The following is a 56,968-nucleotide window of genomic DNA, read 5'->3' as shown; positions in this document are numbered from 1 at the left end:
CGATCAGCGAAGGCATCCAGCTTTCCGGCGCGCTGCGCTACCACTACCGGCATCGCGACATGAACCACCTGGAGTCGCTGCTGCTGGCCGGCGCCGCCGACGGCGCCACGCCGATCATCGTCAGCGACGGCGTGTTCGGCATGGAGGGCACGATCGCGCCGCTGCCGCAACTGGCGGAGCTGGCCGAACGCTTCGACGCGCTGCTGTATCTCGACGACGCCCACGCCACCGGCGTCCTCGGCGCCAACGGCGGCGGCACCTGCGAGCACTTCGAGCGCTACAGCCCGAACATCATGCAGATGGGGAGCCTGGGCAAGGCGCTCGGCGCCATCGGCGGCTTCGTCGCGGTCGACCGGGAAGTGGCGGACGTGATCCGCCTGACCAGCTCCGCCTTCGGCTTCACCAGCCCGCCGCCGCCGGCGCAGGCGGCGGCGCTGCTGGCGGCGCTGGATCTGCTGCAGGAAGAACCGCAACGGCGCCGGCGCCTGTGGGACAACCAGCGCCACTTCGTCGAGCGCATGCAGGCCTTGGGCTACGCCTTCATCGGCACCGACGCGCCGATCCTGTCGCTGCCGGTCGGCGACGCCGAAACCTGCCGGCGCTACGCGCTGGCGCTGCGCCGCGAGGGCATCCATGTCGACGCGATCGAATTCCCGGCGGCGCCGGTGGGGCGGGCGCGCTTGCGTTTCATGATGAACGCCGACCACACCACGGCGCAGATCGACCAGCTGGTTGGCGTGATGGCGCGGCTGGCGAATTAATGCTCTGCCCAGCGCTGCTTGACTTCAAGCAGCGCGGGCATCTGTTTCAGGAACAGATCCACCAGCCGGCCTTCGAAGTGCAGGCCGCGCTGCTGTTCCAGGTAGTCGACCGCTTTCTCGATCGGCCACGCTTCCTTGTAGGGGCGGGCCGAGGTCAGCGCGTCGAACACGTCGGCGATCGCCACGATGCGGCCGACCAGCGGGATCTGGTCGCCCGCCAGGCCGTTCGGATAGCCGCTGCCGTCCCACTTCTCGTGATGCGTGACGGCGACGTCGTAGGCCATCGCCAGCATGCCGCTTGGATGCTTGCCGATGATGTCGCCGCCGATGGTGGCGTGCGACTGCATCACCTTCCATTCATCCGCGTCGAGCGGCCCCGGTTTGCGCAGGATGTTGTCGGGGATGCCGATCTTGCCGACGTCGTGCATCGGCGCCGCGTGCAGCAGATCGTCCGCCTCGGCCTCGGTCATGCCCAGCGCCAGGCCGAGGATGCGCGAGTAGTGGCTCATGCGGATCACGTGCAGGCCGGTCTCGTTGTCCTTGTACTCCGCCGCCAGGCCGAGGCGCTGCACGATTTCCAGGCGCGTGCGTTTCAGCTCGTCGACGCCGACCAGCGACAGGTGGGTGCGCACCCGCGCCCGCACGATCGGCGGGCTGACCGGCTTGGTGATGTAGTCGACCGCGCCGGCGTCGAAGCCGACCACCTCGTCGGAGGCCTCGCTCAGCGCGGTGACGAAGATCACCGGGATGGCGGCGGTGACCGGGTCGGCCTTCAGCAGCCGGCAGGTTTCGTAGCCGGTCATGCCGGGCATCATGACGTCGAGCAGGATCAGTTGCGGCCGTTCCTGGCGCGCCAGCTCCAGCGCGCGCGGGCCGTCCTTGGCGAACAGCAGCCGGTATTGGTCTTGCAGCACGTGGCGCAGCAGTTGCAGGTTGCTCGCTTCGTCGTCGACGGCGAGGATCAGCGGCTGGTTGGGCTGATGGGTGGTCATCATGGGTTCTCCGCGGCCAGGTTGGCCAGCAATTCCTGCAGCGTGCCTTGCGCCAGCGGGAAATCGAAATCGTTCAGGGCACTGTGCAGCGCCGCCAGTTGTTGGGTATGCGCGGCCGGGGCGCCGGCCAGGCTCGAGGTCAGCGCCGTCAGTCGCGCGTCGTCGAGCGCGCCGCGTTGCAGCGACGGCAGCAGCGCCGAGGCCTTTTCACGCACGGCCGCCGGATCGTAGGCCGCGCCGTCCGCCCGGGCAGCGTCCGCCGCGCCGCCGTCCGCCGCGTCGGCGCCCGCCGCACCGCTGCCTGCGCCATCGCCGCCGGCCGTGCCGCCGCCCGCCGTCACACCCGCCGTGGCGGCGTGGATCGCGCTCAGCGCCGCGTCCAGCTGCGCGGTCAGCGTGCGCTGGCCTTGCGTCAATTCGGTGTTCAGCGTGCCGTCGTCGCGCTGCGGCGAGCCGCATAATTTTTCCAGCTGCGCCAGCGTCGCGGTCAGCTGTTCCAGGCCCAGGTTGGCGGCCACGCCGCGCACCTTGTGGCACCACGCGCCGGCATCCTCCAGCCGCGTCTCGCTGCTGGAACCCAGCATCTTGCCCAGCGTGGTGGCGGCGGCGCCGTAGTCGGCGGCGAAGCGCCGCAAGGCCTGATGGTAGACCTTCTCCTGATCCGACCAGCGGCGCAGGCCGGCCTTCTGGTTCAGCACGCGCTGGCGCGCCGGCGCGTCCGCCGCCGGCAGGCCGTACTCCATCACCGGCAGCTGCATCACCCGCGCGATTTCATGCGACAGCGTGTGCCAGTCCACCGGCTTGGAGGCGAAACCCTGCATGCCGGCCGCGCTGGCGGCCTCGCGGTGCGCCGCCAGCACGCTGGCGGTCATCGCCACGATCGGCAGCTGCTCGGCCGGCGCGGCGTGCGCACCCTGCGCCTCCATTTCGCGGCGACGGATGGCGCGGGTCGCGGCCAGGCCGTCCATCAGCGGCATCTGCATGTCCATCAGCACCACGTCGTAGCGGCGCTCGGCCGACATGCGCACCGCGTGCGTGCCGTCGCTGGCGGTATCGATGCGGTGGCCGCGCTTGGCCAGCAGCAGCGACAGCAGCTCCAGGTTCTGCGGCACATCGTCCGCCGCCAGGATGTGCAGCGGCGGCAGCGGATAGTCGCTGCGCTCGCCGCCGAGCGACGGCGCGTCGCGCGCCGGTTCCAGCGGCAGCACCACATGGAAGGTGGTGCCCTGGCCCGGCGCGCTCTCGGCCCAGATCTTGCCGCCCATGAGGCCCACCAGCTGGCGGCTGATGGTGGTGCCGAGGCCGGTGCCGCCGAAGCGCCGCGTCATCGACGCGTCGGCCTGGGTGAAGGGATCGAAGATCGCGTCCAGCCGCTCCGGCGCGATGCCGATGCCGGTGTCCTGCACCGCGATGTGCAACTGGCCCTGGCGCTCGCTGGCGTGCAGGCCGACCTTGCCGGCGGCGGTGAACTTGATCGCGTTGTCCAGCAGGTTGCCGAGGATCTGGCGCATGCGCAGCTCGTCGCCGTGCAGCCAGGCCGGCAGCGACGGATCGTAGACGATGTCGATCGCCAGCCCCTTGCTGCGGGCGTTGCTGCCGAAGGTGGAGGCCAGTTCATCGATCAGGCCGAGCAGGCTGTAGTCGTCCGGCTCCAGCTCCATCGCGCCCTTGTCCAGCTTGGCGGTGTCGAGGATCTCGTTGAGCAGGCGCAGCAGCGAGCGGCCTTCCTTGCGCACCGTGTCGAGGTGGCGGCGCTGGCTGGTATCGAGTTCGGTGTCGAGCAGCACGTCGGTGAAGCCGAGGATGGCGTTCATCGGGGTGCGGATTTCGTGGCTCATGTTGGCGACGAAGCTGGCGCGCGCCGCCGCCGCCTGTTCCGCCTTCTCCTTGGCGTGGCGCAGCTCCTGCTCCATCTGGCGGCGTTCGCTGATGTCGAGGATCACGCCGTCGATCCAGCGGATCTCCGGATCGCTTTCGTCCTGGGTGACGGCGCCGTGCTCCCACATCGCGCGCACGCTGCCGTCGGCGTGCTGCAGGCGATATTCGACCTGGTAGGCCGACAGCTCGGCGACGCTGCGCGCGATTTCCGCCGCCACGCCGGCGCGGTCCTCTTCGCAGATCAGGGAACCCAGCGTGCGGCTGCGCTGCTCGCCGACGAAATCGCTGGCCGGGAAGCCGGCCACGCGCTCGATGCCGTCGCTGACGAACACCGGCGGCGTGTCGAAGGCCATGCTGCTGCGGAAGGAGATGCCGGGGATATTGCCGATCAGGGAACGGAACTGCTGCTCGCTGTCGCGCAGCGCCTGCATGATGGCGCGGCGTTCGCTGATGTCGGTGATGAACAGCACGAACAGGTCGCGCCCGGCCAGCTTGGCATGGCCCAGCGCGCGGCGGATCGGCACCGTGCCGCCGTCCTTGCGCAGGCCCATCACTTCGCTGCCCTTGCCGGGGATGGCGGCGTTCTCGGTGCGCATGTAGTTGAGCAGGCCTTCGCGCTCGGAGCGCTCGATGTCGGCGATCAGCAGGCGCACGTTGCGGCCGACGATTTCGGCGCGGGTCCAGCCGAAGATGCGCTCGGCCGAGGCGTTGAATTCGTGGATCACGCCGTCGCGGTCGAGCGTGACCACGCCGTCGACGGTGGTGGTGAGCAGGGCGCGCATCCAGCTCTCGCTTTCGCCTTGTTGCCGGAACAGTTCGCGGTAGCGCAGCAGGCCGTTGGCGGCCATGACGAAGATGGTGAAGGCGACCGTGATCAGCGTGATCGCCAGCGCCAGGAAGGTGCCGCTCTGGGCCGAGGCCGCGGTTTCCGCGCCGGGCGGCGGCAGCTCGCCGACGAAGCGCGCCGCCGCCATGCCGGTGTAGTGCATGCCGGCGATGGCGCAGCCCATGACGCTGGCGCTGATCAGTCCCAGCGTGCGCTGGCTCAGGTGGCCGCGCAGCGAGCGCAGGCCGAAGCGGATCCAGATCGCCAGCGTGGCCAGCACCACCGCGACCACGATCGACAGGCCGAACATCAGCGGATCGTAGCGCAGGTCGAGCGCCATGCGCATCGCGGCCATGCCGGTGTAGTGCATGGCGCCGATGCCGGCGCCGACCAGCACGCCGCCGGTCAGCAGCGCGCCGGTGCTCAGGCGCGCGCGGCTGATGATCGACAGCGCGACATAGGAGGCGGCAAGGCTGGGCAGCACCGACAGGATGGTGATGCCATGCTCGTATTCGATGCCGGTGCACAGGTTAAACGCCAGCATGCCGATGAAGTGCATGGCCCAGACGCCGCAGCCCAGCGCCAGGCTGCCGCTGCCCAGCATGATCACGCGCAGCGGGCGCGTGCCGGCGGCCTGCGCCTGTCCCACCACTTGCAATCCCATCCATGATGAGAAGATGGCAATGAGGATGGAAAGCAACACCAATGCCGGGTCGTGCGTGCCGTAATGTATGAGTGCCAGATTATCCGGCGGGGAGAAGAGTTCCATCATGGGGTTTCCGTGCAGCTTTGTAGCAGTACGGAAACCTTATCACAAAATGGACGGCCTTCGGGTCAGGACTTGGCGAAGGCCAGGAAGTCGGCGTTGAACTTGTCCTTGTGGGTGTCGGTCAGGCCGTGCGGCGCGCCGGGATACGTGATCAACTTGGCATGCTTGACGATCTTGGCCGAGGCGCGGCCGGCGGCGTCGATCGGCACGATCTGGTCGTCCTCGCCGTGGATGATCAGGGTCGGCTTGTCGAATTTTTTCAGGTCGTCGCGGAAGTCGGTTTCCGAGAAGGCCTTGATCGAATCGTAGGTGTTCTTGTGGCCGCCCTGCATGCCCTGCGCGTACCAGGCCTGGATGATACCCTGCGACGGCTTGGCGCCAGGTCGGTTGTAGCCGTAGAACGGACCGGAGGCCAGGTCCAGGTACAACTGGGCGCGGTTGGCCACCGACGCGGCGCGGATGCCGTCGAACACTTCGATCGGCAGGCCGCCCGGGTTGGTGTCGGTTTTCAGCATCAGCGGCGGCACCGCCGAGATCAGGCCCAGCTTGGCGATGCGCTTGGTGCCGTGGCGGCCGACATAGCGCGCCACTTCGCCGCCGCCGGTCGAGAAGCCGGCCATGATGATGTTCTTCAGGTCCAGCGCTTCGATCACCTGGGCCAGGTCGTCGGCGTAGTGGTCCATGTCGTTGCCGTCCCAAGGCTGGCTCGAACGGCCATGGCCGCGACGGTCGTGGGTGATGACGCGGAAGCCGTTATTGGCCAGCATGAAGGCCGCCGATTCCCAGCTGTCCGAATTCAGCGGCCAGCCGTGGCTGAGCACCACCGGTTGACCGGTCTTAGGACCCCAGTCCTTGTAATAGATCTCGACGCCGTCGCGGGTGGTGACGATGCTGGAGGTCTTCTGCACCTTGCCGGCGGTGGCGGCCGACGCCTCGGTGGCGACGCTGGCCAACGCGGTGGCGGCGGCGGCGACGGCGGTGCCGACCATGGCGAAGCGGCGGGATGGGTTGATCTGTTCGGTCATGTTGTTCTCCTGGAGGATGGATTAAAGATATTGTTTGAAGAAGGCGTCGGTACGGGAGTTGGCCAGCGTGGCGGCGGCCGCGTCGTAGTGGTTGCCGCCGGGGCGGGCGAAAGCGTGGTTGCAGCCGGGGTAGGTGTGCGGCTCGATGTTCTGGTTGCCCTTGAACGCGGCGTGGATCGCGGCCTGCGCATCCTTGCCGATGTATTCGTCCTCGCCGGCCAGGTGATAGAGCAGCGGGCGTTTGACGTTGACCGCTTCGGCCGCGTATTTCTCGGTGCTGCCGCCGTAGTAGGCGACGAAGACGTCGGCGTCGGCGCGGGCGGCGGTCAGGAAGGTCATCAGGCCGCCGAGGCAGTAGCCGGTGACGCCGACCTTGCCGGTGGCGCCGGCCATGCCGCGGGCGGCGGCGACGACGGCGGCGATGTCATCGACGCCGCCGTCGAAGTCATAGCCGCTGTACAGCGCGAAGCCGCGCGCCCAGTCGCCCGGCTGGTCTTCCGACATCGACAGGCCCGGCTCGGCGCGCCAGAACAGGTCGGGGGCGACGGCGATGTAGCCTTTGGCGGCGTAGTCGTCGGCGATGCTGCGGATGCCGGCGTTGACGCCGAAGATCTCCTGGATCACGACGATCACCGGCGCGGCGGCGGCGCTGGCCGGACGGGCGACGTAGCAGTCGAAACTGCCGTCGGCGACCTTGATGCTGAGGGATTCTGTCATGCTGTGCTCCGTTGTGTGCTGAATCGATGAGTCATGGTAGGGCCGAACGCCGCCGTTGGGAACGCCCATTCCTGCAAAGCCGGATTGCAAACTTGCATATCCCGCCACCTGGGTATCGGGGGCCTCCCCGAAAGAGGTAAGGCCGGCGGCGGCGCCGCCAAGTTGCATTTAATGCAAATCTGCATAATACTTGCCGTGCTGATCCGCCTATCGCCGGATCTCACTATGGGACACACACAAAACGATGGCTTTCCTGACCAAGAAAAAGATCGCATTGGCGCTCGGCTTGCTGGTGATCGGCGGCGCGGCCGCCGCCTACTATTCCAAAAGTAAGACCCCCGTGGTGGAGCCGCCACGTTTCCGGGTCGCGGCGGCCGACACCGGCAACATCACGCAGACGGTGACCGCCACCGGCACCATCAACCCGGTGGCGCTGATCAACATCGGCTCGCAGGTATCGGGCACGGTCAACGAGTTGAAGGCGGACTTCAACGACCATGTGAAAAAAGGCCAGGTGCTGCTGACGCTGGACCCGACCATCTTCAACGCGCAGATCCGCCAGGCCGACGCGCAACTGGCGTCGGCGCGCGCCTCGCTGCGGCTGGCGCAGGCCACGCACGCGCGCAACCAGACCTTGGTGACGCAGAGTTTCATCTCGCCGCTGGCGCTGGACCAATCCAAGCGCGAAGTCGATGTGGCGCAGGCCAACATCCAGCTGGCGCAGGCGCAGTTGGCGCGCGCGCAGGCGGACCTCAACAACAGCGTGATCCGCTCGCCGATCGACGGCGTCATCATCAAGCGCACCGTGGACCTGGGGCAGACGGTGGCGGCGTCGTTCACCACGCCGACGCTGTTCCAGATCGCGCGCGACCTGACCAAGATGCAGATCGACACCAGCGTCTCCGAGGCCGACGTCGGCGCGCTGAAGGAAGGGCAGGCGGCGCGCTTCGTGGTCGACGCCTATCCGGACAAGGAGTTCGACGCGCGCATGCGCCAGTTCCGCCTGGCCGCCAACGTGGTGCAGAACGTGGTGACCTACATCGTGGTGCTGGATGTCGACAACAAGGACGAGCTGCTCAAGCCGGGCATGACGGCGCAGGTGCGGCTGCTGGTGGGGAACCGACAGCAGGTGCTGCGCATCCCGACCGCCGCGCTGCGCTTCCGCCTCAGCGACGAGGAAATCGAGCGGCAGAAGAAGGCCGCCGCTGCGTCCGCATCCGCTTCGGCGTCGGCGTCGGCGTCGGCCACCGCCAACATCGACGCGCCGCCGCCGGACGACGATTCCGCCTTCCGCACCAAGGCCGACCTGGCGCGCGCGTTCAAGATCTACACCCTGGACGCGAAGAACCAGCCGGTCCCGCTGGACATCAAGATCGGCCTGTCGAACTTCCGCTACACCGAGGTGACCGGCGGCGATCTGAAGAAGGGCGACAAGGTCGTCACCCGCGCCATCAACGAAAAAGAAGGTGGCATGTGACCCAGCCGCTGATCGATATCCGCCGGGTCACCAAGAGCTACTTCTCCGGCAGCGTGGAAACCCAGGTGTTGTTCGGCATCGACCTGGCGGTGCCGCGCGGCGACTTCCTCGCGGTGATGGGACAGTCCGGCTCCGGCAAATCGACGCTGATGAACATCTTCGGCTGCCTGGACCAGGCCACCGGCGGCAGCTACCACCTGAACGGCGTCGACACGCTGACCCTGTCGCGCGCCGAACTGGCGACCATCCGCAACCGCACCATCGGTTTCGTGTTCCAGAGCTTTAACCTGATCAAGCGCATGAGCGTGGCGGAGAACGTGGCGCTGCCGCTGATCTACGCCGGCGTCTCGCGTGCCAAGGCGCACGCCAAGGCGCTGGTGGAGCTGGAACGGGTCGGCCTGAAGGACTACGCCAAACGCACGCCGAACCAGCTGTCCGGCGGCCAGCAGCAGCGGGTGGCGATCGCCCGCGCGCTGGTGGCGGATCCGCCGCTGATCCTGGCCGACGAACCGACCGGCAACCTCGACACCCAGACCAGCGAAGAGATCATGCGCTCGTTCCAGCAGCTGAACCAGGAGCGCGGCATCACCATCCTGCTGGTCACGCACGAGCCGGACATCGCCGCCTACAGCAAGCGGCTGATGCGGCTCAAGGACGGCCACGTGCTGTACGACGGCCCGGCCGCCGAAGGCCTGCGCCTGATGGGCCATGAAACGATAACGGTATAAATCATATGAATCCTTTACAGATTGTGGTGGAGGCGTTTCGCTCGATGCTGGCGAACCGCCTGCGCACGCTGCTGACCATGTTGGGCATCATCATCGGCATCACCTCGGTGGTGCTGCTGCTGGCGGTGGGCGACAGCATGAAGCGCTTCATCGCCAAGGAGCTGGAGCAGCTGGGCACCAATATGCTGTTCGTCTCGCCCGGTGGCGACCGCGCGCAGCAGCAGCGGCTGCGGGCTGGCGCCGCGCCGGCGCTGACCATGAACGACGCCGCCGCGCTGAACGCCTTGCCGTCGCTGGCCGGTGCGGCGCCGGTGCTGCAGGGCGGCTTCAATCTGGCGGTCGGCAACGAGAGCGCGTCGAAGACGGTGCACGGCGTGACGCCGGCGATGTTCAAGATACGCGGCTGGAAGATCGACAAGGGCAGCGCCTTCAGCGACGCCGACGTGCGCGCCGCCGCGCGCATGGTGGTCATCGGCCGCAAGGTCGCCGACCAGTTCTTCTACAAGATCGACCCGCTGGGCAAATACATCCGCATCGAGAACGTCTCGTTCCAGGTGGTGGGCGTGCTGTACGGCGAAGGCAAGCAGGTCGACGGCGGCGACCTGGCCGACTACGTGCTGGTGCCGATCACCGCGTCCGCCGCCAACCTGGTGCGGATGCCGTTCCCCGGCAATGTGCATTACGTGGTGTCGCAGGGGAAGTCGGGCGGCAATCTGACCGACGCGATCCAGGACATCAGCGAAACGCTGCGCGACCGGCACCACATCAAGTACGAGCAGCCGGACGACTTCCGCATCGACAACCTGGCGTCGTTCGCCGAGACGGCGCAGAAGATCAGCGCCGGCCTGGCCGCGCTGCTTGGGCTGATCGGCGCGATCTCGCTGATCGTCGGCGGCATCGGCATCATGAACATCATGCTGGTGTCGGTGACCGAGCGCACCCGTGAGATCGGCATCCGCATGGCGATCGGCGCCAAGCCGCGCGACGTGCTGTTGCAGTTCCTGACGGAGGCGGTGGTGATCTGCCTGGTGGGCGGCGTGTTCGGCATCGTGCTGGCCACCGGGGCGGCGGCCGCGATCACCTCGACCGGCAAGTTCGACGTCTTCATCACCTTGCAGGCGGTGGTGGTGGCGTGCGGCTTCTCCAGCCTGGTGGGGGTGTTCTTCGGCTTTTACCCGGCGCGGCGGGCATCGAAGCTGCTGCCGGTCGATTGCCTGCGCTACGAATGATCAGTAATCGACTCAGTAATCAAACTTGTTGCTGCGGGTGTTGTTGGCCTTGAAGTAGGACGGCGTGATGGTGACGGCTTCGCGCGCCTTGCGCTCCTGCTCGCGGCGCGCGCGTTCGGCTTGCTTGCGTTCCTGGCGGCGTTCGTTTTGCTCGTCGATGCGCAGCTGCTTGTCGCGACCCAGCTTGCTGTTTTGCAGCAGACCCATCTTTTGCAGCATCGCCGCCGACCACAGCAGGAAGATCACCACCAGCGACAGCAGATAGCCGGCCTGCCACAAACCGTAGTTCTGGCTGATGAAGGGGAACAGCGGCGCCGCCCGCTCCAGCCAACCCTGGCCGAGCACACCGAGGGCGGCCGCCAGCACGCCCAGCGCGAAGGTCTTGACGATCATCCAGCGACTGGCCTTGATGCGTTGCTCCCAGAAGTGCAGCGGGTCGTCGTGGCGGTCGAGATAGGTGTTGTGGTCGAATTGCGTAGTCATAGCGACAATGTTTGGGGCGCTGGTGGAACGGCGGTTATTATGTCATATTTTCCGTGTGGCAACTCACTGCGTATTGATCCGCGCTATGCTTTTTGCATATCCCGTGTCGCGAAAAAACTATTGGAAGCGGCCGGCGGCTTTGCGTAGCATGGCCGCATGATAAAAAGCCTGCTGATGACGGCCTTGGCCGCCGCAACCTTCCATGCCGCCGCCGTCCCGGCCGGCGTCACCACCTCGGTCGTCGGCGACGGCTGGGCCAATAATTCGGTCAACGCGGTGGTGTTCCGCAAAAACTCCCTGGTCACGCACGGCGATCAGCAGTACATCGGCTACTACGACGCCGAGCGCTATCTGGTGCTGGGCAAGCGCAAGCTGGGTACGTCCAAATGGACGCTGCGGCGCAGCGCCTGGCAGGGCAACACCGCCGACGCGCACAACGCCATCAGCATCATGGTCGACGGCGATGGTTATCTGCATGTGTCGTGGGACCACCATAACAACCCGCTGCGCTACGCGCGCGGCGTGGCGCCCGGCTCGCTGGAGCTGGGGCCGAAGCTGGCGATGACCGGCGCCGACGAGAACGAGGTCTCGTATCCCGAGTTCTACCGGCTGCCGGACGGGAAGCTGCTGTTCTTCTACCGGCTGGGCGGCTCGGGGCGGGGCGACCTGGTGATCAACCGCTATGACGTGAAGCTGCGGCGCTGGACGCGGCTGCACACCAACCTGATCACCGGCGAGGGCAAGCGCAACGCCTACTGGCAGGCCTTCCTCGACCATCGCGGCACGCTGCACCTGTCGTGGGTGTGGCGCGAATCGCCGGATGTGGCGAGCAACCACGACCTGGCCTATGCGCGTTCGCGCGACGGGGGCGTGACGTGGGAGACCTCGGCCGGCAAGCCGTATGCGCTGCCGATCGACGCCGCCAGCGCCGAGTACGCGCTGCGCATTCCGCGGAACAGTGAATTGATCAACCAGACCTCGATGGCGGCCGACAAGGACGGCCATCCCTATATCGCCAGCTACTGGCGCGACGCCGGATCGACGGTGCCGCAGTATCACGTGGTGTTCCACGACGGCGCCGGCTGGACCGCGCGCGCGCTGGACTTCCGCAAGACCGCGTTTTCGCTGAGCGGGCAGGGGACCAAGGCGATTCCGATCGCGCGTCCGCAGATCATGGTCAGCATGAGCGGGCCGGGTGGTTTGCTGGTGTTCCGCGACGAGGAGCGCGGCAGCAAGGTGTCGGTGGTTAGCGTGAGCGATTTCGCCGCCGGCAAATGGAGCGTGGCCGATCTGACCGATGCTTCGGTCGGCGCCTGGGAGCCGAGCTTCGATACGGAGCTGTGGCGCCGCAGCGGCACCCTCAGCTTGTTTGTGCAGAAGGTGTCGCAGGTGGACGGCGAGGGCCAGGCCCAAGTGCCGCCGCAACCCGTCACGGTGCTGGACTGGCGGCCGGAGCTCGGCCGCTGAGTCACGATTACTGCTGCTGGTTCTTCTTGGCGATCTCGTTGCCGACGTAGCCGCCGCCGACCACACCGGCGATGGTCGCCAGCGTGCGGCCTTTGCCGCTGCCCACCTGATTGCCGATCAAACCGCCGACCACCGCGCCCAGGCCGATGCCGACAGGGCTGTTCTGCGCGACCGGCGCCGGCGCGGGCGCTTGCTGCGCATAGTCGGTGCGCGGCGCTGGCTTGGCCTGCGCGTAGCTGTGGTGCACCACGGTGCGGTGCTCGACGATCTGGCGCGGCTGCTGGGCCGGCGCGGTTTGTGCGACCGGTGCGACCGGCGCCGCTGCGGTGGGCGCCACGCTGGCGACTGGTGCGGGAACGTCGTTGCCGGCCGCGCGGGAATTCGGCAGCAGGCCGGCGATCGAAGCGGCGCCCACCAGGCTGACCATCGTCAGCGACAAGGCGGCGACAGCCATCAGCGGATGAATGCGGGTCGGTAAGGTGCGTTCCATTTGTTCTCTCCAGTGACGCGCCTTGATTGGCGCTTGCTCCTATAACGGGCCGGAGGGACTGTCGGGTTACGCAGAATCTGTTTCGAGCGTAAGCAGATGTTACGGCGCCGACCTGGCGACCGAGCGGCGCTCCATCCACTCCACGCCGCCGTTGCCCATCGCCTTGGCGATGACGGCCGGCGGCAGGCTGTAGACGGTCGCCCAGGTGGCGCGGCCATCGGCGGAATTGGACGGAAAACTATCCGTCTCGACCGGCCAATGATACTTGCGCTTCAAGGTCTTGATGATGGCGGCCAGCGAGGTCCGGCCTTGCAGCGGCGGCGCGCCGGTCTGGTCCTGGTCTGAAAGCAGCACCGCCAGCACCGCGCCGCGCGCGGTCAGTGGGCCTGGGAATTTGGGGGATTGTGATCGCATGCGCCTATTTTACGTGCGAATGCCGCGCCATAAACAAAAACGCCAACCGTGATGGTTGGCGTTTGGTCTGGCGCTGCGGCGCTTAGCGTTGCGGGACAACGATCACCGTGTCGCCGGATTTGCCTTTGGCGCCGGTGTCGCCCTTGGCGCCATCGTAGCCGGGAGCACCCACTTCGCCTTTGGCGCCATCGCTGCCGGCCGTGCCGGTAGCGCCTTTGGCGCCGTCGAAGCCCGCCGCGCCGCTGTCGCCGGTCGCTCCGGTGGCACCGGTCGCACCAGTGGCGCCAGGCATGGCCTCAGCGCCTTTCGCGCCCGTGGCGCCAGTCGCGCCGGCGGGACCGGCGGGGCCGGCGACAACTTGCACCACCGGCGGCGGGGCTTCGCGCTGACAGGCGGTCAAGGCGAAGGTGGAGGTCAGGGCGAGCAAGATCAGGGCATGTTTCATGATGAATCCTTTGGTATTGGCGAATCGGGGAATGCTGTGACCAAGTGGTCTGCCTGCAGCATGGCCCCTTGGCGCACGGCGGTCCGTGCGCTGCAATACACAGCGATCTTCAGTAGCCGAGCGTGATCAGCGACACCGCCTGGCGTGGAAGCTGGATTTTGATGGTGGCCTTGCCATCGGGCGTGTCGAGCGTCGTTGCGGTGCCTGACTCCTGCAGCTCGCTGGCTGTTTGCAGTTCCGCGACTTGCGCGGGGCTCGGATTGGCGGGAGCCCCCATGCGTTTCCAGGCGCTGTAGGAATTGCTGGTGTCGTTGTCGACCCGGTAGTGACGCAGTCGCACCTGCCTGGCGGGGATGCCGGCGATCTGCAGTTCCACCGGCGAGCCGGCGTCGATGATGTCGTCGTCGTGATAGTTCCAGACCATCACGGCGATGCTGTGCTTGTCCCTGGTGGCCAGCGCGTTGATGTCGGTGCGCGCGCCGCGTACGCCGTCCGCCATGATGCGCGCGGCATCGTAGGCCTGGTCGCCGCCGACCGCCACCCGCTCGCCGCCCATCTTGCCGAACATGCGGAACACGTTCAGCACCGGCTTGTTGATGCCGTTGGTCGCCAGGTCGCGGAAGCCGGCGAACCAGGGCTGGTCCTCGAATTCGAACGACCAGTTCACCGCGCCGATCAGATTGACGCCGCGCCGGGCGGCGAGGTCGAACTCGCGCGCGATCGAGGCCGCCGTGTAGCTCGAATACAGCGTGCCGTTGCGGTAGGCGTTTTCCGGGTTGGTCTGCATGCCGCAGGCGGCGCAGCCTTCGGGATCGGATTCGCCGATGATCACCGGGATGCCCTTCAATTCAGGATACTTCTGCACCAGCGCGAAGCCGTCGTCGAGGCGTTTGAAGTGGGTGTTCATGCCCATCCTCACCACGCCGTCGACCAGCTTGGGCGCGCCCTTGGCGTGGAAGGCGACGAAGTCCAGCGGCGAGCCGGTCTTGCCGGTGGCGAGGTTCTTGCCGCGCAGGGCGTGTTGCAGGAAGTCGTCCATGAAGCGTCCGGCGCCGGCGGTGTGTGGTCCGCCCATGCGCGCGGTGGGCAGCGCGCGCTTGACGGCGTCGGCGGCGTAGTCGTACATTTTGAAGTATTCGAGCTTGGTGTCGGGGGCGATCAGATACAGGCCGTCCGGTTCGTTCCACACTTCCCAGTACCAGCTTTCGACTTCCTTCTGGCCGTAGCGTGCCACGCTGTGCCTGACCCATTGGTAGATCAGTTCCGCCCACTTGTCGTAGTCGTTGGGCGGGGTGGCCCAGCCGGTCATGATCTCCTGGTACGGCGTGCCCGGTTTCCATTGGTGCTGATACGGCTGCGGGCGTTGCGACAGCGCTTGCGGCATGAAGCCGATCTGCGCCAGCGGCTTCATCTTGCGTTCGACATAGGTGTCGAAGATCTGGTCGATGATGGTCCAGTTGTAGATTGGCTTGCCGTCCTTGTCTTCGCTGTACATGCCGGTCGAGCCCCATTTGAGCGCGTAGCTGCCGTCGCCGGAGGTCATCAGGTTGTGGGCGCGCACGTACACCGGCACCGGGCTCAGGGCGGCGATGTCGCTGAGTAGTTTCTTGCCGTTGGGCGCGGTGGTGTAGTTCGGTTCGTCGTAGCCGAACCAGGCCCAGATCGGGGTCATCGGGCCTTGGACCTGGGCCGCGTCGATGGTCAACTTGACTGGCGCCGGTGCTGCGGCTTGGCAGAGTTGTGCGCTGGCGGCCAGGCACAGGGTGGAAAGGAGTCGCTTCATTATTTATTCCTTTGGTCGAGTGTGGCGGCCAGCAGGCCGATGACCACTTCGTTGGCCAGCGTGCGCACGGTCAGGCTTTTGAGTTGCCGGTTTTTGTCCAGCGGGATTTCGAGCACGGTCGCGGAGCCGCCGTCGATGGTCTGGCCCTGCGGTTGCGGCGTGCGGACCTTGGCCGTCTTCAGATCGACGCGTATCGGGAGTCGGCCGCAGTAGGGGAATTGGTAATCGTCGATGAAGTAGTCTTGTTCGATGGGCCACCAGTTGTCGGGGTTGCGTAGTGCTACGCGCTGCTGCGTGCCGTCGATGTAGCTGACGATGATTTCGCCGTTGTCGAAGCGGCTTTGCATGTAGTTGGTCGATCCGGCCATCAGCAGGAAGGCGCGGCTGGCCTGGCCTTGCAGTGGTATCGATGTCTGGCGTGGGTAGTTGTCCCACTGCGAGGTGAACACCACGTTGGCGGCGCCGGCGGCGGACGGTGTGGCGAAACTCAGGCCGTTGGGCAGGCGCAGCGTGCCGCCTTGCGCGCGCAGTCCGGCATCGTCGATCCGCGCCATTTCGTTGACGTGGCCGGCCCAGGCGCCCAGGCCCTGCGACGGCAGTGCCAACGACACGTACGGCGAGCGCGGCGACTGGTATTTGCCCGGTTTGAAAATCTCGGTCACGCGGTCGTTGAACCATGGCGCCAGATCGACATGGCGCGGTTGCACCGGCGTCCCGTTCGTCCAGCCATCGCCCACCGGCGCGCACGCCGTCGCTTTCGGCGTTTCCTTGGCCGCCGCCGTTGGTCGCCACCAGCTGAAGGCACCCTGGGCGTACTGCGTGAAGCCGGCGTGGCCCGTGGCGGCGGTGGCGCGGGTGGCGCCCGCATCGATCGCCGCGCCGCGCCACCGTATCTCCACCTCCGCACGCTGGCCGAACGGGATCTCGACCTGCAAGCGGGGTTCCAGCACGCTATCGCGCAGCTGCGTCCAGCGCGCCGGCTTGCCGTCCACGCGCACCGACACCACATGCTCGCGCAGTACCGGCACTTCGAGCACCAGACGCGTAAAGCGCGCAGCGTGCTGGCCGATGCTCCAGCGCTCCGCCAGCCCCTCGCGCCGATAGGCGAACGACAGGTCCGGGTGTTCCATGCTGGCGTGCTCCCAAGCGCGCGGCAAGCCCGGACGCACGGTCAGCGTCTTGGTCAGCGCGTCCGGCCGCACACCGAACAGCCCCTCCACCAGCATGCGCGACATGACCCCGGCGCCGTCGGCGAAGTCGCGTTGCGCCTCGCGGCGGTACACATCGAGATAGTTCATGGTGCCGATATTGCCCGGAGTGATACCCATGTACAGACTGGCCAGCACCGCACCCTTGGCCAGATCGAACGCCGTGTCGCCACGCCCCGCCTGCCAGTAAGCCAGCGCCGTATGCTGCACCTCGCCCATGACGACATTGTTGATCGACCAGCTGTAAGGCATCCAGTCCGACGTCGGCAATACACGATAGGCCCGGTCGGCCGGCACGCCTGGACCGGTCACCGGGATCGGACGCAGATGGCGATCCAGATCGGCGGCCATGCGCGCCGCCTCGAACCGGTCCGGCACCGCCGAATCGAGCGTGTGATAGAAGCTCCACAAGCCGTAGCTCGGATGCAGCGCCTGCGTGCCCAGCAGGTCGCGATACTCGGCAAACGCGCCGCGCTCCGGCATCCACAGATACTTGCGCATGGCGCGGTGGATCAGCTCCGCCTCCGCCTGATACGGCTTGGGATCCTTGCCGATCAACGCGGCGATGCGTGCGGCCATCTGGTTATGCCAGGCCTGATAGGCAGACGAGTGCGTCGCGCCGCCGCCGTTGTAGTACAGGTCATCGCTGGCCCAGATCACCGCATAGGCTTCGTACAGCGGCAGCTTGTCCGGACCGTATTCGCGGCGGAACAGGCGTCGCTCCCATGCCAGGTGGCGTTCCAGCACCGGCCATATCGACTTGGCGTAGTCGACGTCGCCGGTCCACAGCAGATGGCGCAGCATACCGTCGATGAAGACGGTGTTCATGTCGTAGTGGGACTTGCTCAAGTCGCCGTTCGAATGCAGACCGGGTTCGTTGCGCGACAGGTTGGCGCCCGGATCGGCGGGCGGCAGCTGCGCGGCGATGGCGGAGGTATTCTGCTTCGCGGCCCACAGATCGAGATTGCTGCGCGCGCGGTCGTGCCGGCCCAGCGTGTCCAGCGCGTACGGCCCGCGCCAGCCGAGCAGCTTGGTGCGCCAGGCGATGGCGCCGTGCATGATCGCGCCTTCGTCCTGGTCCCATAGCGCATCGGCGGTGACGTTGAGCGCGCCCATGGCGGCATTCAGGTATGGATCGGGCGTATCGATGCGCACGCTGGCGCGTATCTGTTCGAAGTGGGCGCGGGCTTCCGCCAGCCGGCGCGGCAGTTCGACCGGCGTCAGTGCGCGAGCCGGCGCGCTGGGTGCGGCGGTCTCGCTCCTGGCGCCCACTTCCACGTACACCCCGAGCTCCCTGGTCGCGGCGCGCCCCGTGACCACGAAGCCGAGCTGCACACCCTGTTCGGCAAGCGGCACACGGCCGACCGCCACGTTGACGTCGGCGCTCTCGCCTGCGCCGAGCAGCGCCGCCAGGTCGTTCCATTGGCGGGCATCGGCGCGCTGGATGACCGCCTGCGGCGACACCGTGGCGCCGATGACGGCGCTGGCGCTGGTGGCATTGAATCCATCGGGCGCGAGCTCGATCCTGCTGCCGGCCGCGTGGGCGGGCGCGAACTGGAAGTACTGGCTGATCGGAACGTTCTCGGTGCCGATGTCGCCATCGCGCCGCCCCCGCTCGCCGTTGCCGGGACCGAACGCGAACAGCAGCTCCACCGGCTGGCCCAGCCCGCGGCCGCGCACCTCGATGCCCAGGCCCTCGCTGGCGGCATAGGCCACCGCCACCACCGTGATGCGCCCGTCGGCGCCCAGCAGATCATCGGCGATCTCGTATTCAAGTTCGCCCGGCCGGTAGCGCGTCGTGATCGACGCCGCCTCGTGCAGCCACTTGGTGCCGGCCGCCGTGCGTATGCCCAGCCGCAGATTGCCGCCCCGTCCGGGCAGGTACAGCGAGAACTCGGGCAGATCGCCGCCGTCGGCGCGAAACGCGGTGTTACCGCCGTACAGCGGACGATTGAAGAATTCGCGGCCGTTCCGGATGACGAAGTCCTGGCCGTCCGGGCGATAGCGCAACGGCTGCTGCATCTGACCGGCGAGATTGGGGTGGCGCGACAACGCAGCGGGCTTGTAGGTCTCCGCCGCCAGGACGGGACGCCCGGAAATCAAACACATGGACAGCAGGACCAGCGCGCGGGTTTTCATGTGGCGTCGAATGATCGAAATAGATCATCGACTATATATCCGGCATCCCCGCTTGGCGCGGCCCGCTACGAAATACTCATGCGGATGCTCAGATCAGCGGCAGCGGCGTGACCGTCACCTGCACGTCGAGCGTCTGCTGGCCGCCGCCCAGCACGATGCCGCGCATCGGCGTGACGTCGCTGAAATCGCGGCCCCAGCCCAGCGTGATGTGGTCATGCTGCACCAGGCAGCGATTGGTCGGATCGAAGTCGACCCAGCCCAGCGCCGGGCAATACACCGACACCCAGGCATGCGACGCGTCGGCGCCGATCAGGCGCGGCTTGCCTTCCGGCGGGTGGGTCAGGATGTAGCCGCTGATGTAGCGCGCCGGCAGGCCGATGCTGCGCAGGCAGCCGATCATCAATTGGGCGAAATCCTGACACACGCCGCGCCGGCCGCTCAGCACCTGTTCCAGCGGCGTCGAAATCTCGGTCGCCTTGCCGTCGAATTCGAAGTCGTCGAAGATCCGCTGGGTCAGATCCAGCGCCGCGTCGAGTTGCGGCCGGCCGGGCGTGAAGCTGAGACGCGCGTATGCCTCCAGTTCCGGGAACCAGCTGACATGCGGCGACGCGTACAGGTAGCGGCAGGCCTCCAGCGTGGCGGCGCTTTTTTCCTTGCCCATCATGTCGCGCGCGCTCTCCCACGGCAGCGTGCCGCCGATCCGCGCCAGGCCGTGGCGCGCGCGCAGCGCGACCATCGATTCGGCGTGCACCAGCAAGCTGTCGTGCGGCGAGGTCAGCGCCACATGGCGGACGCGGTTGCCGAAGTAATCGGTGCCGTCGCTGCTCTCGTCGATGACCGGATCGAGCCAGATCAGGTGCGATTCGGTCTGCTGATAGGCGAACGAGCGCGGCGTCATGTGCAGGTATTGCTGCGACAAGGTGACGGTGCTGTGATAACGGTAGCGCGTTTCATGCACCACGCGATAACGCGCGCACACATCGCCGCCGGCCGGCAAGTCGATCATGATGTGCGTTTCCTTTGCTGACCATCGGTATAGCTGAAGAACTGCACGCTGATTTGTTCCGACAGCGCCGCGCTGGCGAGCTGGATCCGGTTCAGCAAGTCGCTCAAGGTGGCGTTGCCGTGATTCAGGTCGGCGCCCGGTTCCAGCGCGATCAATTCGTCCTTCAACGGCGCCAGCAGGTGTTCGCCGCAGGCGCCGTGGGTCAGCGCGATCTTGCGCAGCGCGCCCAGGATGCCGTCGATCTGGAACAGGATCGAGCGCGGATTGGTCTCGTCGCGCAACAGCAGGTCCAGCACCGGCAGCCACTCGGGCTGGGCGCGGTAGCGCGCGCGGTAGGTGATGATGCTGTCCGACAGTTCGAGCAGCCATTCCAGGTTGCCGTTGACGTCCATCGCCAGCGCGCGTTGCAGCACGATGCTCTGGAATTGCAGCCGCTCCAGGCGGCGGCCGATCGACATGAAACGCCAGCCGAGGTCGCGCGTCATGCCGTCCAGCGCGAAGCCGGACAACATCATCAGCGAGGCGGCGGCGTCGTCGAGGATAGTCATGACTTCCGATTGCGACGGCCGCTCGCCGGGGCGGGCGGACGGCTGCACCATCCGGTTCAGCGCGCGCCAGTTGTCGACCGAGAAGCGCTCGTGCAGCTGGCTGGCGACGCGGTGCAGCTGCCGCTGCTGCCGGGGCAGCCCGGGGACGGTGGGCGACACCACCGCCAGCAGCAGCGCCGATTCGATCTCGGCGTCGGTGAAGATGGCGGCGGCCGGCGCGCCACCCTGGCTTTGCGTCTGGCCCGGGCCGGGCGCCGCCGGTTTCTTCTCGGCGTCGAGCAGCTGGAAGCGGATGCACAGCGCCTCGACGGTCGACCATTCGGCGCCGCGCTGGTCGAAGCGGACATTGAACAGGAAATTCAGCGCCACCCGCAGCAGGCGGCCGATATTGTCGCAGCGTTCCGCATGGCGCCCGAACCACAGCAGGTTCTCCGCCACGCGGCTCGACAGGTTGGTGTCTTCGCGCACCAGATCGGCGCTGGTGATGCTGTGTTTTTTCAGGCGGGTCACCTCCACCCGGGCGCGCGCCTGGACCCAGGTGTCCTTGCTGGCGCCGCCCATCTGCATGGTCAGCACGCGCGAGTCCGGGCCGGTGGCGACCCGGGTCAGGCCGCCCGGCATCACCACATAGCCGTTCGGCGTGGCGCAGGCGAACACCCGCAGGCCCATGGCGCGCGGCTGCAGGCCCGAGCCCGAGCCGCCCTTCCATACCGGCGCGCGCGACAGCCGCACCAGCTCCTGGGCGGTGTAGTTGTTCGGATTGGCGCGCAGCTTGGCGATGAAGGCTTCGCGCGCGGCGCCGTCCAGATCCTGGCCGAACACGGCGAACTGCGGCAGCTGCGAAAAACTGGGCTTGATGATCAGCCGGTCCAGGTTGGCGACCACCGCTTCCAGCGCGGCCGGTTCGCCGCACCACCAGGTGGCCACCGACGGCATCTTCAACGGCTCGCCCAGCAGACGGCGCGACAGCGCCGGCAGGAAGCCGAGCAGGGCGCCCGATTCCAGCAGGCTGGAACCGAGGCTGTTGGCGATCAGCACATTGCCGCGGCGGGCGGCCTGGGTCAGACCCGCCACGCCCAGCATCGAGCTTTGCAGCTCCAGCGGATCGCAGCATTCGTCGTCGACCCGGCGCATGATCACGTGGACCCGGTGCAAACCGGCCAATGTTTTCAGATACACCACGCCGTCGCGCACGGTGAGGTCGCCGCCTTCGACCAGCGGCAAGCCCAGATAGCGCGCCAGGTAGGCCTGCTCGTAGTAGCTCTCGGTGCGCGGGCCGGCGGTCAGCAGCACGATCAGCGGACTTTCGCCGTCGCGCAGCGGCTCCGGCGAGTCGCCCTTGGCGGCGCACAGGCGGCCCCAGTGCGTCAGGCTGTCGTGCATGGTGCGGAAGAAGCCGGCCAGCGGCTGCACCTTCAGCTCGCGCAGCAGGTCGGGGAAGGTGGGCGAGATGATGGCGCGGTTTTCCAGCGCGTAGCCGGCGCCCGATGGCGCCTGGGTGCGGTCGGCCATGACCCACCAGCCGCCGTCCGGCGCGCGCGCCAGGTCGATCGCATAGAAATGCAGGGCGACGTCGTCGTGGTGCCGCATACCGTGGCAGGGCCGCAGGAAGCCGGCGTGGCCATGGATCAGCGCCGGCGGCAGCAGGCCTTCGCGCAGCATCTCCTGCTTGCCGTAGACGTCGCCCAGGATCTTGTTGAGCAGGGTGGCGCGCTGGATCACGGCCGCTTCGATGCCGGCCCATTCCTCGGGCGGCAGGATCAGCGGCAGGACGTTCAGGTCCCACGGCCGTTGCCGGCCGTCGGCGTCGGCCGGGACGTTGTAGGTGACGCCGTTCTCGCGCACCTGGCGCTGCACCATCTCGACGCGCTGCCGCATCATGGCCGGCGCTTCGTGCTCCAGGTTGGCCAGCATCGCGCGCCAATGCGCGCGCGGCACCCGGGCCGCGTCGAGCATTTCATCAAAACTATCCGGTGCGGCGAGATAGTGGGCGAACAATTGATTGGGCATGGCGCGCTGCTTTACTGGGTCGGAACGGAACGATAGGTCAATCTGCCTGCCAGCGCAAGTCAAGCGTCATCGGGAAGCTCGGATTACGCTCCTCTTTGCGCACCGTCATCGGCCCCGGCGTGTGCCCATGCGGCCAGAAACGCGCGAAACGGCGCGCTTCGGCGGCGTTGGCGTTGACCGGCGACCCCACCTCGCTGCGTCCGCCCGGATGCACCACATGGTAGGTACAGCCGCCGATGGCGCGCCCGCTCCAGGTGTCGACCAGGTCGAAGGTCAGCGGCGCCTGCACCCGGATGGTCGGATGCAGCGCCGACCACGGGCTCCAGGCGCGGAAGCGCACCCCGGCCACGTATTCGCCCGGCACGCCGGTCGGATGCAGCGGCAGCATGCGGCCGTTGCAGGCGACCACGTGGCGGCCGTCGGTCAGGCCGCGCACCAGCAGCTGCATGCGTTCCACCGACGAATCCACATAGCGCGCGGTGCCGCCGGCGGTGACTTCCTCGCCGAGCACGTTCCAGGGCTCGATCGCCTGGCGCAGCTCCATCTCGACGCCCTCGTAGACCACGGTACCGAAGCGCGGGAAGCGGAATTCGATGAACGGCTCGAACCAGTGGTCTTCGAATTCGTAGCCGGCGGCGCGCAGGTCGCGGGCGACGTCGCGGATGTCCTGGGCGACGAAATGCGGCAGCATCCAGCGGTCATGCAGCGCCGTGCCCCAGTGCACCAGCTTGGCCTGGTAGGGCTGGCGCCAGAAGCGCGCCACCAGCGCCCGCAGCAGCAACATTTGCAATAAGCTCATGCGCTCGTGCGGCGGCATTTCGAAGGCGCGGAATTCGACCAGGCCGAGGCGGCCGGTGGGGCCGTCCGGCGAATACAGTTTGTCGATCGAGAACTCGGAGCGGTGCGTGTTGCCGGTCAGGTCGACCAGCATGTTGCGCAGCAGGCGGTCGACCATCCACGGCTTGTCGCCCGGGTGCATGGTGGGCAGCACCTGGTCCATCTGCTGGAAGGCGATCGCCAGTTCGTACAGGTTGTCGTCGCGCGCCTCGTCCACCCGTGGCGCCTGGCTGGTGGGGCCGATGAAGGTGCCGGAGAACAGATAGGACAGGGCGGGGTGCGTCTGCCAGTAGGTGATCAGGCTTTTCAGCAGGTCGGGCCGGCGCAGCATCGGGCTGTCCTCGGCGGTGGCGCCGCCTAAGGTAGCGTGGTTGCCGCCGCCGGTGCCGGTGTGGCGGCCGTCGAGCATGAACTTCTCGGTGCCCAGCCGGGTCAGGCGCGCTTCCTGGTACAGCGTCGACATGTTGTAGACCAGCTCGTTCCAGCTCGCCGCCGGGTGGATGTTGACTTCGATCACGCCGGGGTCGGGCGTGACGCTGAGCAGCTTGATGCGCGGGTCGCGCGGCGGCGGGTAGCCTTCGATCCACAGCTTCATCTTCAGCTTGGACGCGGTGTTTTCCACCGCCGTGACCAGCGCCAGGTAATCCTCGATGCGCTTCAGCGGCGGCATGAAGATGTGCAGGCGGCCGGCGCGCGTTTCGATGCACAGCGCGGTGTGGATGACGTCGCGCGCGGCCGGCTCGGCCGGTGTGGCCTGTTTGGCGGCTTTCTCGGCCTTCTCCGCCGACTTGCCGGCGGCCAGTCCCAGGATCGGCCGCTTGTCCCTTTTTTCCACCGGCAGCTCGCCGCGCGGGGCGAACGGATCGACGTCGTATTCCTCTTCTCGGTCCTCCGGCAGCACCCATGGCAGCGTGGCCAGCGGCAGGCGCAGGCCCATCGGCGAGTCGCCCTCGATCAGGTACAGGTGCTCGCGCCGCAGCGGCCAGGCCGAGGTGCGCCAGCTGGTGCCGAGCATTACGGACGGATCGTACTCCGCCGCCTTCAGCGGCAGCACGTAGCCGGCCACCTGGCCGAGGCCGCGTTCGAGCAGGCGCGCCAGCCGGCGCCGTTCCTCTGACGCTTTCAGGTCGGCCTTCAGCGGGTCGAGGTTGCGCGGCAGCGCCTGCTCGCGCTGGGCCTGTTGCAGCACGTCCTCGTAGGCGGCGATGGCGCTGTCGGCCGGCAGGCCGAGCGACTTGACCAGCGCCTCGGCGAAGCGGCCGGCCTGTTCGGGACCATAGCCGTCGTCGACGTGTTCGTCCGAGAACAGGCTGGCGTCGAGCCACATCGGCTGGCCGTCGACGCGCCAGAAAATATTCAGCGCCCAGCGCGGCAGCGGCTCGCCCGGATACCATTTGCCCTGGCCGTAGTGCAGCATGCCGCCCGGGGCGAAGTGGTTTTTCAGGCGGTGCATCAGGTTGCCGGCCAGTTCACGCTTCTTGTCGCCGTGGGCGAGGGTGTTCCATTCGGCGCCGTCCATGTCGTCGATCGAGACGAAGGTCGGTTCGCCGCCCTGGGTCAGGCGCACGTCCTGGCGCTTCAGGTCGGCGTCGACCTGCTGGCCGAGGCGGTCGATCTTTTGCCAGTCGTCTTCGCTGTAGGGCTTGGTGACGCGCGGGTCCTCGTGGATGCGGGTGACCGTCATCTCATGGAAGAAGGTGACTTCGGCCTTGTCGGTGAAGCCGCTGACCGGCGCCGCCGACGACGGCATCGCGGTGCAGGCGAGGGGAATGTGGCCTTCGCTGGCCAGCATGCCGGAGGTCGGGTCGAGCCCGATCCAGCCGGCGCCGGGGATGTAGACCTCGGTCCAGGCGTGCAGGTCGGTGAAGTCTTCAGCCGCGCCGCTGGGGCCGTCGAGCGCTTCCTGGTCGGCCCGCAGCTGGATCAGGTAGCCGGACACGAAGCGCGCCGCCAGCCCCATCTCGCGCAGGATCTGCACCAGCAGCCAGCCGGTGTCGCGGCAGGAGCCGGAGCGTTTTTGCAGCGTGTCCTCCGGCGGCTGGACGCCCGGCTCCATGCGCAGCAGGTAGGCGATGTCGTGTTGCAGGCGCTGGTTGATGGCGACCAGGAAGTCGTTGGTGCCCATCGGCTTGGCCAGCAGATCGCGCCGCGCCGCCGCCACCCATTCCAGCAGCAGCGGGCCCGGCGGCTCGGCCTGGAGGTAGGCGCTCAGTTCCGCCGTCAGTTGCTCCGGGTAGGCGAACGGGAAGTTTTCGGCGTATTTCTCGACGAAGAAGTCGAACGGATTGATGACGGTCATGTCGGCGACCAGGTCGACCGTGAAGTCGAGCATGTCCGCCTTTTCCTGGAACACGAAGCGGCCGATGTAATTGCCGTACGGGTCTTGTTGCCAGTTGATGAAATGGTCTTCCGGCTGCACCGTCAACGAATACGACAGGATCGGGGTGCGCGCATGGGGCGCTGGGCGCAGTCGCACTTCATGCGGCGACAGGCTGACCAAACGGTCATAACGGTAACTGGTCTTGTGATGCAGCGCGATACGGATAGCCATGCGGGGTTGCCTTTCGATGTGGGCGCGATCGCTGCCAGCGCAATATGTGGTTGAGTAAGCATGATTCATACCTGCAATACGTGCACCGCACGGCGGGCACGCTTCTTGATAATACTGTTGGTGTAATATACAACGCACCGTCTCATGATGATTCAAACGGCAATTTTTGCGCCGTTATGGTGCGTTCAACCTCGATTCAGAAAGCGATTCCCCCCATGTGGCTGCGTACTGGTTGCAAGCTCGGTTTTACCCTCGCCAGCCCGACGCCTTTCATCCTGATGCTGCGTCCGCGCAGCGGCGCGCAACAATGGGTGGCGCGTGAAAGCTACACGCTGACGCCCAGTGTACCCGTGCTTGAGTTCACCGATACGTACGGTAACCTGTGCCAGCGGCTGGTCGCGCCGCCCGGCGAATTCTCGATTCATACCTCGGCCGATGTGATGACCGCCGACGACATCGATGTCGAACCCGGCGCGCCGTTCGATTCGGTGCAGAACCTGCCGGACGGGGTGCTGACCTATCTGCTGCCCAGCCGCTATTGCGAATCCGAACAGTTCTCTGAAATGGCCAGCGAGATCGTCGCCGAGGTCGCTCCGGGCTACGATCAGGTCAGCTGCATCAGCGACTGGATCCGGCGCGAGGTGCGCTTCAATCCTGCGACGGTGTACGGCCAGATGACGGCGGTCGAAGTCAACCAGCGGCGCGAGGGCGTGTGCCGCGACCTGGCGCATCTGGGCATCGCGCTGTGCCGCAGCCTGTGCATCCCGGCGCGCATGGTGGTGGGGTATTTGCATGGCCTGGAGCCGATGGACCTGCACGCGTGGTTCGAAGCCTACGTGGGCGGCCGCTGGTACACCTTCGATGCGACCCAGGACGCGGCGCGCGGCGGCCGCGTGACCCTGGCCTACGGGCACGACGCCGCCGACGTGGCGATCTTCAATCAATTTGGACCGGTACTGGCGCCGCACGCGATGCAGGTGTCGGTGGAGCTGCTGGAAGGGCCTCCTTGAAACCGCCGCGCACCACCCGGTGCACGAATTCCAGCTTCTCCAGCACCGGCGTGCTGAGCTTGAAGGGATACGAATCCGGCATGCCGATGCTGCGGTTCAAGCTGTTGAGCACGTAGGTCAGGGCGAACCAGTCGTTCAGGGTTTCGCTGAACGCGCCGGTTTTCGTCGGCATGGTCACGCTGTCCAGCGATGGCTCGTCGGCCTTGACGGGATGCAGCGACAGGCCGCAGGCATGCGCCGTCTCCAGCGTATCGATCATGTGCAGGTAGTGGGCCCAGGTTTCCGCCCAGTCTTCCCACGGATGCGAGCTGGCGTAACTGCTGACGAAGCGCGACTCCCAATCGGCGACCGGACCTGCGCTGTAGTGGCGCTGCAGCGCCTCGCTGTAATCCTGGCGCTCGTCGCCGAACAGGGCGCGGAAGCCGTCGGTCCATTGGGTGTTGTCCACCAGCCGGTCGAAGTAGTAGTGCCCGCTTTCGTGGCGGAAGTGTCCCAGCAGCGTGCGGTAGCGCTCGTGCATTTGTTCGCGCGTGCGTTCGCGCTCGGCCGGGTCGGCTTCGGCGATGTTCAGCGTGATCAGGCCGTTGTCGTGGCCGGTCATCACGCATTCGTCCGTCACGCCGTCTTCGAGGAACTGGAAGGCCAGCCCGGTCTCCGGTTCGATCTCCTTCGAGGTCGGACTCAGGTTCAGCGACGCCAGCGAGAACAACAGCCGGCGCTTGGCCGCCTCCAGGCGCGACCAGAGCACGCGGTTCTTTTCGGTCGACAGCGCCGGAATGATGACGGTCAGCTGGCACGACTCGCACAGCTCGTGCGGATCGTCGGCCGGCAGCATCCAATTGCAGACGTTGTACTGCACGTAGTTGCCGCACTGTTTATACAGCTTGCCTTCATCGATGCGGTTCAGGCTGCGCCATTGGCCGGTCTCGGTCTGCTCGAAGCTGTTGATGGTGCGCTGCGCGGGCTGATAGCCGAGCATGCTTTGGCAGTGGGAGCAGAGGGTATTTTCAAAAAAGACTTGATGCGAACACTTGTCGCAGTGAAACGTTTTCATGGATGGCACCGGTGGCTGGATGGGTTGTTAGTGGTTGTTGATAACAATCTAACAGCAAATCCATTTACAGGAAGGCCGTGTCGGACAATGCCTCGCCTATCGTGCGCGGGGTAAGATGCGAGAATTACTCATCATTTGGAGCGACAATGACGCGCATTCTTCTGCTGTTGGCTTGTGGACTGTGGAGCGGCGCCGGCATGGCGCAGGAAGTGGTGAAGATCGGCGTGGCGGGGCCGCTGTCGGGAGAGATCGCGCATCTCGGCAAGGCGATGGAGAACGGCGTGGCGCTGGCGATCGACGACCTGAACGCGCGCAATCTCACCATCGGCGGCAACAAGGTGGTGTTCCGGATGCAGAGCGAGGATGATGCGGCCGATCCGAAACAGGGCACGGCCGTGGCGCAGAAACTGGTCGATTCGGGCGTCAAGGCGGTCATCGGCCACGCCAACTCCGGCACCACGGTGCCCGCTTCGCGAATCTACAACGCCGCCGGCATTCCGCAGATCTCGCCGTCCGCCACCACGCCCGCCTACACGCACCAGAAATTCGCCGGCGCGCTGCGCGTGGTGGCCAACGACAATATGCTGGGCAGCTCGATGGGACGCTACGCGGTGGACCAACTGGCCGCGCGCCGCATCGCCGTGATCGACGACCGCTCCGCCTACGGACAGGGCGTGGCCGATGAATTCGCCAAGAGCGTGCAGGCGCGCGTGCCCGGCCTGAAAATCGTCGGCCGCGAATTCACCACCGCCAAGGCCAGCGACTTCACCGCCATCCTGACCAGCCTGCGCGCCAAAAAGCCGGATCTGGTGTTCTTCGGCGGCATGGACGCCACCGCCGGCGGCATCCTGCGGCAGATGAAGGCGCTGGGCATGCAGCAGCCGTTCATGGGCGGCGACGGCATTTGCACCGAAGCACTGCCGGCGCTGGCCGGCGGCGGCATGCGCGACGGCGCGGTCTATTGCGCCGAAGCCGGCGGCGTCGATCCGGCGCACGAAAAAGCCGTCAACGACTTCGTGGCCCGCTTCAACGCGCGCTTCCACAGCGACATCCAGACCTACGCGCCATATGCCTACGACGCCACGATGACGGTGGCGGCGGCGATGCAGCAAGCCGGCTCCACCGATCCGGCCAAATACCTGCCGGTGCTGCGGCAGATCCAGTATCCCGGCCTGACCGGCATGATCCGCTTCGACGCCAACGGCGATATCCGCGACGGCGCGCTGACCGTTTCCACCTACCGCGCCGGCAAGAAAGTCAAACTGGTCGTGCTGCGCTAGGCGCGGCGGTCAGAAGCGGGGGCGGAAGATGTACTCCATCCGGTCCCGGCACACCTGCCAGGCGTCGGTCTTCGGCCCCGCCATCACCTCGGTCACCATGGTCGCGGCGCGTATCGGGTTGGACTGGCGCAGCTGCGATGCCGGCCCCAGCTCGCGTTCCAACGCCGCCTTCTCGGTCTTGCAGCCCTCGATGGGGCCGCCGTCGACATTGTCATCGCCCAGCATGGCCATGCCCGGGCCCATGATCGCCGGCGAGACGATGGGCATCACGAACAACCAATCGTCCTTCGCCTTCATCGCGTGCGAATAGGCGTAGAACGCCTTGCCGGACTCCTTGCATTGGGTGGCGTAGCATTTCCAGAATGCCACCCGCGCATCGCGGATATCGGCATCCAGTTTCTCGATCAGGCGGACCATGTCGCCAACCGCGCCGGCAACATTGATGAGGCCGCTCGCCACGTTGGAGCCGCTCTGTTCCTCGGCCTCCTGCTGGGGACCGGTCATGACCCAGGTTTTACCTTCGACCGGGGTAAAGCGGTAGAACGGCCGGCCGGGGTCGCCGCTGGGGCGGTTGCGCTCAAGGTCGCGGGTCACCTTTTTGAGGAAGTCGGCGCTCACCAATTGCTTGCCCGCCAATTGCTGGGTCATCACTTCGATCAGCACCATATTGCCAGGCCATAAGTTGCTCCAGTCGACATAACTCCAACTCTTCATTTCAGCCATCGCGTTGTTCGCAGTGAAGACCTCGGCCATCTTGAGGCGACGGTGCGTGCGGTAGTAAATGATTTTCTCGATGCGCTTGACCGCCAGGATGGCGGGCCCGGCCAGCTCCTTGTCCCAGGCATCGAAGCTGGCGCGTTTCGGCCCGTCGGCGCTCAGGCCTTTGGACTTGATGTATGCCACTTGCGCCAGGCGGATGATGCGGTCGGAGAGGCCGCCGCGCAGCGCGGCGTCAAAGGGCTTGGAATTCAGACCGTCGAGATTGTCTTCCATGGCGCCGATCTCGCTGTCGATTTGCTTGGCCAGGGCGCGGTCCTGCGCGGCGGTGGTCGGCGGCAGCGCGGTTGCGGCTTCCTTCCAGACTTTGATGAGGTCGCCGTATTTTTTCTTTTGCTGGTCTTCCCAGGCGGCGGTCGTTTCCTGATCGCGCTTCTCGCGGGCCGCGATGATATTCTTGATATCGTCCATTGCCGTGGGTCCCCACACCAGCGTCAATGCATCGCCCCAGGTGGCGGGACATTGGCTGACCGCGATGTCGGCCGTCAGCGAGCGCTTGATGCCGCTCATGCCGTTCATGGTGCTGTCGGCCACCTGGCTCAGGTCCGGGAGACTGTTGGCCCACAGTGTCATGTTGCGATAGTGATTGCGATTGCCTGGCCTGCTGTAGGTGCAAGACAAGGTCGGTGCCCTCAATCGCAACGCGTAATTCAATTCGACCGAGCCGGGTTTCGACTCACTCAGGCGCCAAGTGTCTTCCGCCGGGTCGAAGGGGCCGACGCTGCTTCTGTATGCCACGGTTTTCTTGAAGCGCGGCGCCGGGATCGCATCGTCCGCCTGCGCGGTCGCGCCCGCGAAGCAAGCAGCGGCGAGTCCGGCCCATATCGCCAGCTTGAGCGCGGCGCGCGCCGGTTTGCATTGATCCGTACGACCAAAAATCCAGTTCGACATAGGCAATTCCCCCGTTGATGTTGAGCGCCGCACGCCACCATGGCATGGGCCGATGCGTGTCTCCCGAACCGTGGTTTCCAACCACTTAGTTATCATGATTGTATCGTAAAATATCTTTTAGAAAATAATCAAGGCATGATTTTCGCTGAAGATAGTTGCCGTTCAGGCATAATGGCGTGGCCTTGCTCAGCGGCGCCATCGCGTTCGGCCTGTTCTTCGGCTTCAATCGGCTGCATCACCGGGTGGAGCATTGGATCGAGCATCTATTCTTTCGGAAATGGCGCACCAATGAGCGGGCGCTGCGGCGGTTCATGGCGAAGGCGGAGCACTTCGTTGCCGCCGACGCGCTGATCGCGGCGTTCGGCGCGGCGCTGGACCGGTTTTCGGATCCAGCCGGCAATGCCATCTATCCGATCGGCCCGGACCAGCAGTTCGACCTGGCGTTCAGCACGATCGCGGCGGCGCCCGCCAGCTTGTCGGCGGATGGCGATATCGCCGTCACGCTGCGTGACACGCGCAAGTTGATGGGCCTGGATACCGGCAATGCCGATGTGCCCGGCGCGCTGGTCCTGCCAATGTTGCAGGGCAGTCTATTGAAGGGCTTCGTCGTCATGGGCATCAAGACCGATTCACAAGGCTACCGGCCCGACGAGGAGCAGGTTCTTGAAGCGGCGGCGCTGATCGCGCTGGACATGAATAGCCTGGATGCCGCGCAAGCCGCGCAGAATCTGGCGCAGATGGAGTTGGAGCGCAAACTGCTGCTGCAACGCCAGGGTTTTCTGGGGCACGAGCTGGCGGCCTTGCACGGCGTGTTGGCCAAGGCCGTACAGGCGCCAGCCTGAGCTATTCGAGCTTGAGTTCTCTTCTGACGTATGGCATCAAGCGTTCGCGTTGCGCCGCATCCTTGCTTTCGCTCAGCGAAATATACAGCGTCATCATGACGCTTCGCAGGTTGTGTCGATGCCCCATGAATTGCTGGCCCATCGCGTCACGCTCGGAAGGATGAATGGATCGGCCGCGCTCATGAAGGGGGCGAGGCGATCGGCGGCCGCCACCTCACCGAGCACGATGGCCGCGAAAGGCTGGGCCAGTCCGGCCGCATCCGAGTGTTTCAAGCTGCCAGCTGCGTCGTGCGCAAGTTGCGCAAGGTCGCCGGCTGCAGCTTTTGCGATCGCATCCACGACTCCAGCGCACCGAAGGCGACTTCGTAGCGCAGTACGGGATCCGGGTCGCCCAGGCAATCAGCCAGGCCCAGCGCCAGCGCCTGACGTTGTCGCTCACTTCGTAGCCTGCCGCGCTCATGGCGACGAGTTGGGCGCTAGACATGCCCGCAGGCGGGCAAGCCGCAGTAGCGTACGTGAAGTATGTTCACGGGGGCCCGAGGCGGAATCGACCACCGACACAAGGATTTTTAAGACGGTTGCCGACAATTTAGTTAACCGGCTGCATCATGAGCGTCAGCTGGTGCAGGGCACTCAGCAGTCCAACGCACGACTTTCATACCGCGAACATGTTCACCGATTGTATCTACGCGTAAGCAGATTTCTTTCTTTCGATAGTAAAGGACACATCTGGCACTATCGTTGGAGCATGAATCGACTTCCATGAATTTTCGGAGGACAAGTTCCTTCTCGACGCCGTCATATTTATAGTGGTCATTGATGTGCATTGGAATTGGCTTCCACCCATCTTTGAGCAGCAGCATTCTTGCTTTCGTAAAACGGAGGTTGGGCTTGAGGTAGGGTGGGGATTCTGCGGCAAGCAGTGGGGCTGCCATTAGAGAGAGAATCAGAACAAATGAAAGGCTTTTCATTTTACGATTCCCCCAAAGTTCTTGTATGCTTGGATGAAGTTTTCGTAGCTAACATACGGTTGGGGTGGGTAGTGGTTTCCCTTGCTGGGTCCCTCTGGGAGGGCTGCCCATTTACGCGCGGCGGGAGCCATACTATCAGCGATCTCACCAGCTTTGATTTTTTCAATGACGCCTATGCTGCGTAGCATCTCCACTGCGATCAAGTCTTGGGTCTCCGGCTTGAAGTCAGTGAGGCCCATCGCCTTCACACCGTGGTCGCGCCAAGTTTCTTTGGTAATCTGATACATGCCTGCCGCTGTCGAGCCATGGTAGCCGGGGCCTGGGTGCGTGCTAAAGTCTGTGAAGCGCCAACGGTCCTTCTTCTTCCCTTTTATCGCTCCATACATGAAGTCGTAGCCGCCTCCTTCGGCTTCAGCAATGGCCTTCAGAAACGCTTGGATATTTGCATCATTCAGATACTCCCGATTCTCCGCTAGTCGTTGCTCTTTCTCACACTTTACCCTGACCACCTTGGCCTCTGCGTCTTCATGGGGTGTTGTATTTCTAGTTGCGCGGTGATGCAGGGTGCGGCCTGATGGCGAGGTCACAGTTGAAGACATATTCTGATCCTAAAAGAAAATCTCGATCGACTCAGATGCCGCCGATGTAGCGATAAGATGCGTGTGACCGTTGGCGTCCGTGGTGCCAAATTCAATTTTTCCGCTCGGCCCCTTTAATGCATACTCAGCGTTGGCGAGCGGCTCGCCGGTATCCTCGTCGATCAGGACATATCTATCATCGAACATCCGGTCTTTGCTGGCCGTTATTCCTGCGGCTTGCGTGCTGCCGGCTGCTGCATCGCTAAGGTTTTGATATCTGACGGATTGATTTGGTAATAGCCGGGGAGGATTGGCGCAGCGGCAAAGGCATAAGTCGTTTTCCAACGCCACATTCTTGCCGTTCCAGGTCTCTGGAATTCGAGGACCGATGCACATGATCTTCCCTTGAGATTTACATACCGGGCAGAAAATCACATCCCTTTCGAGCGCTATTGTGACGCCGTTGATGCTGCCGTTGCTGCTAGCCGTGATGACCTTGCCGCCTACCGAGGTCGATGCACCCAACGTGATCGTATGGCGTTTCATCTGGAAATCCTTGACGAGGTAAAGCGGACACTGATGGTGGCCTTCCGGGAATTATTGATCAATGGAATAAAATTGGATTGCGGAAGCGCAGAAGCTTGTCTGCCAAACCGCCCCCGACTTCCCCTTTTCCCAAGATGGCGAAAATCGAGAGGTCGGGTAGACGGATACGGAGGTTGCGCCGAATAGATAGTCGGGGCAACAGGGGGAGAGGGGGATCGCTAGCGACTTGAAGGACGGGGACGGGGCGACACGGACTGCGGTAGGGGGCTGGGGGAACCCAGAGGAGACCGCGCCGGCATTTCTCGCAACGGACGGGATAAGTCACCCGCACTGCGGCATGGAGTGAAATCGAAATGAAATTCATGACGCACGGAGTGAGATGTCGCTTTGTACCGGATTGGACCGACACAAGGAGTTTGCCGTGCGAAAACAAAAACGCCAACCTGCATGGGTTGGCGTTCTGTGTGAAGCATTCTTGGTGGCCCGGGGCGGAATCGAACCACCGACACAAGGATTTTCAATCCTCTGCTCTACCAACTGAGCTACCAGGCCAAGGAGCAGAATTATAGCAGGCGGGGAAGAAATTGCAAGGGGCAATTTCTCGACCCCACAAACGCTATAATGGCCGGATGAATAATCCATCCTCCTCCGCAGCACTGCGCGTTATCGAGAGCGATATTTGTATTGTGGGCGACGGCGCCATCGCCAAGACCACGGCGCTGGGCCTGGCCCAAGCCGGTTTCAGCGTCACCTTGCTCGGGCCGCCGCCACCGCCGGCATCCGCGTTCGCCGGCGATCCCGGATGGGATGCCCGTGTCTACGCCCTGAACCACACCGCCCACAATCTGCTGTCCTCCCTTAAAGTATGGGGCGCGCTGGACGCGGCCCGCGTGGCGCCGGTCGATGCGATGATCGTCCACGGCGACGGCGCCCATGCCGGCGGCCTGGCCTTCGACGCCTATGGCGCCCACACCGGCACGCTGGCGTGGATCCTGGAAGACCGCAACCTGGGCCAGGCGCTCGACGCCGCGCTCAAATTCGCCCAGAACGTGAAGCTGGTCCACGGCCGCGCCACCGCGCTGCTGCGCGACGACGCCGGCGCCAGCGTGCTGCTGGACGACGGCGCCAGCGTCAGGGCGCAGCTGGTGGTCGGCGCCGACGGCGCCCAGTCCTGGGTGCGCGGCCAATGCGACATCGGCCTCGATTACCGCAGCTACGCGCAGCGCGCGGTGGTGACCAACTTCGCCTGCGAGAAGCCGCACCATGGCGCCGCTTATCAGTGGTTCACCGGCGCCGAAGGCATCGTGGCGCTGCTGCCGCTGCCGGGGAATCAGGTATCGCTGGTGTGGTCGGCGCCGGAAGCGCTGGCCGATACGCTGCGCGCCGAGTCGGCGTCACAGATCGCCGCGCGCCTCGCCGTCTACGCCAACGACAAGCTGGGCGCGCTGACGCCGCTGCAACCGGAGCTGGTGCGCGACTTCCCATTGCGCCTGATCCGCCCGCACGCCATGAGCGCGCCGCGCGTGGCGCTGGTCGGCGACGCCGCCCATGTCGTGCATCCGCTGGCCGGCCACGGCATGAACCTGGGCTTCGCCGATGTGGCGCAGCTTATCAAGACGTTAAGCGAACGCGAACCGCAGCGCGGCATCGGCGACGACCGCGTGCTGGCCCGCTACGAGCGCGCGCGCAAAGAGGACGTGCTGCTGATGCAGCTGACCACCGACGGCCTGGCGCGGCTATTCGGGGCAGATATCGAGCCCCTGCGCGTGGTTCGGAATTTCGGATTAAACTTGCTGGATAAATTACCTGTGCTGAAGCGCCGCCTGATCTCGCACGCGATGGGCAAGTGAACAAGCACACACCGGAGAAGTCATGAGAAAGAGTAAGCCCGTTTTGCTGTTGTTGTCGGCGCTGATGGCGTCATGTGTGGGCGCCGAGACGCCGCCGAGCACGGAGGCGATCAAGAAACTGATCGAGCCGCGCCTCGGCACCAACGTGAAAGTGGATTCGATCAAGGAGACCCCTTACAGCGGCCTGTATGAAGTCCGCATCGGCAGCGACATCCTGTACACCGACAAGACCGCGACCTATCTGATCAACGGCCATATCTTCAACCTGACCACCGGCGCCGACCTGACCCGCGACCGCATCGATGAGATCAGCAAGATCGCGTTCTCCGATCTGCCGCTGGATAAAGCCATCAAGACCGTCAAGGGCGACGGCAAGCGCGTGATCGCGGTGTTCGAGGATCCGAACTGCGGCTACTGCAAGCGCTTCCGCCAGACCACGCTGAAGGAAGTCGACAACGTCACCGTCTACACCTTCCTGTACAACATCCTGTCGGACGATTCCTTCGTCAAGTCGAAGAACGTCTGGTGCGCGCCGGACCGCAACAAGGCCTGGGACGACTGGATGGTCGGCGGCAAACCTGCGCCGGCGGCGGTGGCGTCCTGCGCCACGCCGAACGACGAGGTGCTGGCGCTGGGCCGCAAGCTGGGTGTATCGGGCACGCCGGCGATCTTCTTCGCCGACGGCTCGCGCATGCCGGGCGCGGTCGACATCAAGACGCTGGAAGACAAGTTCGCCAAGATCAAACAATAAAGGGCCCAATCCATGATCACTCTGAACATCAACGGCAAGGACATGCAGGTCGACGCCGATCCATCGACGCCGATCCTGTGGGCGCTGCGCGATAACCTGAACATGACCGGCACCAAGTTCGGTTGCGGCGCTGCGCTGTGCGGCGCCTGCACCGTGCACCTGGCCGGCCAGCCGATCCGCTCGTGCATCACGCCGATTTCGGCCGCCGCCGGCCAGAAGATCACCACCATCGAGGCGATGGAGGGCGACAAGGTCGGCAAGGCGGTGCAGGACGCCTGGGTCAAGCTCGATGTGCCGCAATGCGGCTACTGTCAGAGTGGTCAGATCATGAGCGCGACCGCGCTGCTGCGCACGAACAAAACGCCGTCCGATGCCGATATCGACAACGCGATGAGCGGGAATATCTGCCGCTGCGGCACCTATCAACGCATCCGCGCCGCGATCAAAGACGCCGCCAAAACCATCGCCTGAGGAGAGCAGCATGCGTATCGAATGGCTTAATCAGGGAACGATGGTGAGCGGCTCGTCCAGCGCTGCGGGCGTGTCGCGCCGGGGCTTCATGAAGGCCGGCGGCGCCGTCGGCGGCGGCTTGGTGCTGGGCTTCTTCATGCCGGGCGCTGGCCGCTTCGCCAACGCGCAGCAGCCGCCGGCCAAGGTGTACGAACCGAACGCCTTCCTGCATATCGCACCGGACAACAGCGTCACGGTGCAGGTCAACCGGCTGGAATTCGGCCAGGGCGTGCAAACCTCGCTGCCGATGCTGATCGCCGAGGAGCTGGACGCGGATTGGTCGAAGGTGCACGGCGCGCTGGCGCCGGCCGGCGACCAATATAAGGATCCGGCCTTCGGCATCCAGATCACCGGCGGCTCGGGCAGCATCGCCCACTCGTACACGCAGTACCGCGAGATCGGGGCCAAGGCGCGCGCGATGCTGATCGCGGCGGCGGCCGAGCAGTGGAAGGTGGCGCCGGAACAGATCAAGACCGTCAAAGGCACGCTGATCGGGCCAGCCGGCCGGAAGGCCACCTACGGCGCGATGGCCGATGCGGCGATGAAGCAGCCGGTGCCCGCCAGCGTGAAGCTGAAGGATCCGAAGGACTTCCAGATCATCGGCAAGCCGGTCAAGCGCCTGGACGCGAAACTGAAATCCACCGGCAAGCAGCAGTTCGGCATGGACTTCAAGGCGCCGGACAGCAAGGTCGCCGTGGTGGCGCGGCCGCCGGTGTTCGGCGCCAAGGTCGCCAAGTTCGACGCCAGCAAGGCCAAGGCCATCAAGGGCGTGATCGACGTATTGGAAGTGAAGACGGATCGCGGCGGCAGCGGCGTGGTGGTGGTGGCCGACGGCTACTGGCCCGCCAAGATGGGCCGCGAAGCGCTGGTCATCGATTGGGACACCAGCGGCGTCGAGAAAGTCAGCAGCGACAAGCAGCTGGCCGAATACAAGGCGTTGGCCGCCAAGGCCGGCACGCCGGTGCGCAAGGCCGATACCTCCAGGCTGGCCGGCGCGGCGACCAAGATCTCCGCCGTGTATGAATTCCCTTACCTGGCGCACGCGCCGATGGAACCGTTGAATTGCGTGGTCGACCTGCGCGCCGACGGTTGCACGGTGTGGGCAGGTTCGCAGTTCCAGACCGTCGACCAGGGCGCGATCGCCGCCACCGCCGGGCTGAAGCCGGAGCAGGTGGTGCTGAACACGATGATGGCCGGCGGCGGTTTCGGCCGCCGCGCCGTGCCGACCTCCGACTACCTGGTGGAGGCGGTCAACGTCGCCAAGGTGTGGAAGGCGGCCGGCCATAAGGAACCGATCAAGATGATCTGGAGCCGCGAGGATGACATCAAGGGCGGCTACTATCGCCCGTCGCATGTGCACCGCGCCGATATCGGCGTCGATGCCAAGGGCGAGATCGTGGCGTGGGATCATGTCATCGTCGGCCAGTCCATCGTCACCGGCACCCCGTTCGAACCGATGATGGTCAAGGACGGCGTTGACTCGACCATGGTCGAGGGCATGGGCGAGCCGTACGAGATTCCGCTGAACCTGAGCGCGCACACGGTCAAGGCCAACGTGCCGGTGCTGTGGTGGCGGTCGGTCGGCTCGACGCACACCGCGTTTGTGATGGAAACCCTGATCGACGAAGCCGCGCACGCGGCCAAGATGGATCCGGTAGCCTATCGCAAGAAGCTGATGGGCGAGAAGGGCAAACGCCACATCGCCGCGCTGGAGCTGGCGGTCGCCAAGTCCGGCTATGGCAAGAAGGCTTTACCTAAAGGCCAGGCGTGGGGCGTGGCGGTGCACGAATCGTTCAACACCGTGATCGCCTATGTGGTGGTGGCGTCGGTCAAGGACGGCACGCCGAAGCTGCACAAGGTGACGGCCGGCGTCCATTGCAACACGGCGGTCAATCCATTGACCATCGAAGCGCAGATTCAGGGCGCGGCGCTGATGGGCCTCGGCATGACCCTGCCGGGCGCCGCGATCACGCTGAAGGACGGCGTGGTCGAGCAGCAGAACTTCGGCGACTATGTGGTCGCGCGCATGACCGACATGCCGGCGATCGATGTGCACATCGTGCCGTCGAACGACCCGCCGACCGGCATGGGCGAACCAGGCCTGCCGCCGCTTGCGCCGGCGTTCGCCAATGCGCTGTTCAAGTTGACCGGCAAGCGCCTGCGCAAGCTGCCGTTCGACCTGACGGCCGCCTGAGCGGCATGGCGCTCGTAGGAATCTTGTTGGCGGCCGGACGGGGGAAGCGATTCGACCCGTCCGGCGTACAAAACAAATTGCTGCAAACGCTGGCCGATGGGGAAATCGTCGTCGCCGCCAGCGCAAGGAATATGTTGGCCGTGCTGCCGCGCGTGCTGGCCGTGGTGCGTCCCGGCGACGACAAGGTGGCGGCGCTGTTGGGCAAGCTGGGATGCGAAGTGCGCGTCTGCGCCGACGCCGACCTGGGCATGGCCGAATCGCTGACCACCGCGATCGAACACACCAGGGGCGCGGAAGGCTGGCTGGTGGGGCTGGGCGACATGCCGCACGTGCAACCCGAGACCATGCGCGCGCTGGTCACGAGCATAGAACGCGGCGCGCATATCGCGGCGCCGGTATATGAAGGACGGCGCGGCAATCCGGTCGCTTTCAGCAGTTATCATTTGCCGCTGCTGCTGGCGCTGGACGGCGACCAGGGCGCGCGTGCGATTTTAAAAAGCCATGCGGTGAGCGAAGTGATCGTCGACGATGTCGGCGTGGTGCGCGACATCGATACGCCCGGCGATTTGTAAACAGGATCCATGATGAAGAAACCGAACAAGAACCAACCCGCCATCGCCTACAGCATCGTCGGCCACGACCTGGCGGCGCATCTGTTCCAGGTCACGCTGACGGTAGCGTCGCCGTCGCCGGGCGGACAGGTCTTCGCGCTGCCGGCGTGGATCCCCGGCAGCTACATGATCCGCGAATTCTCGCGCAACATCGTGCGCATCCGCGCCGAATCGAACGGCGAACCGGTGGCGCTGGAAAAGCTGGACAAGCACTCGTGGCAGGCCGCGCCGCTGTCGGACCGCACCGCATCGCTGACGCTGCACTATGAAGTCTACGCCTGGGACCTGTCGGTGCGCGCCGCGCACCTGGATCAGAACCACGCCTTCTTCAACGGCACCAGCGTCTACCTGCGCGTGCTGGGGCAGGAAGACCAGCCGCACGTGGTCGACATGCAGCGCCCGGACGACGAAGCCGCCAAGACCTGGCGCGTCGCCACCTCGCTGCCGGAACTGAAGGCCAAGCGCTACGGCTTCGGCACCTACATCGCCGCCAACTACGACGACTTGATCGATCATCCGGTGGAGCAGGGCGACTTCGCGCTGGCCACGTTCAAGGCGCACGGCATCCCGCACGACATCGTCATCAGCGGCCGCGTGCCCAACCTGGACATGGCGCGCCTGAGCGCCGACCTGAAACGCATCTGCGAAACGCAGATTTCCTTCTTCGAACCGAAGTCGAACAAAGCGCCGATGGACCGCTACGTGTTCATGACGCTGGCGGTGGGCGATGGTTACGGCGGACTGGAACACCGCGCCTCGACCGCGCTGATTTGCGCGCGCGCCGATTTGCCGAGCACCGCATCGAAGAACAAGGAAATCAGCGACGGCTATTTGCAGTATCTGGGCTTGTGCAGCCACGAGTACTTCCATACCTGGAACGTCAAGCGCATCAAGCCGGCCGCGTTCGCGCCGTACAACCTGCAGGTGGAGAACTACTCGCCGCTGCTTTGGCTGTTCGAAGGCTTCACCAGCTACTACGACGATCTGATGCTGGTGCGCGCCGGCTTGATCGGCGAGCCGGCGTATTTCAAATTGCTGGGCAAGACCGTCGGCAGCGTGTTGCGCGGCAGCGGCCGCACCAAGCAAAGCGTGGCCGATTCCAGTTTCGACGCCTGGGGCAAGTACTACCGCCAGGACGAGAACGCACCGAATGCCATCATCAGCTACTACACCAAGGGATCGCTGGTGGCGCTGGCGCTGGACCTGAGCATCCGCGCCAAGACCGGCGGCAAGAAATCGCTGGATGACGTGATGCGCGCCTTGTGGCAGCGGTACGGGCGCGACTTCTACAGCGGCGCGGCGCGCGGCGTGACGCCGGCGGAAGCGGAAGCGCTGTTCGACGAGATCAGCGGCGGCCGTTTCAAGCCGTTCTTCGACAAATACGTGCGCGGCACGGAAGACCTGCCGCTGGCCAAGTTGCTGGCGCCGTTCGGCGTCAAGTACAGCGACGAACGCAAATCGGCCAAGCCGAGTCTCGACGCCAACCTGGGCCGCGACGGCAACGACTGCAAGCTCAGCAGCGTGCACGAAGGCGGCGCCGCGCATATGGCCGGCTTGTCGGCGGGCGATGTGCTGGTGGCGGTGGACGGCCTGCGCGTCAACGCCGGCAACCTCGACACGCTGCTGTCGCGTTACGCGGTCGGCGCGAGCGTGGAGGTGTACGCCTTCCGCCGCGACGAGTTAATGTCGTTCAGCGTCGAGTTGCAGGGCGAACGCGTGCCTGGCATCACGCTGGCGCTGGACCCGGCCGGCAAGAAATCCACCGGCCCGTTGCGCCCTACGGCTGTCCGCTAAACTCCGGGGTCAGAGCTAAAAACTGGACACGGGCTCTACCGTAGCGACCGCTACGGTAGAGCCCGTGTCCAGTTTTTAGCTCTGACCCCGGAGTTTAGGACACTTGACATTGCCATAGGGGGAAGGTTCATCATGGGCTTATTGCATTCCAATGGAGCTTCGCGATGAGTAAGTCCGTCACCTTCGATCTGCCGATTTCCGGCATGACCTGCGCCAGCTGCGCGGGGCGCGTCGAGCGCGCGCTCAGCAAAGTCAGCGGCGCGGAAAACGTCAGCGTCAACCTCGCCACCGAACAGGTGCGCCTGCAGGCGCCGGCCGACAGCTTGCCCGCCCTGCTGAGCGCGGTCGACGCGGCCGGCTACGCCGTGCCCAGCGCCAGCGTCGAGCTGGCCATCGATGGCATGACGTGCGCCTCGTGCTCCGGCCGGGTCGAGAAGGCCTTGGCGAAGTTGCCGGGCGTGGCGAGCGTCAGCGTCAACCTCGCCAGCGAGCGCGCCCATATCGAGTTGCTGGGCAATGTCTCCACCGATGCGCTGGTCGCCGCCGTCGAAAAGGCCGGTTACGCCGCCCACACGCTGCACCATCCGCAGGCCCAGGTCGATCAACAGCAGCGGCGCTTGGTCCGCGAGCGGTGGTCGTTGCTGCTGGCTATTGCGTTGTCGTCGCCGCTGGTGTTGCCGATGCTGCTGGCGCCGTTTGGCGTGCATTGGATGTTGCCGGCCTGGGCGCAGTTCGCGCTGGCGACGCCGGTGCAGTTCATCCTCGGTGCGCGCTTTTATGTCGCGGCGTGGAAAGCGGTGCGGGCCCGCGCCGGCAATATGGATCTGCTGGTGGCGCTCGGCACCAGCGCCGGCTACGGCTTGAGCCTCTACGGCTGGGCCAGTGCTGCGCCGGGCGCCATGCCGCACCTGTATTTCGAGGCGTCGGCGGTGGTGATCGCGCTGGTGTTGTTGGGCAAATACCTGGAAAGCCGCGCCAAGCGCCAGACCGCCGGCGCCATCCGCGCACTGGAGGCGTTGCGGCCGGAGCGCGCGCTGCAATGGGTGGATGGCAGCGAGCGCGATGTCGCCATCGGTGCTTTGCGCGTCGGCGATCTGGTGGTGGTCAAGCCGGGCGAGCGTTTTCCGGTCGATGGCGCGGTGGTCGAGGGCCGAAGCCATGCCGACGAGGCGCTGATCAGCGGCGAAAGCCTGCCGGTGCCGAAACAGCCGGGCGACAAGGTCACCGGCGGTGCGATCAACGGCGAAGGCCGCTTGCTGGTCAGGACCGGCGTGCTGGGCGCGGAAACCGTGCTGGCCCGCATCATCCGTATGGTCGAGGACGCGCAGGCGGCCAAGGCCCCGATCCAGAGACTGGTGGACAAGGTGAGCCAGGTGTTCGTGCCGGCGGTGCTGGTGCTGGCGCTGCTGACCCTGGCCGGCTGGCTGCTGGCCGGCGCTTCGCTGGAGGTCGCGGCGATCGATGCGGTGGCGGTGCTGGTGATCGCCTGCCCGTGCGCGCTGGGCCTGGCGACGCCGACCGCGATCATGGCCGGCACCGGCGTCGCCGCCCGTTACGGCATCCTGATCAAGGACGCCGAGGCGCTGGAGCGCGCCCATCAAGTCACCGCCGTGGTCTTCGACAAGACCGGCACGCTGACGTCCGGCACGCCGCGCATCGCGCACCTGGCGGCGCTCGATGGTGACGAAAATGCATTGTTGCAGTTGGCCGGCGCGCTGCAACGCGGCAGCGAACATCCGCTGGCCAAGCCGGTGCTGGATGCTTGCCTGGACCGTCAACTGACGCTGGCGCCGGTCCAGGACAGCCGTGCGCTGGCCGGCCGGGGCATCGCCGGCACCGTGCTGGGCAGGGATCTGGCGCTCGGCAACCGACGCTTGCTGGACGAATCCGGGCTTCAGCCCGGCGAGTTGGCGGACTCGGCCGAGGCGTGGGAGGCGGAGGGCCGCACCCTGTCGTGGCTCATTGAACGGGGGCCGATTCCCGCCGTGCTGGGCTTGTTCGCGTTCGGCGACACGCTCAAGCCGGGCGCCTTGCACGCGGTCGAACAGTTGTCGAAACGTCATATCAGCACCCATTTGCTGACCGGCGATAATCGCGGCAGCGCGCTGGCGGTGGCCAAGGCCTTGGGAATCACCGATGTGTACGCCGAGGTATTACCGGAGCATAAAGCGGCGAAAGTGGTCGAGTTGAAGCGGCATGGCGTGGTGGCGATGGTCGGCGACGGCATTAACGATGCGCCCGCATTGTCGGCCGCCGATATCGGTATCGCCATGGGCGGCGGTACCGATGTGGCCATGCACGCGGCTGGCATTACGCTGATGCGCGGCGATCCGCGCTTGATTCCGGCGGCGCTGGATATCAGCCGAAAAACCTACGCCAAGATACGACAGAATTTATTCTGGGCTTTTGTCTATAACCTGATCGGTATTCCACTGGCGGCGTTCGGCATGTTGAATCCGGTATTAGCCGGCGCAGCGATGGCGCTTTCCAGCGTGAGCGTGGTGAGTAATGCTTTGTTATTAAAACTGTGGGAACCTGAACCGGGAGCGGAATAATGAATATCGGCGAAGCGGCAAAGCAAAGTGGATTAAGCACCAAGATGATTCGTTATTATGAATCGACTGGATTGCTGACGGCTGCGCATCGCAGCGACAGCGGTTATCGGCTTTATGGTAAAAATGATTTGCATACGCTGGAGTTTATCAAACGTTCGCGCGACCTGGGGTTTTCGCTGGAGGAGGTCGGCAAGCTATTGGCGCTGTGGCAAAACCGGGAAAGAGCCAGCTCGGAAGTGAAGGCGCTGGCGCGGGAACATATTAGCGTGCTTGATCAGAAGATTCAGGAATTGACCGAGTTGCGCGCCACGCTGAACGACCTGGTCGATCACTGCCACGGCGACGACAGGCCGGACTGCCCGATCATCAACCGCCTGGCGTCGGGTTCCTGCTGCGGCAGTTGATCGATTTCATGCCAGTTTTTGGCATGTACATGCCGGATTCCAGCGCGCACTGCGTTTATTGGTCTACGGAAGGAGTGGCGGGTATTTGAAGGCAAGGTATAATCGTTTCAATTCGATACCGCTGTATTCGAACCCCGCCTTTCGGTGATCGATAAAATAGGAACGCCTGTGACTCTGCTCGATCCCTTCACCATTATTATCATGTCGTCCTTAATGGCGGGCGCGATGAGTATTGTCTTATTTGCCGCCCACCGTAGTTTTCCTTCCGAGATACAAGGCTTGCAGCATTGGGCTGGCGGTCTGCTGTTATTGGTTATGGCGGCATTGCTTTATAGTGCGCGCAACAGCGGCCCCATATTGGGAGATATTGTCGTATTAATGGCCAATTCAGTCCTGCTGTGGGGGATAGGGTTGGCGATGATCGGCACTCAGGTATTTTATGGCCAACGGCCGCAATGGCGCTTGTTTCATGTGGTATGGGCGGTGGGCATGGCCGGTATCGGCTACTCCCTGTTCATCGAGTCGGATTTCACCATCCGCGTCGCGATATTCTCTTTTTTGGTGTCGATATTTTATTGCAGTCAGCTGTGGGCGATTATCCGCCACGGTGAATCTCATTTCTCCACGACGTTTTTTGCCGCGCTGATCTTATTCCAAACACTGGTGGTGTTGACTCGGGGCCTGCTGGTGTTATTTGGCGGTGAATATACCGACTTAATGCGTCCGGGATATTTCCAGAGCCTGTATCTGGCCACCAGCAATTTCATGGTGCTGTTGTTGGCGGTTGGCTTTATGACGGTCGCAACGCGTCGGCTGCAAGCGATACTCGAACGGCGCTCGACGCTTGATCCGCTGACCCAGGTGCTGAACCGGCGCGGCTTCGCCGACATCTACGCCAAGGAGCGGGCTTTACTGCAACGCAATTGTGATCATTTGACCATGTTGAGCATCGACCTCGATTTCTTCAAGGCGATCAACGACTCGCACGGTCATCTGACCGGCGACCGGGTGCTGATCAATATCGCCAAGGTGATCGGCAAGGTGCTGCGCACCTCGGACCACTTGGCCCGATTCGGCGGTGAGGAGTTTGTTGTGTTGTTGCCGGGAACCGGGATTGAGCGGGCGTTGAGCGTGGCCGAACGCATCCAGGGTGCGATCAAGCTGCCTTGCGAAGGCATCAAGAAAGGTTCGTTGTTGCCGGCTTGCACGGTCAGTATCGGTCTGGCTTGCCAGATGGACGCCGAGGAAGATCTGGATAGCCTGCTGATGCGGGCGGACAAGGCGCTATACGCCGCCAAGGACGGCGGCCGCGATCGCGTCGAAATAGCCGACGCGCTGGCGCCGGCGATGCGGGCGGTACGCGCTTAGCCGAACAGGCGGCTCAGCTCCGCGCCCGGATCCGGCGCGCGCATGAAGGCTTCTCCGACCAGGAAGGCGTGCACATTGGCGTCGCGCATGCGCTGCACGTCGGCCGGCACCATGATGCCGGATTCGGTGATCACCAATTTTTCCTCCGGAATGCGGTCCAGCAGGGCCAGCGTATTGTCCAGCGATACCTCGAAGGTGCGCAGATTGCGGTTGTTGATGCCGACCATCGCGGTTTTCAGGCGCAGGGCGGCGGTCAGTTCGTCGCCGTCGTGGGTTTCCACCAGCACGCCCATGCCCAGTTCGTGGGCGCAGGCTTCCATTTCCGCCATCAGGCCGTGATCCAGCGCCGAGACGATCAGCAGGATCGCGTCGGCGCCCATCGCGCGCGCTTCGTAGATCTGGTAAATGTCGATCATGAAGTCCTTGCGCAGCACCGGAATCGCGCAGGCGGCGCGCGCCTGTTGCAGATATACGACCGAACCCTGGAAGAACTGCTCGTCGGTCAGCACCGACAGGCAGGCGGCGCCGTTGGCTTCATAGCTGGCGGCGATGTCGGCCGGACGGAAGTCGGCGCGCAGCACGCCTTTCGACGGCGAGGCTTTCTTGACTTCGGTGATGACGGCGGCGGAACCGGCGGCGATCTTGCCGCGCAGGCTGGCCTCGAAGCCGCGCAGGCCGGCGCGCAGTTCGGCGTTGCTCTCGACGTCGGCGCGCAGGCTGGCGAAGCCGCGATGTTTTTTGGCGGCGGCGACTTCGTCGGCTTTGACCGCGAGGATTTTGTTCAGAATGTCAGACATGATTAGTGTTGCTCCGAGAGTGCAAGGCGCGCGCCGAGGGCCAGGAACAGGCCGCCCATGGTGCGGTTCATCCACAGCGCGGCCATTGGTTTGATGTTCAGGCGCGCGCTGGCAAAGGCCGTAAACAGCGCCAGGCCGTGGCAATACAGCATGCCGTTGAAATTGAAGATGCTGCCCAGGATGAGGAAGGCCAGCGGCTTGCTGGCGGCATTCGCCGAAATGAACTGCGGCACGAAAGCGAGGAAGAACAGCGCCACCTTGGGGTTCAGCACGTTGGTCAGGAATCCCTGGAAAAAGATGCGGCGGTAGGGCAGCGGCTGCGCCGTCGCCGCCCGCGCGCGGGCTTGGGCGGCATCGGCGTCGGCCGGCGTCTTCAGACGGCTGCGCAGCATGCCGATGCCGACGTAGACGATGTACGCGGCGCCGACCCACTTCACCGCCGTGAACGCGGTGGCGGACGTCGCCAGCAGCGCCGACAAGCCCAGCGCCGCCGCGAAGATGTGCACCATGGTGCCGGCGCCGATGCCCAGCGCGGCGGCCGAACCGGCGCGCCAGCCCTGGGTGGCGCTGCGCGACATGATCAGCAGCGAGTCCGGGCCGGGCATGAGGTTCAGCAGCAGCCCGGAGATCATAAACAGCGTCAAGTCGTGGATGCCGAACATGCGGGCGCTCCTTAGTTCGCGCGGCCGAGGCTTTGCGTCACCGCGACGAATTGCTCGACCTTGCGCAGCGCGTCGCCCGATTCGATGGCGGCGCGCGCGCGCTTCAGCCCCTCCTCGATCGAGCCGGCCACGCCAGCCGCATACAACGCCGTGCCGGCATTGAGCGCGACGATATCGAAGGCCGCGCCAGGCTCTCCGCGCAGCGCTTCCATCATCTTGGCCTTCGATTCGACCGCATCCGCCACCTTCAGGTTGCGGCTGGCGATCATCTGCAGGCCGAAGTCTTCGGGATGGATTTCGTATTCGCGGATCTCGCCGTTGATCAGTTCCCCGACCATGGTGCCGGCGCCCAGCGACACCTCATCCATATTGTCGCGGCCATACACCACGATGGCGTGCTGCGCGCCGAGGCGTTGCAGCACCCGCACCTGGATACCCACCAGGTCTGAGTGGAACACGCCCATCAGGATATTCGGCGCGCCGGCCGGATTGGTCAGCGGCCCGAGGATGTTGAAGATGGTGCGTACGCCCAGTTCGCGCCGCACCGGCGCCGCGTGCTTCATCGCCGCGTGATGATTCGGCGCGAACATGAAGCCGATGCCGGTCTGCGCGATCGATTGCGCGATCTGCTCCGGCTTCAGGTTGATGTTGGCGCCCAGCGATTCGATCACGTCGGCGCTGCCGGACGACGACGACACGCTGCGGCCGCCGTGCTTGGCCACGCGCGCGCCGGCGGCGGCGGCGACGAACATCGCGGCGGTCGAGATGTTGAACGTATGCGCGCCGTCGCCGCCGGTGCCGACGATGTCGAGCAGGCCGGTGGTGTCGGCCATCGGCACCTTGGTGGAAAATTCGCGCATCACTTGCGCGGCGGCGGCGATCTCGCCGATGGTTTCTTTTTTGACGCGCAGGCCCATGGTCAGGGCGGCGATCATGGTCGGCGACATTTCGCCCGACATGATCTGGCGGAACAGGTGCAGCATCTCGTCGTGGAAGATCTCGCGGTGTTCGATGCAGCGCAGCAGTGCTTCTTGATGGGTGATAGCCATGGCGATCCTTTATCGAACCAGGAAATTCTTCAACAGCGCGTGACCGTGCTCGGACAGGATGGACTCGGGGTGGAACTGCACGCCCTCGATGTCGTAGTCCTTGTGCCGCACGCCCATGATTTCACCGTCGTCGGTCCATGCCGTCACTTCGAGGCAGGATGGCAGCGAGCTGCGCTCGATGGCCAGCGAGTGATAACGGATCACGGTGAAGGGGGAGGGCAGATCCTTGAAGACGCCCACGCCCGTATGCGCGATGACTGAAGTTTTGCCATGCATGACTTGCTTGGCGCGGATCACCTTGCCGCCGAACGCTTCGCCGATGGCCTGGTGGCCAAGGCAGACGCCGAGTATCGGCTTCTTGCCGGCGAAGTGCTTGAGCACCGCGATCGAGATGCCGGCCTGCGACGGATCTTTCGGACCCGGCGAGATGCAGATATGGTCCGGGTTCAGCGCCTCGATTTCCGCGATCGTGATTTCATCGTTGCGGTACACGCGCACATCCTCACCCAGCTCGCCGAAGTACTGCACGATGTTGTAGGTGAAGGAGTCGTAATTGTCGATCATCAGCAGCATCTCAGAACTCCCCATCCAGGCCATCTTGCACTTGTTCGGCGGCGCGCAGCACGGCGCGCGCCTTGTTTTCGGTTTCCTGCCATTCCATCTCGGCGATCGAATCGGCGACGATGCCGGCGGCGGCCTGCACGTATAGCATGCCGTCCTTGATCACGCCGGTGCGGATCGCGATCGCCACATCCATCTCGCCGCCGAACGACAGGTAGCCGCAGGCGCCGCCGTAAATACCGCGCTTGGAGATTTCCAGTTCGTCGATGACTTCCATCGCGCGCACTTTCGGCGCGCCGGTCAGCGTGCCAGCCGGGAAGGTGGCGCGCAGCACGTCCAGGTTGGACAGGCCATCCTTCAGCTTGCCCTCGACGTTGGAGACGATGTGCTGCACATGCGAGTATTTTTCGATCACCAGGCGGTCGGTAACCTTGACGCTGCCGATCTCGGAGATGCGGCCCAGGTCATTGCGCGCCAGGTCGATCAGCATCACGTGTTCGGCGATCTCTTTCGGATCGGCCAGCAATTCCTTGGCCAGCTCGGCGTCGCGCTCCGGCGTGGCGCCGCGCGGACGGGTGCCGGCGATCGGGCGCAGCGTGACTTTCTTCTCGCCGTCCGGGAGTGTCTCGTTGCGCACCAAAATCTCCGGCGAGGCGCCGACGATCTGCATGTCGCCGAAATTGTAGAAGTACATATACGGCGACGGATTCAGCGAACGCAGCGCGCGGTACAGCGTCAGCGGCGAATCGACATACGGCTTGCGGATGCGCTGGCCGATCTGCACCTGCATCAAGTCGCCGGCCATCACGTATTCGTGCGCCTTGGCGACCGCCTTCAGATATTCCTCTTTCGGGAAATCGCGGACGATCTCGGTGCGCACCGAGGCGCTGGTCACCGGCGCGTCGACGCCACGGCGCAGCATCATGCGCAGGTCTTTCAGGCGCTGGCGCGCTTTCGAATACGACTCCGGCTGCGTGGTGTCCGCATAGACGATCAGATACAGCTTGCCGCTGAGATTATCGATCACCGCCAGTTCCTCGGTCACCATCAGCTGGATGTCGGGCAGGCCCAGGTCGTCCTTGGGCTGGCTGTGGGCCAGTGTCTTCTCGATGTGGCGCACGCTGTCGTAGCCGAAGTAGCCGGCCAGGCCGCCGCAGAAGCGCGGCATGCCGGGACGCAGCGCGACCTTGAAGCGCTTCTGGTAAGTCTCGATGAAGTCCAGCGGATTGCCTTCATGTGTCTCGATCACCGCGCCGTTCTTGACGATCTCGGTGCGGGTGCCGAAGTTGCGCAGCACCGTGGTGGCCGGCAGGCCGATGAAGGAGAAGCGTCCGAAACGCTCGCCGCCGACGACGGATTCGAGCAGGAAGGTGTTCTTGCCGCCGTTCTGGGTCTGCGCCAGCTTGAGGTACAGGGTCAGCGGGGTTTCGAGGTCGGCGAAGGCTTCCGCGATCAGCGGGATGCGGTTGTAGCCGTCGTTGGCCAACGATTTGAATTCGAGTTCGGTCATGTGTGCTCTCCATGCCGCCAGATGTGCTTGTGGATGTGGCGGTGGTTTGTCAAAAAACCTGTCGGGTGCGTGCGCACGGACGACAGCAATCGGTTCGGCTTAGTTTTGCCAGGATTGCCAGCGTCGCCAAAGCCAGGCCTCAATCGAGCCTGTTTGGTTGACGGTGTGTTTTTTGGTGAGAGACATTTCGGTCAGGTCTAGTTCAGCTAACGGTTAATTTTGCGAACGTATCAGGCGTGCCGCTTCTAGCAGCGTGGCTACTATACCATCGGAATCGGTTTCGTGTATAGACTGTCCGTGATTGTAACCGTAAGGCACCGTCAACACCGGGCAACCCGCAGCGCGCGCGGCTTGCGCGTCGTTCGAGGAGTCGCCGATGGCGACCACTTGCGCCGGTGGCAGGCCGAAATCGGCGCACACCGTTTGCAGCGGCAGCGGGTCCGGCTTCTTGCGCGGCAGCGAGTCGCCGCCGTAGACCACCTCGAAGAAACCGTCCAGCCCCTTGAGCTTGAGCAGCGGCGTGGTGAAGGCGATCGGCTTGTTGGTGACGCAGGCCAGGCGCAGGCCCTGCGCCTTCAGCGCGGCCAGGCCTTCGATCACGTCCGGATACAGCGTGCTGTAGTCGCCGTTGATGCTGAGGTAGTGGCGCTGGTAGGCGTCCATCGCCGCGTCGAATTTCGCTTCGACGCCGGCCGCGTCCCAGTCCAGCCCCAGCACGGAGCGGATCAGGTTCTCGGAGCCCTTGCCGACCATCAGCGCGATGCGTTCCTGTGCGATCGGCGCAAGGTCCAGCTCGGCGCGCATGCCGTTGATGGCGACGTGGAAGTCGGGCATCGTGTGCAGCATGGTGCCGTCGAGGTCGATGATCGCGGCGCGCACGCCCGCCAGCACGCCCGCCATTACTTGACCGTCGCCAGTTCGGCACGCATGGCGTCGATGACGGCCTTGTAGTCCGGTTTGCCGAAGATGGCGGAGCCGGCGACGAAGGTGTCGGCGCCCGCCGCAGCCGCTGCGGCGATGTTGTCGATCTTGATGCCGCCGTCCACTTCCAGCAGGATGTCGCGGCCGGAGTCGTCGATCAGGCGGCGCGCCTCGGCGATTTTCTTCAGCGCGTGCGGGATGAACGACTGGCCGCCGAAGCCCGGGTTGACCGACATGATCAGGATCATGTCGATCTTGTCCATCACGTGCTCCAGGTAGCTCAGCGGCGTGGCCGGGTTGAACACCAGGCCGGCCTTGCAGCCGTGGTCGCGGATCAGTTGCAGCGAGCGGTCGATGTGGTCCGATGCTTCCGGGTGGAAGGTGATGATGTTGGCGCCTGCCTTGGCGAAGTCCGGGATGATGCGGTCGACCGGCTTGACCATCAGGTGCACGTCGATCGGCACTTGCACGTGCGGGCGGATCGCTTCGCACACCAGCGGGCCGATGGTCAGGTTCGGAACGTAATGGTTGTCCATCACGTCAAAGTGAATCATGTCGGCGCCGGCGCTGACGACGTTGCGGACTTCCTCTCCCAAACGGGCGAAGTCGGCGGACAAGATGCTGGGAGCGATGCGGAAAGTGGTCATGGCTTTGGGCTGGCAGTAAAAAAGATGCGCTATTTTACGCTGCCCGGCGCGGCTGCGCCGTTTTAGGCCGCGTACTCCTTGCATGTCGCCGGGATTTGCGGTGCAATGAGGGTCTGACGATATACAATCGCTAAGTTTGCAAACTGCGTTTGCGTTTTTATTAAGCCTTGAGGAATATTGATGGCCACTTACGAATTTACTGTGTCGGTCAGAACCCAGTACCTGCCGGATCAGTCGGACCCTGAACGCACCAACTTCGTGTTCACCTACTCGATCACGATCAAGAACACCGGCACGGTGGCTGCGCAGCTGATTTCACGCCACTGGGTCATCACCGACGCCAACAACCATGTGGAGGAAGTGCGCGGCCTGGGCGTGGTCGGCCACCAACCGCTGCTGCAACCCGGCGAGCATTTCGAATACACCAGCGGCACCGCGCTGCAAACCCAGCAGGGCTCGATGGTGGGCGAATACTTCTGCGTGGCCGAAGACGGCCACCAGTTCGAAGCCAAGATCCCCGAGTTCGTGCTGTCGCTGCCGCGCACGCTGCATTGATTATTCCGGCAGATCTTCTTTCCGCTCCGGCGGGGGCAGTCGTTTGGACTTGCCTTTGCCCTGGTACATCGTCCACCAGACGATGAATACCAGCAGGAAAAACGCCACGCATGCTTCCAACATCAATACCCACATAGCCTAGCCTTTACTTATGTTATTTACCCGCAGTAGTCTACTCGTTCCGTTCGGCGTCGTCGCGCTTTCGCTGGCCGCTTGCACCACTACGCCGCTGCCGCCGGAGAAACCGGGCACTCCGGTGCCGCCGCCGGTGGTGGTGGCGCCGCCGACCGCGCCGGTACCGCCGGTCGCTCCGGCCCCTCCGAAACCGACCGCGCTGCAAATGGTGCCGGCCAGTTTCGCCTCGCTGCCGGGCTGGGACAAGGACGACTTGCGCGCGGCCTGGCCCGCGTTCATGTCCTCGTGCTCGGTGCTGGCCAAGCAGCCGCAATGGAAGGAATCGTGCGGCATCGCGCGCACCGTCAACGCCGGCGACGAGAAGGCGATCCGTACCTTCTTCGAAGCCTTCCTGCAACCGAACCAGGTGATCGCGCCGGACGGCGGCAGCGACGGCCTGGTCACCGGCTACTACGAGCCGCTGCTGCGCGGCGCGCGCAAAAAGGGCGGTCCGTATCAGACGCCGCTGTTCAAGGTGCCGGACGATATGCTGACCATCGACCTGGCCGGCGTCTATCCGGAGCTGAAGGGCATGCGCCTGCGCGGCAAACTGGTCGGCAAGAAGGTGGTGCCGTACGCGACCCGCGCCGATATCGAGAAGGCCGACTTCACCGGCAAGGAACTGCTGTGGGTGGACGATCCCGTGGAGTCGTTCTTCCTGCAGGTGCAGGGTTCGGGCCGGGTGCAGCTGACCGACACGCAGGAAACCGTGCGCGTGGCGTATGCCGACCAGAACGGCCATCCGTATAAATCGATCGGCAAGTACCTGGTGGAGAAGGGCGAGCTGACCCTGGAGCAGGCGTCGGCACAGGGCATCAAGGCCTGGATCGCCGGCCATCCGACGCGCATGCAGGAACTGTTCAACGTCAACCCGAGCTACGTGTTCTTCAAGGAAGAGCGTCTGCCGGATCCGAAGGTCGGCCCGAAAGGCGCGCTGGGCGTGCCGCTGACGCCGCAGCGTTCGGTGGCGATCGACGCGTCGCAACTGCCGTTGGGCGCGCCGGTGTTCTTGTCGACCACGCAGGCCAACAGCGATATCCCGTTGCAGCGGCTGGTGATGGCGCAGGACACGGGCGGCGCGATTCGCGGCGCGATCCGGGTCGATTACTTCTTCGGCTTCGGCACGGAAGCGTCGGAGAATGCCGGCCGCATGAAGCAGCGCGGCAGCATCTGGGTATTATTGCCGAAGCAGTTTTAACGCAGCACCAGCACCGGTATCGTGGTGTGGGACAGCACTTTCTGCGTCTCGCTGCCGAGCAGCAGTTTCTCCAGGCCGGTGCGGCCGTGCGACCCCATCAGGATGATGTCGCAATTGTATTTGTTGGCCGCCTCGACGATCTCCTCCGACGGGCTGGCCGACATCGAGATCAGGCCGTCGAACGGAATGCCGGCGGCGCTGGCGGCGGCGGCCACCTTGTCGATGTGGCCGCGCGCCGCTTCCTGCATCTCGTTGCTGTAGTCGCCGGCGTCGATCATCACGCTGCCATCCCCCAGCGGCGCCAGCGGCATCGGCTGCACCACAGTCACCGCGACGATCCTGGCGTGATTCAGCGTGGCGAACTGGATCGCCGTGGCCGTGACTTTGTCCGACAGCTCCGATCCATCGATCGGCAGTAAAATTGATTTGAACATGACGCACTCCAGTGATTGAACATTGGAACCAGCGTAATGTTTTAAGCGCTTTACCGTCGCACGGTATGCGTTACGATAACGCGGCCGGCGCCGCCATGCGCGCGCCGCGCATGGTCGTGGACAGCGCCAGCGTGATCGTCAGCGCGATGCCGCCCGCCGCCACGCACGCCAGTCCGGTGCGGATGCTGAAGTGCTCGCCCAGATATCCCGCCGCCAGTGCGCCGAGCGGCGATACCGATCCCGTCAGGAAGCGCATGGTCGACATCATCCGTCCCAGGTATTCGTCCGGCGTCACCTTCTGGCGCATGGTCGTGTACGGCAACAGGAACAGCATCACGCCGCAATCGAGGAAAAAGGACATCGCCGCGCAGGCGATCGCGCTGGCCATCGGCATGCCGAACAGATTCGGCGGAATGAGCGGCATCACCGCGAAGGCAAAGGCGCACAGGCCGACGCCGATCAGCATGGTGCCGCCGGCGCCGTAGCGGCGGTTAAGCGGCTTGAGCAGCATCGAGCTGACCAGCACGCCGACCCCGCCCAGCATCTGCGCCACGCCCAGCATGCCGGCGCTCATGCCCAGCTCGCGTGTCGCGAACAGCACGGACAGCGCGGCGAAACCGAAAAACAGCACGTGCCATGCGCCTGCTGCCCAGGCCATCGTGCGCAGCAGCGGATGGCCCCAGATGAACAGGATGCCGTCCTGGATGTCGCGCAGCGGGTGTTTGTTGGACGGCGCCGGCTTGGGATCGTTGCCATTCATATTCCGCAACAGCAGGATCGAGGCGACGAAGCCGAGCGCGTTCAGCATCACCGCGTAGGGCGCGGTCAGCCATTGAATCAGTATGCCGGCCAGGCCGGGCGCCAGCAGGCGCGAGGCGGAGTCGGTCGCGGTGAACTTGGATTGCGCGTCGGTCAGGCGGTCGCGCCCGATCAGGTTGGTCAGGAAGATTTGCTCGGCACCGCCGCCGACCACATTGCAGCCGCCGCAGACGAAGGACACCGCATACATCCAGTGGATGCTCAGCATGCCCAGCCACCAGGCGACCGGAATGCTGGCCAGCGCCGCCGCCTGGATCGCCTTGCAGGCCAACAGCACCGGCAGCTTGCGGTTGCGGTCGAGGAAAACGCCGGCCGGCAGGGCCAGCAGCGCGAACGGCATCGCCGTCGCGGCGCCCAGTATGCCCATCTGCGCCGGCGAGGCCTTGAGCAGCAGCACCGCGCACAAAGGCAGGGCCAGCGCGCTGACATAGCTGCCGAAGCCGTTCAGGATGGCGCTCGACCAGTAGCGGCGGAAGTCGGCGTTGCGCAGCAACTCGTCGCCGGACAGCTGGTGGGTCAAGTAGCGGCGGAGGGCGGTAAGAATAGCGGACTCTTATAGTGCGGGTTGCCAAGTTTCAATCATACCAGCGCCGGAGTTAGGCGCTACAATCGTTGCGTAATATTCCACTCTGGAGGAGAAACTGATGCAATATGAAGACCTGATCGTCGAAGTGCACGACAAAGTGGCGTTGATCCGCCTGAACCGTCCGAAGGCGCTGAACGCGCTGAACGACCGCATGATGAACGAGCTGGGCGATGCGCTCTATAAGTTCGACGCCGACCCGGCGATCGGCTGCATCGTGCTGACCGGCAGCGAGAAAGCCTTCGCCGCCGGCGCCGACATCGCGGCGATGGCGGACTACACCTATCAAGACACCTACCGCGACAACTACATCACCCGCAACTGGGAACACATCCTGCGCGTGCGCAAGCCGGTGGTGGGCGCCGTGGCCGGCTACGCGCTGGGCGGCGGCTGCGAGCTGGCGATGATGTGCGACTTCCTGATCGCGGCCGACAGCGCCAAGTTCGGCCAGCCGGAAATCAAGGTCGGCGTGACGCCGGGCGCGGGCGGCACGCAGCGTTTGCCGCGCGCGATCGGCAAGGCCAAGGCGATGGACATGTTGCTGACCGCGCGCAATATCGACGCCGCCGAAGCCGAGCGCATCGGCCTGGTGTCGCGCGTGGTGCCGGCCGATAAGCTGATCGAGGAAGTGCTGGCGGTGGCCAAGCAGATCGCCTCGATGTCGCCGTCGGTGGCGATGCAGATCAAGGACGCCGTCAACCGCGCCTTCGAAACCACGCTGACCGAAGGCGTCAATTACGAGCGCCGGCTGTTCCATGCCGGCTTCGGCACGCCAGCGCAAAAAGAAGGGATGCACGCTTTCCTCGAAAAGCGCTTGCCTAACTTCGAAGGTCTTTGATATAGTTCGCCTCCCCGCAAAACGGTGCACATGTTGCAGAGTGAAGCGGGGAAAAATAGAGTTGACGAGAAGCACGAAACACCGCATAATCTCATCTCTCTGCTGCGAACAAAACGCTTCGCAAGCAAGCAGTACAAGATTTGAAGTTCTTTAAAAATTAACAGTCGATAAGTGTGGACGTTTGATGTGAGTGCACGCGGAGCTAGTCTCCGCGATACTTAAAATATCAAATGTTCACAAGAAGTAATGAAATAGGCGCTTCGCAAGAAGTGGCCTGTCAGTATTTTGAGTGAGCGACCCGTCAGCAATGACGGTGACACGAAAGTGTCAAATAAACAGAGATTAAACTGAAGAGTTTGATCCTGGCTCAGATTGAACGCTGGCGGCATGCCTTACACATGCAAGTCGAACGGCAGCGCGGGGCAACCTGGCGGCGAGTGGCGAACGGGTG

The 56,968-nt window shown here is 64.8% G+C and carries 49 protein-coding genes, 1 tRNA gene and 1 rRNA gene (1 of these 51 cut by a window edge); 21 read left to right on the top strand and 30 right to left on the bottom strand.

The annotated features are described in order from the left end of the window. Positions 1-761: the 3' portion of an aminotransferase class I/II-fold pyridoxal phosphate-dependent enzyme gene (locus GW587_RS21205; protein WP_166106597.1), read on the top strand. It extends 415 nt beyond the left edge of the window; the window shows 761 of its 1,176 coding nt (coding positions 416-1,176); its start codon lies beyond the left edge, outside the window; its stop codon occupies positions 759-761. On the opposite strand, the gene GW587_RS21200 is transcribed toward GW587_RS21205, so the two are convergent. From GW587_RS21200 to GW587_RS21185, 4 genes are all read right to left on the bottom strand, one after another. Then, positions 758-1,753 (bottom strand): response regulator, encoded by a 996-nt coding sequence (locus GW587_RS21200; RefSeq protein WP_207393600.1) that lies wholly within the window; start codon positions 1,751-1,753, stop codon positions 758-760. The genes GW587_RS21205 and GW587_RS21200 overlap by 4 nt on opposite strands. After that, positions 1,753-5,229, bottom strand: coding sequence for an MHYT domain-containing protein (locus GW587_RS21195; RefSeq protein ID WP_166106595.1), 3,477 nt, complete (start codon positions 5,227-5,229; stop codon positions 1,753-1,755). The genes GW587_RS21200 and GW587_RS21195 overlap by 1 nt, the downstream gene beginning before the upstream one ends. A 62-nt stretch (positions 5,230-5,291) precedes the next feature. Then, on the bottom strand, positions 5,292-6,251 hold the full coding sequence (locus GW587_RS21190; protein ID WP_166106594.1) for an alpha/beta fold hydrolase: 960 nt from the start codon (positions 6,249-6,251) through the stop codon (positions 5,292-5,294). Positions 6,252-6,272: 21 nt separating this feature from the next. Beyond that, complete coding sequence (locus GW587_RS21185; protein ID WP_166106593.1) at positions 6,273-6,968, bottom strand: dienelactone hydrolase family protein; 696 nt, start codon at positions 6,966-6,968, stop codon at positions 6,273-6,275. 244 nt (positions 6,969-7,212) lie between these two features. Here GW587_RS21185 and GW587_RS21180 point away from each other — a divergent pair, with 244 nt between their 5' ends. The 3 genes from GW587_RS21180 to GW587_RS21170 are packed head-to-tail and all read left to right on the top strand — an operon-like array spanning position 7,213 to position 10,402. After that, on the top strand, positions 7,213-8,445 hold the full coding sequence (locus GW587_RS21180; RefSeq protein ID WP_166106592.1) for an efflux RND transporter periplasmic adaptor subunit: 1,233 nt from the start codon (positions 7,213-7,215) through the stop codon (positions 8,443-8,445). After that, positions 8,442-9,173, top strand: coding sequence for an ABC transporter ATP-binding protein (locus tag GW587_RS21175; protein ID WP_371875633.1), 732 nt, complete (start codon positions 8,442-8,444; stop codon positions 9,171-9,173). The genes GW587_RS21180 and GW587_RS21175 overlap by 4 nt, the downstream gene beginning before the upstream one ends. 5 nt (positions 9,174-9,178) lie before the next feature. After that, entirely contained in the window at positions 9,179-10,402 is a 1,224-nt protein-coding gene (locus tag GW587_RS21170) for an ABC transporter permease (protein ID WP_229259582.1), read from the top strand. A gap of 12 nt (positions 10,403-10,414) precedes the next feature. On the opposite strand, the gene GW587_RS21165 is transcribed toward GW587_RS21170, so the two are convergent. Then, a complete protein-coding gene (locus GW587_RS21165) occupies positions 10,415-10,885 on the bottom strand; it encodes a hypothetical protein (RefSeq protein ID WP_166106591.1) in 471 nt (156 codons plus the stop codon). Between the two features lie 156 nt (positions 10,886-11,041). Here GW587_RS21165 and GW587_RS21160 point away from each other — a divergent pair, with 156 nt between their 5' ends. Then, entirely contained in the window at positions 11,042-12,352 is a 1,311-nt protein-coding gene (locus tag GW587_RS21160; RefSeq protein WP_207393591.1) for a BNR repeat-containing protein, read from the top strand. 7 nt (positions 12,353-12,359) lie between these two features. Here the strand turns inward: GW587_RS21160 and GW587_RS31780 are convergent, their stop codons facing one another. From GW587_RS31780 to GW587_RS21120, 8 genes are all read right to left on the bottom strand, one after another. Further along, positions 12,360-12,842 carry a glycine zipper 2TM domain-containing protein gene (locus GW587_RS31780; protein WP_166106590.1) on the bottom strand — a complete coding sequence of 161 codons (483 nt, stop codon included), beginning with the start codon at positions 12,840-12,842 and terminating at the stop codon, positions 12,360-12,362. A gap of 99 nt (positions 12,843-12,941) precedes the next feature. After that, a complete protein-coding gene (locus GW587_RS21150; protein WP_166106589.1) occupies positions 12,942-13,256 on the bottom strand; it encodes a hypothetical protein in 315 nt (104 codons plus the stop codon). Positions 13,257-13,338: 82 nt separating this feature from the next. After that, positions 13,339-13,701, bottom strand: coding sequence for a collagen-like protein (locus tag GW587_RS31675; protein WP_166106588.1), 363 nt, complete (start codon positions 13,699-13,701; stop codon positions 13,339-13,341). A gap of 109 nt (positions 13,702-13,810) precedes the next feature. Continuing rightward, positions 13,811-15,484 (bottom strand): GH39 family glycosyl hydrolase, encoded by a 1,674-nt coding sequence (locus GW587_RS21140; RefSeq protein WP_166106587.1) that lies wholly within the window; start codon positions 15,482-15,484, stop codon positions 13,811-13,813. Beyond that, positions 15,484-18,831, bottom strand: coding sequence for a DUF4450 domain-containing protein (locus tag GW587_RS21135; RefSeq protein WP_229259581.1), 3,348 nt, complete (start codon positions 18,829-18,831; stop codon positions 15,484-15,486). Before GW587_RS21135 ends, GW587_RS21140 begins: the two co-directional genes overlap by 1 nt. Before the next feature lie 88 nt (positions 18,832-18,919). After that, positions 18,920-19,837 carry a transglutaminase family protein gene (locus tag GW587_RS21130; protein ID WP_166106586.1) on the bottom strand — a complete coding sequence of 306 codons (918 nt, stop codon included), beginning with the start codon at positions 19,835-19,837 and terminating at the stop codon, positions 18,920-18,922. After that, entirely contained in the window at positions 19,834-22,395 is a 2,562-nt protein-coding gene (locus GW587_RS21125) for a circularly permuted type 2 ATP-grasp protein (protein ID WP_166106585.1), read from the bottom strand. The genes GW587_RS21130 and GW587_RS21125 overlap by 4 nt, the downstream gene beginning before the upstream one ends. 37 nt (positions 22,396-22,432) lie before the next feature. Next, complete coding sequence (locus GW587_RS21120) at positions 22,433-25,783, bottom strand: transglutaminase family protein (RefSeq protein WP_166106584.1); 3,351 nt, start codon at positions 25,781-25,783, stop codon at positions 22,433-22,435. Between the two features lie 215 nt (positions 25,784-25,998). Between GW587_RS21120 and GW587_RS21115 the strand changes: the two genes are divergently transcribed. Beyond that, complete coding sequence (locus GW587_RS21115) at positions 25,999-26,793, top strand: transglutaminase-like domain-containing protein (protein WP_166106583.1); 795 nt, start codon at positions 25,999-26,001, stop codon at positions 26,791-26,793. Here GW587_RS21115 and GW587_RS21110 read toward each other — a convergent pair. Then, the gene (locus GW587_RS21110; protein WP_166106582.1) at positions 26,720-27,847 is read right to left on the bottom strand and encodes a zinc-binding metallopeptidase family protein; all 1,128 of its coding nucleotides are present in this window, start codon (positions 27,845-27,847) and stop codon (positions 26,720-26,722) included. The genes GW587_RS21115 and GW587_RS21110 overlap by 74 nt on opposite strands. Positions 27,848-27,993: 146 nt before the next feature. On the opposite strand from GW587_RS21110, the gene GW587_RS21105 reads away from it, so the two are divergent. Then, positions 27,994-29,127, top strand: coding sequence for a branched-chain amino acid ABC transporter substrate-binding protein (locus GW587_RS21105; protein WP_166106581.1), 1,134 nt, complete (start codon positions 27,994-27,996; stop codon positions 29,125-29,127). Positions 29,128-29,136: 9 nt separating this feature from the next. On the opposite strand, the gene GW587_RS21100 is transcribed toward GW587_RS21105, so the two are convergent. Beyond that, positions 29,137-30,795, bottom strand: coding sequence for a hypothetical protein (locus tag GW587_RS21100; RefSeq protein ID WP_166106580.1), 1,659 nt, complete (start codon positions 30,793-30,795; stop codon positions 29,137-29,139). Between the two features lie 176 nt (positions 30,796-30,971). Between GW587_RS21100 and GW587_RS21095 the strand changes: the two genes are divergently transcribed. Then, positions 30,972-31,637, top strand: coding sequence for a hypothetical protein (locus GW587_RS21095; RefSeq protein ID WP_166106579.1), 666 nt, complete (start codon positions 30,972-30,974; stop codon positions 31,635-31,637). Between the two features lie 93 nt (positions 31,638-31,730). Here GW587_RS21095 and GW587_RS21090 read toward each other — a convergent pair whose 3' ends face one another. The 5 genes from GW587_RS21090 to GW587_RS21070 form a co-directional block, all read right to left on the bottom strand. After that, the gene (locus GW587_RS21090; protein ID WP_166106578.1) at positions 31,731-31,976 is read right to left on the bottom strand and encodes a hypothetical protein; all 246 of its coding nucleotides are present in this window, start codon (positions 31,974-31,976) and stop codon (positions 31,731-31,733) included. Between the two features lie 254 nt (positions 31,977-32,230). Next, positions 32,231-32,608 (bottom strand): hypothetical protein, encoded by a 378-nt coding sequence (locus GW587_RS21085; protein ID WP_166106577.1) that lies wholly within the window; start codon positions 32,606-32,608, stop codon positions 32,231-32,233. Continuing rightward, positions 32,605-33,207, bottom strand: coding sequence for a lysozyme family protein (locus GW587_RS21080; protein WP_229259580.1), 603 nt, complete (start codon positions 33,205-33,207; stop codon positions 32,605-32,607). The genes GW587_RS21085 and GW587_RS21080 overlap by 4 nt, the downstream gene beginning before the upstream one ends. Positions 33,208-33,216: 9 nt before the next feature. Continuing rightward, a complete protein-coding gene (locus GW587_RS31440) occupies positions 33,217-33,732 on the bottom strand; it encodes a PAAR domain-containing protein (protein WP_229259579.1) in 516 nt (171 codons plus the stop codon). Between the two features lie 476 nt (positions 33,733-34,208). Further along, a tRNA-Phe gene (locus GW587_RS21070) sits at positions 34,209-34,284 on the bottom strand. A gap of 77 nt (positions 34,285-34,361) precedes the next feature. Between GW587_RS21070 and GW587_RS21065 the strand changes: the two genes are divergently transcribed. From GW587_RS21065 to GW587_RS21025, 9 genes are all read left to right on the top strand, one after another. After that, complete coding sequence (locus GW587_RS21065; protein ID WP_166106576.1) at positions 34,362-35,582, top strand: FAD-dependent monooxygenase; 1,221 nt, start codon at positions 34,362-34,364, stop codon at positions 35,580-35,582. Between the two features lie 22 nt (positions 35,583-35,604). Then, on the top strand, positions 35,605-36,333 hold the full coding sequence (locus GW587_RS21060) for a DsbC family protein (RefSeq protein ID WP_166106575.1): 729 nt from the start codon (positions 35,605-35,607) through the stop codon (positions 36,331-36,333). 12 nt (positions 36,334-36,345) lie between these two features. Then, positions 36,346-36,804 carry a (2Fe-2S)-binding protein gene (locus GW587_RS21055; protein ID WP_166106574.1) on the top strand — a complete coding sequence of 153 codons (459 nt, stop codon included), beginning with the start codon at positions 36,346-36,348 and terminating at the stop codon, positions 36,802-36,804. Between the two features lie 10 nt (positions 36,805-36,814). Beyond that, complete coding sequence (locus GW587_RS21050) at positions 36,815-39,037, top strand: xanthine dehydrogenase family protein molybdopterin-binding subunit (RefSeq protein WP_166106573.1); 2,223 nt, start codon at positions 36,815-36,817, stop codon at positions 39,035-39,037. Between the two features lie 5 nt (positions 39,038-39,042). Beyond that, complete coding sequence (locus GW587_RS21045; RefSeq protein WP_166106572.1) at positions 39,043-39,609, top strand: nucleotidyltransferase family protein; 567 nt, start codon at positions 39,043-39,045, stop codon at positions 39,607-39,609. Between the two features lie 12 nt (positions 39,610-39,621). Beyond that, entirely contained in the window at positions 39,622-41,442 is a 1,821-nt protein-coding gene (locus GW587_RS21040) for a M61 family metallopeptidase (protein WP_166106817.1), read from the top strand. Positions 41,443-41,606: 164 nt separating this feature from the next. Further along, entirely contained in the window at positions 41,607-43,997 is a 2,391-nt protein-coding gene (locus tag GW587_RS21035) for a heavy metal translocating P-type ATPase (protein WP_166106571.1), read from the top strand. Continuing rightward, positions 43,997-44,401: a Cu(I)-responsive transcriptional regulator gene (gene cueR / locus GW587_RS21030; RefSeq protein WP_166106570.1), complete on the top strand. Its 405-nt coding sequence runs from the start codon at positions 43,997-43,999 to the stop codon at positions 44,399-44,401. The genes GW587_RS21035 and cueR overlap by 1 nt, the downstream gene beginning before the upstream one ends. A gap of 168 nt (positions 44,402-44,569) precedes the next feature. Beyond that, positions 44,570-45,769 (top strand): GGDEF domain-containing protein, encoded by a 1,200-nt coding sequence (locus GW587_RS21025; RefSeq protein ID WP_371875632.1) that lies wholly within the window; start codon positions 44,570-44,572, stop codon positions 45,767-45,769. Here the strand turns inward: GW587_RS21025 and trpC are convergent. From trpC to rpe, 7 genes are all read right to left on the bottom strand, one after another. Next, entirely contained in the window at positions 45,766-46,566 is an 801-nt protein-coding gene (gene trpC, locus GW587_RS21020) for an indole-3-glycerol phosphate synthase TrpC (protein ID WP_166106569.1), read from the bottom strand. The two genes, GW587_RS21025 and trpC, sit on opposite strands and share 4 nt — an antisense overlap. Positions 46,567-46,568: 2 nt before the next feature. Continuing rightward, positions 46,569-47,228: a LysE family translocator gene (locus tag GW587_RS21015; protein ID WP_166106568.1), complete on the bottom strand. Its 660-nt coding sequence runs from the start codon at positions 47,226-47,228 to the stop codon at positions 46,569-46,571. A gap of 11 nt (positions 47,229-47,239) precedes the next feature. Continuing rightward, the gene (gene trpD / locus GW587_RS21010; RefSeq protein ID WP_166106567.1) at positions 47,240-48,277 is read right to left on the bottom strand and encodes an anthranilate phosphoribosyltransferase; all 1,038 of its coding nucleotides are present in this window, start codon (positions 48,275-48,277) and stop codon (positions 47,240-47,242) included. 9 nt (positions 48,278-48,286) lie between these two features. Continuing rightward, the gene (locus tag GW587_RS21005) at positions 48,287-48,850 is read right to left on the bottom strand and encodes an anthranilate synthase component II (protein ID WP_166106566.1); all 564 of its coding nucleotides are present in this window, start codon (positions 48,848-48,850) and stop codon (positions 48,287-48,289) included. A gap of 1 nt (position 48,851) precedes the next feature. Next, complete coding sequence (trpE, locus tag GW587_RS21000) at positions 48,852-50,348, bottom strand: anthranilate synthase component I (protein WP_166106565.1); 1,497 nt, start codon at positions 50,346-50,348, stop codon at positions 48,852-48,854. Between the two features lie 213 nt (positions 50,349-50,561). Further along, complete coding sequence (locus tag GW587_RS20995) at positions 50,562-51,248, bottom strand: phosphoglycolate phosphatase (protein ID WP_166106564.1); 687 nt, start codon at positions 51,246-51,248, stop codon at positions 50,562-50,564. After that, complete coding sequence (gene rpe / locus GW587_RS20990) at positions 51,248-51,916, bottom strand: ribulose-phosphate 3-epimerase (RefSeq protein ID WP_166106563.1); 669 nt, start codon at positions 51,914-51,916, stop codon at positions 51,248-51,250. The genes GW587_RS20995 and rpe overlap by 1 nt, the downstream gene beginning before the upstream one ends. Before the next feature lie 180 nt (positions 51,917-52,096). Here rpe and apaG point away from each other — a divergent pair, with 180 nt between their 5' ends. Beyond that, on the top strand, positions 52,097-52,471 hold the full coding sequence (gene apaG, locus GW587_RS20985) for a Co2+/Mg2+ efflux facilitator ApaG/CorD (protein WP_008444834.1): 375 nt from the start codon (positions 52,097-52,099) through the stop codon (positions 52,469-52,471). On the opposite strand, the gene GW587_RS31670 is transcribed toward apaG, so the two are convergent. Continuing rightward, entirely contained in the window at positions 52,472-52,606 is a 135-nt protein-coding gene (locus GW587_RS31670) for a hypothetical protein (protein ID WP_267878123.1), read from the bottom strand. 16 nt (positions 52,607-52,622) lie between these two features. Between GW587_RS31670 and mltA the strand changes: the two genes are divergently transcribed. Beyond that, positions 52,623-53,843 carry a murein transglycosylase A gene (gene mltA / locus GW587_RS20980; protein ID WP_166106562.1) on the top strand — a complete coding sequence of 407 codons (1,221 nt, stop codon included), beginning with the start codon at positions 52,623-52,625 and terminating at the stop codon, positions 53,841-53,843. Here mltA and GW587_RS20975 read toward each other — a convergent pair. Then, the gene (locus GW587_RS20975; RefSeq protein ID WP_166106561.1) at positions 53,840-54,277 is read right to left on the bottom strand and encodes a universal stress protein; all 438 of its coding nucleotides are present in this window, start codon (positions 54,275-54,277) and stop codon (positions 53,840-53,842) included. The genes mltA and GW587_RS20975 overlap by 4 nt on opposite strands. Positions 54,278-54,347: 70 nt before the next feature. Beyond that, positions 54,348-55,616, bottom strand: coding sequence for an MFS transporter (locus tag GW587_RS20970; protein WP_229259578.1), 1,269 nt, complete (start codon positions 55,614-55,616; stop codon positions 54,348-54,350). A gap of 124 nt (positions 55,617-55,740) precedes the next feature. Here GW587_RS20970 and GW587_RS20965 point away from each other — a divergent pair, with 124 nt between their 5' ends. Both GW587_RS20965 and GW587_RS20960 read left to right on the top strand, forming a co-directional pair. Next, complete coding sequence (locus tag GW587_RS20965; RefSeq protein WP_166106560.1) at positions 55,741-56,517, top strand: enoyl-CoA hydratase; 777 nt, start codon at positions 55,741-55,743, stop codon at positions 56,515-56,517. 344 nt (positions 56,518-56,861) lie between these two features. Beyond that, positions 56,862-56,968, top strand: a 16S ribosomal RNA gene (locus GW587_RS20960); the annotation flags it as partial.

The sequence above is a fragment of the Duganella aceris genome (assembly GCF_011090165.1).
Lineage (GTDB): Bacteria > Pseudomonadota > Gammaproteobacteria > Burkholderiales > Burkholderiaceae_D > Rugamonas > Rugamonas aceris.
This window is presented reverse-complemented; position numbering and strand designations above follow the sequence as displayed.

Excerpts from the sequence above, each read along its gene's own strand:
- GW587_RS21085 (WP_166106577.1), bottom strand. The coding sequence starts at position 32,608 with ATGAAAAGCCTTTCATTTGTTCTGATTCTCTCTCTAATGGCAGCCCCA.
- GW587_RS21105 (WP_166106581.1), top strand. The coding sequence starts at position 27,994 with ATGACGCGCATTCTTCTGCTGTTGGCTTGTGGACTGTGGAGCGGCGCC.
- GW587_RS21110 (WP_166106582.1), bottom strand. The coding sequence starts at position 27,847 with ATGAAAACGTTTCACTGCGACAAGTGTTCGCATCAAGTCTTTTTTGAA.
- GW587_RS31670 (WP_267878123.1), bottom strand. The coding sequence starts at position 52,606 with ATGTGGGTATTGATGTTGGAAGCATGCGTGGCGTTTTTCCTGCTGGTA.
- GW587_RS21190 (WP_166106594.1), bottom strand. The coding sequence starts at position 6,251 with ATGACCGAACAGATCAACCCATCCCGCCGCTTCGCCATGGTCGGCACC.
- GW587_RS21080 (WP_229259580.1), bottom strand. The coding sequence starts at position 33,207 with ATGTCTTCAACTGTGACCTCGCCATCAGGCCGCACCCTGCATCACCGC.
- trpD (WP_166106567.1), bottom strand. The coding sequence starts at position 48,277 with ATGGCTATCACCCATCAAGAAGCACTGCTGCGCTGCATCGAACACCGC.
- GW587_RS21055 (WP_166106574.1), top strand. The coding sequence starts at position 36,346 with ATGATCACTCTGAACATCAACGGCAAGGACATGCAGGTCGACGCCGAT.
- trpC (WP_166106569.1), bottom strand. The coding sequence starts at position 46,566 with ATGTCTGACATTCTGAACAAAATCCTCGCGGTCAAAGCCGACGAAGTC.
- GW587_RS31780 (WP_166106590.1), bottom strand. The coding sequence starts at position 12,842 with ATGGAACGCACCTTACCGACCCGCATTCATCCGCTGATGGCTGTCGCC.
- GW587_RS21115 (WP_166106583.1), top strand. The coding sequence starts at position 25,999 with ATGTGGCTGCGTACTGGTTGCAAGCTCGGTTTTACCCTCGCCAGCCCG.
- apaG (WP_008444834.1), top strand. The coding sequence starts at position 52,097 with ATGGCCACTTACGAATTTACTGTGTCGGTCAGAACCCAGTACCTGCCG.
- GW587_RS21180 (WP_166106592.1), top strand. The coding sequence starts at position 7,213 with ATGGCTTTCCTGACCAAGAAAAAGATCGCATTGGCGCTCGGCTTGCTG.
- GW587_RS21130 (WP_166106586.1), bottom strand. The coding sequence starts at position 19,837 with ATGATCGACTTGCCGGCCGGCGGCGATGTGTGCGCGCGTTATCGCGTG.
- GW587_RS21045 (WP_166106572.1), top strand. The coding sequence starts at position 39,043 with ATGGCGCTCGTAGGAATCTTGTTGGCGGCCGGACGGGGGAAGCGATTC.
- GW587_RS21100 (WP_166106580.1), bottom strand. The coding sequence starts at position 30,795 with ATGTCGAACTGGATTTTTGGTCGTACGGATCAATGCAAACCGGCGCGC.
- GW587_RS21160 (WP_207393591.1), top strand. The coding sequence starts at position 11,042 with ATGATAAAAAGCCTGCTGATGACGGCCTTGGCCGCCGCAACCTTCCAT.
- GW587_RS21065 (WP_166106576.1), top strand. The coding sequence starts at position 34,362 with ATGAATAATCCATCCTCCTCCGCAGCACTGCGCGTTATCGAGAGCGAT.
- GW587_RS21165 (WP_166106591.1), bottom strand. The coding sequence starts at position 10,885 with ATGACTACGCAATTCGACCACAACACCTATCTCGACCGCCACGACGAC.
- GW587_RS21050 (WP_166106573.1), top strand. The coding sequence starts at position 36,815 with ATGCGTATCGAATGGCTTAATCAGGGAACGATGGTGAGCGGCTCGTCC.
- GW587_RS21200 (WP_207393600.1), bottom strand. The coding sequence starts at position 1,753 with ATGACCACCCATCAGCCCAACCAGCCGCTGATCCTCGCCGTCGACGAC.
- GW587_RS21150 (WP_166106589.1), bottom strand. The coding sequence starts at position 13,256 with ATGCGATCACAATCCCCCAAATTCCCAGGCCCACTGACCGCGCGCGGC.
- GW587_RS21120 (WP_166106584.1), bottom strand. The coding sequence starts at position 25,783 with ATGGCTATCCGTATCGCGCTGCATCACAAGACCAGTTACCGTTATGAC.
- GW587_RS21040 (WP_166106817.1), top strand. The coding sequence starts at position 39,622 with ATGAAGAAACCGAACAAGAACCAACCCGCCATCGCCTACAGCATCGTC.
- GW587_RS20965 (WP_166106560.1), top strand. The coding sequence starts at position 55,741 with ATGCAATATGAAGACCTGATCGTCGAAGTGCACGACAAAGTGGCGTTG.
- GW587_RS31440 (WP_229259579.1), bottom strand. The coding sequence starts at position 33,732 with ATGAAACGCCATACGATCACGTTGGGTGCATCGACCTCGGTAGGCGGC.
- GW587_RS31675 (WP_166106588.1), bottom strand. The coding sequence starts at position 13,701 with ATGAAACATGCCCTGATCTTGCTCGCCCTGACCTCCACCTTCGCCTTG.
- rpe (WP_166106563.1), bottom strand. The coding sequence starts at position 51,916 with ATGACCACTTTCCGCATCGCTCCCAGCATCTTGTCCGCCGACTTCGCC.
- trpE (WP_166106565.1), bottom strand. The coding sequence starts at position 50,348 with ATGACCGAACTCGAATTCAAATCGTTGGCCAACGACGGCTACAACCGC.
- GW587_RS21015 (WP_166106568.1), bottom strand. The coding sequence starts at position 47,228 with ATGTTCGGCATCCACGACTTGACGCTGTTTATGATCTCCGGGCTGCTG.
- GW587_RS21005 (WP_166106566.1), bottom strand. The coding sequence starts at position 48,850 with ATGCTGCTGATGATCGACAATTACGACTCCTTCACCTACAACATCGTG.
- GW587_RS21125 (WP_166106585.1), bottom strand. The coding sequence starts at position 22,395 with ATGCCCAATCAATTGTTCGCCCACTATCTCGCCGCACCGGATAGTTTT.
- mltA (WP_166106562.1), top strand. The coding sequence starts at position 52,623 with ATGTTATTTACCCGCAGTAGTCTACTCGTTCCGTTCGGCGTCGTCGCG.
- GW587_RS21185 (WP_166106593.1), bottom strand. The coding sequence starts at position 6,968 with ATGACAGAATCCCTCAGCATCAAGGTCGCCGACGGCAGTTTCGACTGC.
- GW587_RS21195 (WP_166106595.1), bottom strand. The coding sequence starts at position 5,229 with ATGATGGAACTCTTCTCCCCGCCGGATAATCTGGCACTCATACATTAC.
- GW587_RS21135 (WP_229259581.1), bottom strand. The coding sequence starts at position 18,831 with ATGAAAACCCGCGCGCTGGTCCTGCTGTCCATGTGTTTGATTTCCGGG.
- GW587_RS21035 (WP_166106571.1), top strand. The coding sequence starts at position 41,607 with ATGAGTAAGTCCGTCACCTTCGATCTGCCGATTTCCGGCATGACCTGC.
- GW587_RS21060 (WP_166106575.1), top strand. The coding sequence starts at position 35,605 with ATGAGAAAGAGTAAGCCCGTTTTGCTGTTGTTGTCGGCGCTGATGGCG.
- GW587_RS20995 (WP_166106564.1), bottom strand. The coding sequence starts at position 51,248 with ATGGCGGGCGTGCTGGCGGGCGTGCGCGCCGCGATCATCGACCTCGAC.
- GW587_RS20975 (WP_166106561.1), bottom strand. The coding sequence starts at position 54,277 with ATGTTCAAATCAATTTTACTGCCGATCGATGGATCGGAGCTGTCGGAC.
- GW587_RS21170 (WP_229259582.1), top strand. The coding sequence starts at position 9,179 with ATGAATCCTTTACAGATTGTGGTGGAGGCGTTTCGCTCGATGCTGGCG.
- GW587_RS21140 (WP_166106587.1), bottom strand. The coding sequence starts at position 15,484 with ATGAAGCGACTCCTTTCCACCCTGTGCCTGGCCGCCAGCGCACAACTC.
- cueR (WP_166106570.1), top strand. The coding sequence starts at position 43,997 with ATGAATATCGGCGAAGCGGCAAAGCAAAGTGGATTAAGCACCAAGATG.